This window comes from Actinacidiphila glaucinigra (assembly GCF_035918135.1).
Classification (GTDB): domain Bacteria; phylum Actinomycetota; class Actinomycetes; order Streptomycetales; family Streptomycetaceae; genus Actinacidiphila; species Actinacidiphila glaucinigra.
In genome coordinates this window covers 806,228-863,436 of sequence record NZ_CP109144.1, presented here as the reverse complement: position 1 = coordinate 863,436, position 57,209 = coordinate 806,228, and the positions used below count along the sequence as shown (strand labels likewise).

The following is a 57,209-nucleotide window of genomic DNA, read 5'->3' as shown; positions in this document are numbered from 1 at the left end:
CCACGGAGGCGAACTCCACGCCGCCTCCCGCCGCGAGGCGCTGGCCGAACGGATCGTCCTGCGCGTCGACCGCGACGCCGTGCCGGGCGGGATCGACGGCGACGGCGAGCGGTTCGCCGGTGTCGGCCCGCACGGCGCGTACGGCGATCCGGTCGGCGACGAGAACGCCCGTGACGTAGCTCTGCCGCCCCTCCAGCCGGTGGCCGCCCGCGGTCCTGGCCAGGATCAGCGGCGGATCCTGCCGGGCGAATCCGCCGCCCCAGCACCACTGCTCCGCCGCGGAGCGCCGTTCCAGCTCCGCGGCGGCGGAGGGCGCCGTGAGGAGCCGGGCGCTCCACGACACGAAGCAGTGGGTGCCGAGCAGCTGGGCGACGGCGGCGTCGGCCGCCGCGATCTCCCGGACGACGGCGTACGCGGTGGCCCAGTCCGCGCCCCCTCCGCCGGACCCTGCGGGTACCAGCAGCGACAGCAGCCCCGACTCGCGCAGCCGGGACACCTCGTCGAACGGGGGCTTGGCCGCCTGGTCCCTGGCGACCGCGTCCGTGGCCAGGTCGTCCGCCGTCTCACGGGCCACGCGCAGCCAGTGCGCACGGCCCGGCCCGGTCGGCTCCTGCTCCGGTTCCGCCTGCGGCGCGGAGCCGGACGGCGCGGTCTGGGCGTCCATGGGCGTCTGGGGCACGTCTCTCATCCTGCGCACCCTGACGGAGCGCCGTCAACGTTTTCCCATCAAGTCACTAGGAAATACTCGGCGGTGGGCGACTCACGGGGCCGTCGTGGCGGTCTTCGTGGCGGTCTTGCGGATGGCGACGCAGGCGATGTCGTCGTTGAGGCTGCCGTTGCCGTGCCGGAGGAGGGCCTGGTGGAGCAGTTCCAGGAACCCGGCCGGTGACGTGGTGGCGGCCTGCCGGGTCCAGGCGGCGAGGGGGAAGAAGGCGCCGTCCGGGTCGCGGGTCTCGCTGACGCCGTCGGTGTAGAGCAGCAGCAGGTCGCCGACGGCGAGGGGGACGCGGTCCACGTGGTAGCCGGAGCCCAGAAGTGCCGCCAGGTTGACCGGCGGTGAGGGGGCGGCGGGCTCGACGGCCCGGGTGCGGCCGTCGTGCACCAGCAGGGCCGGCGGATGCCCGCAACTGAGCACGGAGGCGTGGTCGGCGGCGGGCGGGATCTCCACGATGACGGCGGTGGCGAAGCGTTCGCAGTCGTCCTCCGCGGGCACCGCGGCGGTGTATCGGGCGATGGTGCTCTCCAGGCGCTCCGCGAGGTGCGCCAGGTCGGGGGCGTCGTAGGCCGCTTCGTGGAAGGAGCCGAGGAGCGCGGCCGAGACGCCGACGGCGGGCAGGCCCTTGCCGCGGACGTCCCCGAGGATGAGGCGCAGACCGTGGGGCGTGTCGGCCGCGGCGTAGAAGTCGCCGCCGATGCGGGCCTGGGGCGCCGCGGCGAGGTAGAGGGTGGCGATCTCCAGATTCCGGATGCGCTGCGGCACCGGCCTGAGAAGGACCTCCTGTGTCGCGTCGGCGACGGCGCGGACCTGGGCGAGGGTGTGCTCGCGCTGCAGGCGCAGATGGCTGGCGTAGGCCGCGGCCAGGCTGACGGCGCCGATCGCGCCCGCGGTGTACAGGGCGGACATGTCGGAGAAGGCCAGGGCGTAGCCGATCACCGGGAGCAGGCAGATCATCCCGAGGGCGAGCGTCGCCCGCACGGACCAGACCGACGCGGCGAGCGCGGGCGCCGCCGGCAGCAGCCGGGTGAAGGGGACGTCCTGGGGGGTGAGGACCGCCAGGACTCCGATGACCGCGGTCAGGACCGCGGGGGTCAGCAGAACGGGGTCCCGACGCCGCAGGTTCGACCACATCGTCTGATATCGGGCCAGAGCGCTCATGGCTGGATCGTAGGCGATCCTTGATCGTCTCCCGCGGGTGCGACATCTGATGCCGCGTCCGCCCTGGGTTGCCCTCCGCGGGGCCGCGGCAGTCGCGCGTATCAGTCAGAAGGGGGTTCGAGATCGCCGCGGCCGTCGCTGTGCGGCCCCCGGTCCCAGGGCTCCTCCCGGAGAGGTTCGGGGTCGGGGACGTCGTGGCCCCATGCTTCAAGGGCATTTCGGGCGAAGCGACGGTTGGGGGCGTGGCCGCTGGTGTGCAGGACGGCGCGCGTGCACGGCGAGGTGATCACGGTGCTCGGCGAGTGCGGGGTGTTCGGCGAGAATGAGCGCCGCGATGACGGCGGCCTCGCGTACGTCCTCGTGGCTGTCCCGCAGGAAGGGCGCGACCGCCCGGTAGAGCACCGGCCGCAGGTCCCGGAAGGCCGCCACGGTGGTGCCGGGGGTGAGGAAGCCGGGAAACCACTGCTCAATGCGGCCGACGATCTCGTCGGAGGCGGCGTAGGACGTGGAAACCAGCCAGTTCAACAGCGCCGCGCGGATGGGGAAGTTGCGATAGGCCCGGAGGTTCGCGGCCGCCGGGTGGGTGAGGATGTCGGCGACACACAGGGCGACGGGGGCGGTGGCCTCGTAGACGGTGCTCTGGTGGTTGGCCATCTCACCCAGCTCAGACAAAGCGGTGACCTGGACCTTGGGATCGGGCTCCAACAGCCGCGCGAGGACGTCGGGAAGGTCCTCACCATTCCCGAAGGCCGTTTCGAGCGAGCCCCAATCGGTCTCCGCCAGGACTACCCGGTAGGGCGGCACGTCAGGCTCGCGGGACGCCCCGGCGCTGGAACGGCTCTCGTGCACGGGCCAAACCTAGACCAGACCTCTGACACGATTCCCTTGCGGGCGCGTCATCCGGATCGCGGTCCCGCCGGGGGAGGCTGCCGCACGTGTGGCCCGGCGTCTACGCAGGCGGCAACGTCATGTCATGCGGAAGGTCGCACTGATCATGGTGCAGGTGCAGCCCGCGTAGGTCCTGGAGAGCGGAGACCGGATAGGGGTGCCTGATCCACTTGGTCGAATAGCCGTCTTGCTTCCACCCCGTTCACACTGGAGTGGAACAGCTCGGAACTCGCCAGGTCGCGACTGGCCAAGCCCTATCGCGGCCACGGCGACGGCGACACCTTCTTCGAGGCTGCGCTGGAGATCTTCGGTGACCATGGCGTCGAGGTGGTCCTTCGCTGAAGCGCGTCTCACAGGGTGTTCCGCGGCGTAGAGGTGACCAGTTCATTCGTGGTGTGTGCGCTGGTGCCATAGGTGCCGTAGACGGACACGGTGGCCTGACCATATGCCGCGATCGTCTCGGTGTGTTCGCGGAGGCGACGAGGTGAGGCGCGTTGACGGCCCGCAACCGTGCCTGGGCGGACTCGACGCGCGACCGTCCGGCTACGGTCAAGGTCACCAAGGGTCCCCGGTTCCGCGCGGCTGCCCTGGCGATGGTGTTCCCACTCGATCGGGGTCCTGGTCCGCAGATGGATCCAGTGCTCGGCGGTGGAAGGCTCAACAACTCCTGCGGGCAGCCGCGTTCAGGTGCTCCTCACCACCCGAGCTGCGGCTCGTCCAGGACCGCGCTGCCGATGTGAGCGGCCAGCTTCCGGGCCCGGGGCAGGTCGCCGAATTTGTCCACGTGGACGAAGACCGTGTGGTGTTCGGTCCACCGGCCCAACTGGGCGTGATCGCCCTGGAACACGACTTGGACCCCGTCGTATTTGGCGGACCCATGGAGATCGTCCTCCGGTTCCTCCGGCCACGAGCCGTGCCAGTCGATGCCGGCCATGCCCTGGCCGAGGGCTGCCACGAAGTGGTCCTCCACGCTGCCTCTTGGAACGTCCACCATGACCTCCAGCGGCAGATGCGGTTCCAGCGTGGCGTCGTCCGCCGTCGTGACGTCGAGCTCGAAGGACCTCTCACCTGCCGGGCCGATATGCATTTCCGAGTACGCGAAGCTCGGCTCCGGCAAGACCGCAGCCATCTGCCGCACGTCTGCGATCGTCCGCAGTTCGGCGAAGAGCTCGACCTCGCCGTCGCGCTGTGTCAGCAGCGCGGACAGGCGTTCGGCCTGCCTGAACGCCAGGGCCGCGTCGGTGGTCCGGAGAACGGGATATGCCTTGGAGTTGCCCATGGACCGCACCGTCACACGGAGTCAGCTTCCTGCGCCACCGCATTTCACCGGCTTGCGCTTGCTGTGGCCTCAGTGCCGGACAGACTGAGCCTCGGGATCCTGCGTCACGCGCGCACCGGTGGCCATGCTGTAACCGCGCGGGGGACACGGCCGAGGTCATGGGATCGCCGGCACGTCGACGACCGGGCGCGAGTGGCGGGCTGCCCTTGTGGGAGTCAAGAGATCAAGGCCCAGGCATCCGAAAGCATGCCGGTTGGCATCGTCACCGGCCTGCCGGCCTGTCGCGGACTCGGTCCGGTGAACGAGGCCATCCAGTAGGGTTCCGACGCCGTGATCACTCCAGCCGTGCCGGGATCGCTCCATGGCGGGTTTCGGGCCGGCCGGAAGGTTTGTCGGGGTTCCAGGAGGAATGTTGCGAAGGGGTTTACGATGACCGAATTTCCTGCGGGCTCGGAGCCGAACGCCTGCTCCGCCTGGGCGGTTGTCGACTGGTTCTCCGATGCCCTCGACAAGACCTGTTTCGAGGAGAAGTTCGTCGGCAACATGTCGGCCCTGGCGGTCAGCCCCGAGGGACGCGTAGCCGCCCTCGCGGACCGCTCCTTGCTCTTCCACCTGGACGCCGCGACCCACGAGCCCGTCGAAGTCGTGGCGCTGTACGACGAGAACGGGAAGGAGACGGACTTCGAGGCCCTGGTCTTCGATGAGGACGGCACGCTCCTGATCGCCTCCGAGGAACCGGCCGTTCGTCGCTACACCCCGGAGGGAAAGTTCATCGACAGGCTGCCGGTGCCGGACGGCCTCCTCATCGCGCCTGCGGGCCGGGCCGTGGTCAACGAGACCTTCGAGGGCCTCGCCATGCAGCCCGGCGGCCTCACGCTGGTGGCGTCGATGGAGGGCGCGCTGAGGGGTGACGAGAGCGCCTACGTGCGTTTCCAGGCGTGGGAACGCGCGACGACCGGCGACGAGTTCCGGATCGGCGTGCAGTGGGGCTACGAGCGCGACCGGGGCCTGTTGCTGTCGGACATCTGCGCGTCCGGTGACGGCAGGCTCCTCGTTCTGGAGCGAGGCTTCGACAAGAGCGTCGGCAATATCATCCGGGTCTATCTCGCCGACCCGCGCGAGGCGGACGACGTCACCCACGTCGAGAACCTGTCCGGCCAGGACGACGTTTCCCTGATGAACAAGACCTTGCTGGTCGACATGGTCAACTGCCCGCCACTCGGAGCCACGAACAAGCAGTCGCAGGCCAACCCCCTGCTCGGCAACATCGAGGGAATGGCGATCACCGGGACCACCCCGGACGGTCGTTTGAAGGTCCTCATGGTCACTGACGACAACCAGAGCGACATGCAGACCACCCGACTGTACGGGATGACCATACGGTTGCCCGAACTCTGAGCCCCGCTGCAGGTTCTGGTGGCCAACGCGGTCGGGACCTTCCTGCTCTCCGTCGACGAGGTCCGGACCGCTCTGCCCCGGGTCGAGGAAGCGCTGCAGCGCCGCATCTCCCTGGATCGCCGACAGGATGAGCGCTGTGGGCGACGCGCCCGACTGTGATGCGGCCGAGGCCGTCGACGCGCCCCTGCGGGTCATTCGGCACGCCGCGGGGCCGGATCAGGCGTTGCCGCTCTCAGCCCTCGGTACTGACCTCGGTCCGGCACTCTGCCGGTCCGGCAGTGCCAAACGCTTGAACGTTTGCGATGCGTACGTCCGGCACCGTCGCGCCGAAGGCACTGCCCGGGCTGCCCGCGGGCCCGGTGCGCGCGCCCGGGGGCCCGCCGGCCGGGAGGGGCCGGCGGGCCGCCGATCAGCGTTCGGCGAAGATCGGCGTCCAGTGTCCGGCCGCACCGTCGAGGCCCTTGCTGATACCGCTCAGCGGTACGACCTTGTCGCTGCCGATCGTGACGAGGACGAGCCGGAGGGAGGGCGACTTCACGTCCGGTGTGAGGTCCCAGGCGACTGGGGTCGACCCATCTGTGACCTGCGATAGCAGTGAGCACTCAGCTTGTCGGCTTGGACGAACCGGCTGGTGGAGGTTTTGCCGAACCCCCCCGGGGGCTCCGGGGTGGTGGTGATTCGAGCCGAAGCCCGTCGGTATCCGCCTCGGAGTGGAGGCGGATGCCGGATTCATCCCGTCGGCCGGCGAGAAGGCGGCGGCCGCCAGCCATGGGACCCCGCGCCGGACACGGTGTGACGCCCCTGCGTGCCGGGGCCTCCTGAGCCGGCGGTTCCGTGGGACGCGAGGTCCCTTCGCGTGCTCCACCGTGGTGGGGCCCGTCGACGGTCTCGCCAGTAGAGAGTATATGCTCCTATTTCAGTGGCTCGGCAAAATCGCTGGTCACATCCCGCTCGGCGGTTAGGTAGAGGCGGAAGCGCGCGCTTCCGCCGTGGCGGCATATGTCGATCTGTACTCCCGGCGCAGGGTGCTCGCCTGAGCATCGGGAGGGCGAAGGAGGCCACGTCGATGAAAGTGACACGTGCACCCGGGCCGCCTGGGATGCTCGAGGACGAGTGGGAGGCCCTCCGGCCCGCCGTCTTCGGAGCGGCGTACCGCTTGCTCGGCAGCGTGGCCGATGCCGAGGACGTGGTCCAGGACGTGTGGCTGCGTGCAGCCACAGCCGACCTGCGCGACGTCCGTGACCTCCGGGCCTGGCTGGTCACGGTGGCAGCGCGACGCTCGTATGACATCCTCAAGTCCGCCCGTGCCCGCAGGGAGACCTACGTCGGGCCGTGGTTGCCGGCGCCCCTGCTGACGGGGCCGGACGCTTCTGAGCCGGTGCTGGTCGACGAATCCGTCGGATCCGCGATGCTCCTGGTGATGGAGGAACTGAAGCCGCCCGAACGTGTGGCCTTCATCCTTCACGACGTGTTCGGTCTCGAGTTCAGCCACATCGCCGACGTGCTCGGTGCCTCTGTGGCGGCCGCCCGGCAACTCGCCTCACGGGCACGGCGCAAGGTGGCCGCGGCCAGGCAGTGCACCGTACACGCCTCCCGGGCGGAGCGTGAGCGCCTGCTCATCGCCTTCCGCAACGCCTACGAAGCGGGGGACATGGCGGGCCTGGTACGTCTCCTGCACCCCGATGCCGTGTATGTCACCGACGGTGGCGGCAGGGTCGCTGCGGCGCGCAAGTTCATCAGGGGCGGCGAGCGCATCGCCATGGTGTTGGTGCGGGCGGGGCGCCTGTTGCGGGCGGACAGCATTGAGGTCATCGAGGTCGGGGGCGAACCGGCGCTCCTGCTGCGTCTGGAGGGGCGGCCCGTCTCCGTGGACACGGTGGAGATCGAGGACGGCCTGATCGCCGCCTACCGCAGGGTCCTCAACCCGGACAAGCTTGCGCACGTGTGACACCTCACACCGGGCGGGGCGCCCCAGGGGCGCACGTGTCTGCTTGACCAGGTCTCCTGATTCACTCCGGTTCGTACCGGTACGCGGACCGCACGGATTGTTGCCGGTTGCACTGTGCCGGATGTCTTCGCGCGAATCGGCGGGTGCCGGGGCTGACGGTCCCCGGCACCCGCCGCGACTTCGCGTCCCTGGCGGTCGAGGGCGGCGTCACATACGCGTCGCCGTGACACTTTGGCCGGCCGCTGCCCGGTGGCAGGGAGGCCACTGCCCTTGGTCGCCGTGCGGGCCATGGTTCAGGTCTTCCCGTCGTCGTGGGAGGTCTCGACCGTCAGCCGCACGCCGCGCGGCGCCGCCATGCCGTCCGCCGCAACCGGACGTTCAGTCCCAGGTTGTGCGTGCGCTGCGAGCCCACCGCGGTGCGGGCCTCCACCGGCACGACGGCCACCTTGCCGCGCGCGCCCATGAGTTCCGCGCCGCCGACATGCCGGGTTCCACGGTGGCCAGCCCTGTTTCCTCATCCTCGAAGACCTCGAAGTCCGGGGCCGACTAATGGTCTTCGATGGCATCCCAGCGATGCCTTCTCATTAACTCCCCAGCCACGACCGTCACATTGGCGAGGGCTGTCTCGTCCACTTGAGGAAGCGGCAGCAGAGCGAGGGTGCATCGCGCCGCCCGGCCGTCTCTGCGCGACTCCCGACCGTATGCGCAAAGGGGTGGCGAAATCGCCAGGCAGCGCACCGAGCCGCACCGAGCCACCCGTAACGATCGCAGGAAGGGCTGAACCATCGTGGACACCGTCGCGCACGCCGTAGGCGCCGCGCACGATACGACGTCAAGAGCACAACCATCAGAGGGGTCGACAAAACTCCGAAAGGCAATGACGAGGCTCGGTTGGGGAGTTTCCGGACTCCTGTGCGACTTCGCGATCAGTTGCGGGGTCATACCCGCTTCATGGGACGGAACACGGTGCGGGATTCGCCGTGATGGGAATCCGAATCACCGGTGACCCGCGGGAGGTACGGCCCCCGTCCCGAGCGGCTGCGGAGCCGAATGACGCCCCCCGCGGCCATGTCGGTTCCGCGATGTGTCGCGGGCCCGGGCGGACCGCTGCGACGCCCTTCTTCCATGCCAACCCACGCCAGATTTCGAGGAACCGATGACTTTTTCCTTGGCCGAGCTCGACTCAGACGACCCGCACTGGAACCAGCGCGGCGCGATCTATGTGCCGTCAGGCAAGGGCCCGACGGTGTGGGCCGCCGGCGATGTCTACACGATCAAGGCCACGGGCGCCCAGACCAACGGCGGGATGGGCTTCATCGAGGCCACTGTTCCGGCCGGCGGCGGGCCCGTTCCTCACGCGCACCCCGAGCAGGAAGAGACGTTCTACATCCTCGACGGGGAACTGGAATTCCTCGACGGCGACCACCTCTTCACCGCGGTCGCCGGCGACTTCATCCATATCCCGCGGGGAGTCCGCCACCGCTTCAAGAACAAGGCCAGCCACGCCGCAAGGATGATCTTCATCTTCACACCTCCGGGCCTGGAGCAGATCTTCGTCGATCACGCCCTCCCGGCCAGGCCCGGCGAGGGACCCCCATCCGTCATCGACGACGACCAGCTCGCGCGGTTCGAGATCATGGCCGGGCTGGCGAAGTCGATCATTCTTCCCGAACCATCCTGAATCAGGCGCCGCCCCACGGCCCGATCTGCGTTACAGCAGCGCCAGGTGGTCGTCATCCACGGGGCGTCCGCCGGCAAGGCCGGCGCTCACCCGGTCATGGCCCGCATTCCGGGCTGTGACCGCATCGCACACAGGAGAACCCAGCATGCTCGAAGGCTTCGAACACGGCTATGCCGAGGTGAACGGCACCCGGCTGCACTACGTCACCGGAGGAGAGGGCGAGCCGCTCGTCCTCATGGACGGATGGCCGCGCACCGTGCACGCGCTGCGCGAGATCCTCCCCCCGCTGGCGCAGCGCTTCCGCGTCATTGCCGTGGACTACCGCGGTCAAGGCGCGTCGGACAAGCCCGCCGGCGGCTACGACAAGAAGAACATGGCCAAGGACGTCTACGAACTGATCCGCGGCCTGGGCTACGAGCGGGTCAACATCGCCGGCGGGGACATCGGGGCGATGGTCGCCTACAGCTTCGCCGCGAGCTACCCCCAGGCCACGAAGAAGCTCGCCATCTGGGAGGGAGGACCCTTCTCCCAGATATTCATCGACTTCATCAGCTCCTTTCCGCTGCCGGATCAGCCGAACCCCTGGTGGTACCCCCTGAGCCAGGTCGACGGCCTGCCCGTCAAGCTGCTGGAGGGACGGTTCCGGCACATCATCGACTGGTCGGCCGAGCACCTGGCGCTGCACCCGGAGCGGATCAGCGAGGATAGCCGGGCCCTGTACGCCGCGGCCTACGACGCACCCGAGGCGGTGGCCGCGGCCTTCGGCGTGTACCGGACGTTCCACCAGGACTTGGCCGACAACAACTCCTACCCGCCGCTGACCATGCCCGTTCTGGGCCTCGGCGGCCAGTACGTCGCCGTGGTACAGGCGATGATGGAAGGCAAGGCGGACGACATCCGTTTCAGCACCATCGCCGACAGTGGTCACTACATCGCGGAAGAGCAGCCGGCCGCGCTTGTCGCCGAGTTGGAGAAGTTCTTCGGCTGACGCCGTCGCACAGGCGCGGCGAGTCGTCACATCCGTGGGGGCGACCTCGTCTCCTTGACGGGGCGGGGCGCAGACCCCACGAGGGTCGACGACCTCACCCGGAAGTCGGCGGGGCGGGCGTCACTACCGTGTCGACTGCCGCCGAGGTGGAGTGACCCACCTCGCGGACCGCAGTCCTCGCAGACCGCGTCATCCCGCCCGGCACCACAAGCGGCGCGTATGGCAGCCGTAAGCCCCGGGTGGAGAAGCGTCACCTGGCAAAGGAGCGGCCCCCAGACCGCCGAATGGGGGCCGCCTCCCTGAGACCGGGCCGCGTCCGGGTCGCCGTGCGGCCACGGGCGGGGATCGCGTGTCGGCTGCCTCGTCCCCCTGGCCGGAGTCGAATCTCGCCGGCGGGCCTGCAGACGGACCGCCGAAGTGGGCCTACACGCATTTCAGCGGGTCGGTCGCACCTGCGCGGCCGGAGCCCTGCGCCGCTCCGGACGTGCCGAACAACCGAGTCACCCAAGTTTTCCGATCGGAGAAATACCGTTGCGTTCCTTTGCCCTGCACGCCGGATCGATGTTTGACGGATACACCCTGTCGGGTCCGGCCACTGTGTACGTCTCGGGGGACCGGATCGTGCGCGTGGACCGAACCGGCGGGCTGCCCGCCGACGGCAGCGAGGTCATCGACTTCGGCGGCTCGGCCTGCCTGCTGCCGGGCCTGATCGACACACACGTCCATCTGGCCTTCGACGCCGGCACGGACCCCGTCTCGTCCCTGGTCTCCATGTCGGACAGCGACCTGCTGACGCACATGCGGACCGCGGCCCGATCCGCCCTGCTGGCCGGCATCACCACCGTGCGCGACCTCGGCGACCGCGGCTACCTCCTGCTGGACCTCGTGGAGGAGATGACCGTGCACCCGGAACTGGGCCCGGAGATCCTGGCAGCAGGTCCTCCGCTGACCACACCGGGCGGCCACTGCCACTTCTTCGGCGGCGAGGTCGAGGGCACTGAAGCGCTTCGAGCCGCCGTACGCCGGCGCCACGCCCGCGGCTGCGGCGTCGTCAAGATCATGGCCAGCGGCGGCCACATGACGCCCGGTTCGGTACCGCCGCACGCGTCCCAGTACAGCCTGGACGACCTGCGTGCCGTCGTGGACGAAGCACACCGTCTCGGGCTGCCGGTGGCCGCCCACGCCCACGGCATGCAGGCCATCCGCGACGCCGTCGAAGCGGGTGTCGACAGCGTGGAGCACGTCTCCTTCCTCACCGCGGACGGCATCGCCGCCGACCCCGGCCTCATCGACGCCATCGTGGCCAAGGGAACCTTCGTCAGCGTGACGCTGGGGCTGGACCCCGAAGAGGTCATGCGGCTGCCCAAGCCGCAGGCCGACTACGTCAGTGCCGTCATGGACACCTACGGCAACCTGCACAAGCACGGCGCCAACGTCGTCATCGGCTCGGACGCCGGTATCGGGCCCGCGAAGCCCCACAACGTCCTCCCGCACGGCGTGGCCAACCTCGCCGGACTGGGCGTCGCGCCGCTGGATGCGCTCAGGTCCATGACCAGCTCGGCGGCCCGCCTGTGCCGCGTGGAGGGCCGCAAGGGCCGCATCTCCGCCGGCGCCGACGCCGACCTTCTCGTCGTCGACGGTGACCTCGCGCACGACCCTTCGGCCGTCCTCGACGTACGGGCGGTCTTCCGCGCCGGTACGCGCGTGCGGTGAGCTGACGGGCTTCCGCTGGACCGCGCGGTGGATGAGGACGGCATGAGGTTGATGCCCGAGGAAGTGGGTGACGCTCTCTTCGTTGCGACCGCCCGGAAGGCAAACCCGGTCGCGGTCCTGTACTACGGCCTCGGTGGTCAGGGTTGAGGAAGCCCTGTTCCTGCCCGGTGCGCGGCGAAGCGCCGCCCTCTGCGCGCACCGGCGGGCCCGCCGGCCGGGAGGGGCCGACGGGCTGCTGCTGTCGGTTCGGCCGGCGGGCCGCCGATCAGCGTTCGGCGAAGACCGGCGTCCAGTACCCGGCCGCACCGTCGAATCCCTTGCTGATACCGCTGAGCGGTACGACCTTGTCGCTGCCGATCGTGACGAGGACGAGCCGCCCGACGGACCCGTCCGAGCCCGGTGTGAGGTCCAGGGCGATCAGACGCTCGTTGTCGACCCAGGCGAGAAGTTCTCTCCCGCGCACTGTGGTGACCTTCTTGCCGGTGTAGGCGTCGAGAAGCTCGGTGTACCACTTGAACTTGGTGCCCCCTGAGAGGCCCCCGAAGAGCTTGCCGTCCGGGGACAGCCCCACGCCGCGGTACCGCTCCGCTTGAACCTCGTTCGCGGGCGTGGCGACCTCATCGCCGGCGAAGTCGTAGTACTGACGGAGGGGACGTGACGTGGTCCCGCAGTAGACCAGCTTTCCGTCGTGGTTGAAGGCGCAGTCCGCGTGGCTGCCTCCCCTGCCGGCGTCGGTGACCCCGCTCCAGGATCCTTTCCCGGAAGCCACCTCCAGGACGTAGAAGCCGGTCCGGCCGGTCGGCCTGCCCGGCGGCGTCACCCAGTCGCCGTCGCCGTCGCCGTCGGTGTCGGAGCGCGACTTGACCCGCAGTTCCGGATTCTTGCTGTACGTCGTCGCGAGGAGCCTGCCGCCGTCGGGTGAGAACTCGACGCCCGCGACGCCGCGATCGACCGGGATCCAGCGCTCTACCTCGCCAGTGCGCAGGTTGAGCAGGCCGATCCGCTTGGCGGGCAGGTCCCTTTCCAGAACGGCGGCGGTCCGCAGGCCGGGAGCGACGTCGACGACGGACCACTGGGGCGTCCTCACGTACGTGCCGGTCTTCGGGTCGAGGAGCCGGTAGGCGCGGACGGCGGCACCACGGGCGTCGGTCTCCCAGGTGTAGTACGCGGCAAGTGCGAGGGGGCCCGCCGCGATCAGGTCGCGCGGCGGTGTCTGGTCCGGATGGGCGAGGATGCCGTTCCGGTTCGTCTCGCTCGCAATGCGCACGTCGTCCTTGCCGATGTTCAGGAGCGGGACGGCCACCGCGACGGCGACCACGGCGGCGGTGGCCGCGGCGGCGGACGCCAGCGCCCGGTTCCGGCGGCGCCTTCGGACCGTCAGCACCCGATCGGCGAAGCCAGGCCCCAGTGCCGGCTGTTCGGCGGCCTGCTCGCGCAGCGAGTCGCGCACCAGCTCGTCGACGTTCACGGACGCACCTCCACGGGCGAGTAGTCACGGGACCGCTGGTGCTCGGCGTCCACGGCGCCGAGTGCGGCCAGTTCGGGGGCCAGGCCCCGCAGCCGGGCCAGGGAGCGGTACGTGGTGGACCGCACCGTGCCGACCGAGCAGCCCAGCAGACGGGCGACGTCGGCCTCGGGCAGGTCCTCGAAATAGCGCAGGACCAGGACGGTGCGCTGACGGGCGGTGAGCCGGGCCAGTGCGGCGCGCATGACGATGCGCAGGTCGGCCGCGCCGGGTTCGTCGCCGGCGCCGTGGCGCCCGGGGTTCTCCGGCGGCTCGGAGACGCTGAGTTCGCGCCGCGGCCACTTCAGCCGCCAGCGGCTCACCTGCTGGCGGTAGAGGATCTGCCGTACGTACGCCTCGGGCTCCTCGATGCGGTGCCAGCGTCCCGCGGCTTTGATCAGCGCGTTCTGCAGCAGATCCTCGCCCGCGTGCCGGTCGCCGCCGCTGAGCAGGACGGCGGTCTTCAGCAGCGCGGACGACCTGCTCTCCACGAAGTCCCTGAAGTTTTCCTGGGCCTCGGCATCCATCGCCACCTTCTCTAGTTGCTCTGAGATCTTCCTCAGCGGGCTCGCTGTCCTTGATGACGTCCGCACCAACCCCCCGCTATGCCTGTGTGCGCAGGAAATGGGCGGGAGGCCGGCGGCGTGTGCTGCGACGACGGCTCGCCAGCCGGTGACGGGCGGTTGGTTCCGGCGACCGTCGAGGACGGCCACAAGGTCCTCAAGGACCCCGACGAACTCCGCAGCCGCGATCTCGGCCACGAAGATCTCGCCCGCATGCTCGGGATGCCTGCGCAGCTCGTATTCGGCTTCGGTCTCGTCGTCACCCCCGGCGTGGGGCATGAGGTGCCGGTGTCGCGGCTTCCGGCGACAGGCCGTCGAACTGCGGCGGCGAGTTCTCAGCCTTCTGCCGCACAGGCGGCGCCGCCTCGCGTGATCGGCGGGCCGCACAGGGACCCCCGCTACGGGGAGGCGTCCGCCGGGCGGCGTGGGCACTCCACGGCGGCCCGGCGGACGCGAGGGGCGTCACTCCACGAAGTGGCCCGGGCCGACGACCTTCCACTGGCGGGTGTCCGGGTCCTCGATCGAGGCGTAGGGGGCCTTGAAGACCAGCACCTGCTCGGTGGAGCGCTTGATGGTCCACAGCTCGGGGGTCCTGCCGGAGCGGTCCCAGGCGATGGCCTGGCCCTCGACGTCGGGCAGCTTGACGGTCGCCACCCAGCGCAGGTCCGAGCCCTCGGACGGGACGTCCATCACGTACGCCTCGTCGTAGTCGTGGCCGGTGATCCACAGCCGGCCGTCGGGGCCCCACGAACCACCGGAGTTGCTCATCGGCCGGACTCTGTCGAGGAGTTCCTGCGGCAGCGTCCAGGCCTCCACGACCCGGAACCGGTCGTCGAGCTTGACGATCTGGGTGTTGTCGGTACCGCCGTACGGCTCAGTCGAGCCCGCCGGGGGCTTGTCGTAGTTGGCGAAGGCCGCCCACCACGCACCGTCGTGCCGGTCCAGCCAGGTCAGCGAGCCGCGGTCGATGCCGAAGCTGAAGGTGTCGATGTGCTTCATCGTCCGGGTGTCGAACACCTCGACGGAGCTCTTCTCGGGCGTGATGTTGTAGTTCGAGGTCGCCGCGTACAGCTTGTCACCGACCACGGTGGCGCTGTCCATGTGGATGATCGGGCCGTCGGCGTCGCCGACGAACTGCAGGAGCGGTTCGCCGGTCGCCTTGTCGTGCTTGGTGATGGTCTGGTTGTTGACGGCGTAGAAGTACTTCTGGTCGACGGCGACACCCTGCCGCGCGTCGAAGGCGGCGAAGGTGTGCCGGAGTTCGGCCGTGTACTCCGCGGGGGCCGCGGCGGCCGTCTTCGCGACCGCCGTCTTCGCGACCGCCGGGGTCGAGGCCTCGGCGGATCCGAGGCCGGTGGCCGCCATGAGTGCCGCCGCCGCCAGGCAGGCTGCCGCGGCTGAAGCGATCTTGGTCCGTGCGCGCATGGTTTCCCTCGGTCGATCCGGTGACAGGGCAGGGTTCGACCCTGACGCGGCCGAAGATCGTCCACGCGAACTCCGGGGGAGCGACGGGTGAAAGGCAGACCGACCCCTGCCGCGCCCCGGCCGGCTTCTCCGCGTCCGCGACCGCCCGTTCACGAGGGCCGCCGTCGGTGGCGGGTGGGAGACTGCCCGGCATGATCGAACCGAATCCCAAGGCGGATCTCCTCCGGTACCTGCAGGACGCGCGGGACACCCTGCTGTGGAAGTTGGAGGGGCTCTCGGAGTACGGCGTCCGCCGCCCCCTGACGCCGACGGGGACCAATCTCCTGGGGCTGGTCAAGCACGCCGCCGGTGTGGAGCTGGGCTACCTGGGCGACACCTTCGGGCGGCCGTTCTTCGCGGGCGAGCGGCCCTCCTGGTACCGGGAGGACGCGGAGGCCAACGCCGACATGTGGGCCACCGCGGACGAGTCGCGCGAGGAGATCACCGGGCTGTACCGCCGTGCCTGGGAGCACGCGAACGCCACGATCGAGGCGCTGCCGCTCGACGCGGTGGGCAACGTCCCCTGGTGGCCCGAGGAGAGGCGGGCGGTGACCCTGAACCATGTGCTGGTGCGCGTGATCGCGGACACCCAGCGGCACGCCGGCCACGCCGACATCCTCCGCGAGCTCATCGACGGCAGCACCGGCTTCCTGCAGGGCAACGACAGCATCCCGCCGGGCGACGGCGCCTGGTGGGAGGAGTACCGCGGCCGGCTCGAGCGCGCGGCCCGCGAGGCCGGTGGCTGACGTCGGGCGCGCCGAGCCGCCCGCTCAGTAGCCTGGCGGCATGACGATGCACATGACCGGCCCGGCGAGTGTCGACGCGATGATCGAGGACCTCAGAACGCTCGTCGAGGTCGAGTCCCCGTCCCGTGACGTCGACGCCCTGACGGTGTCGGCCAAGGCCGTCGCCGGCGTCCTCGAAAGGCGTCTCGGCGGTCAGGCCGTCTGCGTGGAGAGCCCGGGCGGGCCGCATGTGCGCTGGTCGGGCGGGGGCGACCCCAGGGTGCTGATCCTGGGGCACCACGACACGGTGTTCCCGCTCGGCACCCTCGCCCGGCGCCCGTTCACCGTCGCCGGCGGCCGCGTCACCGGCCCCGGCGTCTTCGACATGCTGGGCGGTCTCGTCCAGGCCGTCCACGGCGTCGCCCTGCTGGAGGACCGGTCGGGCGTCGAGATCCTCGTGACGTCCGACGAGGAGGTCGGCTCCCCGCACTCGCGGGCCCTGATCGAGGAGCGGGCCCTCGCCTGCGGGGCCGTACTCGTCTTCGAGGGCGCCGCCGAGGGCGGGGCGCTGAAGACGGGCCGCAAGGGGTGCGGCACGTTCGAGGTCACCGTCACGGGCCGCGCCTCGCACGCCGGACTCGAGCCCGAGGCCGGGGTCAACGCGCTCGTCGAGGCCGCGCACCAGGTGCTGGCCGTCGCGGCGCTCGGCCGGCCCGAGGCCGGTACGACCGTCACCCCGACGGTGGCGTCGGCGGGCACCGTCGACAACGTGGTGCCCGCCCGGGCGACCGTCGTCGCCGATGTACGGGTCGCGACGGCCGAGGAGAAGGACCGCGTCGAAGCCGGCTTCGCCGCTCTGACCCCGCACGTCGAGGGAGCGGGCATCTCGGTCAGCGGCGGCGTCCGGCGGCCACCGATGCCGGAGTCGGCCTCCGCCGGACTCTTCGCCCTGGCGCGGCGGTTGCGCCCCGGCATCGAGGGCAGGGCGGTGGGCGGCGGCAGCGACGGCAACTTCACCGCCGCGCTCGGCGTGCCGACCCTCGACGGCCTCGGAGCCGTCGGGGGCGGGGCGCACGCCGACCACGAGTACGTGGTCGTCGACACCATGGCCGACCGGGCCACCCTCGTCGCGGGCCTGGTGGAGGCCATCCGGAACACCTAGCCACCCGCTCCCGCCCGCTGCCGCAGCCCGTGTCCGTGCCGGTGTCACGGACACGGGGGCCGGCCGGTCATGGTTGTGGGGGACGACCGCCCGTGCCCTTCGGCGCGCCGGGGCGGCGGATCAACATGACTGAAAGAGGGATTCTCGATGCGGACGGTGGACCTCGGCGGTCAGGGACTGCGCGTGCCGGTGCAGGGCCTGGGTGCGATGGGGATGAGCGTGGACTACGGGGCGGGCGACGAGCGGGAATCCGTGATCACGCTCAACCGCGCGGTGGACCTGGGCGTCACGTTCATCGACACGGCCGAGTCCTACGGCCCCTTCGAGAACGAGAAGCTGATCGCCCGCGCGCTCGGGCACCGCCGGGACGAGATCACCCTGGCGACGAAGTTCGGCCTCGACTTCGCCGACGACGGCACGCCCGGCCCGCTGGACGGACGGCCGGAGCACATCCGCCGGGCCGTGGAGCGCTCGCTGCGCCACCTGGGCACCGACGTGATCGACCTCTACTACATGCACCGGGTCGATCCCGGCACGCCGGTCGAGGACACCGTCGGCGCGATGGCCGAGCTGGTCACCGCGGGCAAGGTCCGCTACATCGGGCTGTCCGAGGTCTCCTCGGAGACCATCCGCCGGGCCCACGCCGTCCACCCCCTGACCGCGGTCCAGTCGGAGATGTCGCTGTTCACGCAGGACCTGCTGGACAACGGCCGCAAGGCGACGATGGACGAACTGGGCATCGGCCTGGTCGCCTCCTCGCCCATGGGCCGCGGCTTCCTCAGCGGAGCGATCCGCAGTGTCGACGACCTGGCGCCGGACGACGCGCGCCGCGGGCTGCCCCGCTTCTCGTCGGAGAACATCGCCGCGAACCTCGTCCTGGTGGAGCGGGTACGGGAGATCGCGCAGGCGCGCGGCGCGACACCGGGACAGGTCGCGCTCGCCTGGGTCAACGCGCAGGGGGCCGTCGCCATCCCCGGCACGAAGCGGAGGAAGTACCTCGAGGAGAACGCCGCTGCCGCCGACCTCGACCTGTCGCAGGACGAGCGCGCCGCCCTCGACGCCGCAGTGCCCGCCCGCGAGGTGAGCGGCGCGCGCTACACCGCGCGGGCACTGGAGTCCACCAACCGCTGACGGGCGGTGCGCCGCGGCGGCGGCCCCAAGGACCGGGGGACCGCCGCCGCGTCGGGTCGGTGACCGGATCAGAGCCGGGCGAGCACTGCGAACGGGTCGGCCGCGCCGCCGTTGCCGACGGCCGCGATCCGGCGCCGCAGGGTGAACGCGGTGCCCGGCTCGATCGTCACCTGGCGCTGGGTCATCACCCAGATCCCGCAGGCGTACGCGGTGAAGCCCGGCTCGTCGTAGAGCAGGCCGTACGTCTGGCCGTCGGAACCGGTCATGCCCACCCACGGCGCCGTCGGCTCGAAGTCGGCCGGGGCCGAGGCGGTCACGGTGCCGTGCCCGGCGACGCCGCTGCGCTGGCCGGCGCCGTCGTGGTCCAGGACGTCGCCCAGCCAGAAGGTGCGGGCCTGCGTCCCGCGGTTGGTGAAGACGCTCTCGGCGGTGACCCAGGGCTCGCCCTCGCCGATCGTGAAGGTCGTGACCACCTCGACGTCGGGGACCTGGGCGGTGGCGCCGGTGGCACGCGCGGAGGCGACCGGGCCGGCTGCGGAGAGCACCTCCAGGGCAGTGGACCGTACGGTCAGCTGCTGCCAGGCGTTGCTCCCGCGCGGGCGCGCCGTCGAGGCGTACGGCAGGTTCATCCAGTCCAGCTGGTCCAGATGGCCGACGGCCGCCAGGTCCAGCGGCTTGCCCAGGGTCACCGCGGGCAGCTGCGGGTCCTGGGAGCCCGCCGACACGGCCAGCGACAGCATGCCGTTGGACAGTGTGACGTCCGTGGCCGCCGCCTGCGACTGCGGCCCCGGCACCGGACGGCCGGTGCCGGCCCGTACGGCGGCACGCGTCAGGGCGACGTCGCCCCGGGTCTGCGCCCCCGCCCGCACGGTGGCCGTGGCGGTCCCCGGTTCGTAGCCGACGCCGTTGACGGCGACCGTGTAACGGCCGGGCGGCGCGAACGCCAGGTACTCGCCGGTGGTGTCGGTGGTGACGGCCGCGAAGCGGGTGCCGTCCTCCGCCGTGACCGTCACCTGGACGTTGGCGAGCGGCTTCCCGGTCACCTTGTCGGCGATCCGGCCCACCAGCCCGTCGCCGGCGTCGATCCGCCGGGCCCCGGGCAGCCCGTCGCGGACCTCGAAGGCGGCGATGGTGAAGGCGGGGGAGGCGGCGTCGTCGCCCTTGAGGACGATGCGCAGGTCGGCGCGCCAGCGGTCGGGCGTCACGTCGCACATCACGTAGCCGCGGTAGGTGCCGTTGTAGAACTTCACGTGCGGGTTGGCGACGAGACCCGCGCGGACGTCGGCGTCCCAGCCGGCGCCGGAGGAGATCGACGTGCCGACGAACTCGGTGGCGACGACCGGCGCGTGCGGGTCGTCGAAGTCGGTCTTGAGGTCGTTGACCCAGTGCGTGTGCCAGTCGCCGCTCAGGACGACCGGGTTGGCGACGTCGCGGTCGGCGAGGAAGTCGAGGATACGGGCGCGGGCACCCGCGTACCCGTCCCACTGGTCGAGGTTGACGATCTTCCCCGGACCGAGGTCGTAGTCGAAGGCGGCCATGATGGTCTGCTGGGCGATGACGTTCCACCGCGCCTTGGAGTGGTCCAGGTTGCCGAGCAGCCACTTCTCCTGCTCCGGACCCGTCATCGTGCGCTCCGGGTTCCACACCTCGGGACCCGGCTCCTTGCGGCCGTCCCCGTACGCCTGGTCCGTGCGGTACTGGCGGGTGTCGAGCACACTGAACTCGGCGAGCTTCCCGAACCGCACCTGACGGTACATCAGCGCGTCGGGGCCGGTGGGCCGCTGCTCCGGCCGCAGCGGCAGGTGCTCGTAGTGCGCCTGGTAGCCGTTGCCGCGGCGCTCCAGGAAGGGACGGCCGTCGCCGGCGCCGCCCGGCACGTCCGCCGCGTAGTTGTTCTGGACCTCGTGGTCGTCCCAGGTGACGAAGAAGGGGAACCGGGCGTGCGCCGCGCGCAGTTCGGGTGAGGTCTTGTAGAGGGCGTGCAGCCGGCGGAACTCGGTGAGGCTGCCGCCCGTCGTCTCGTAGATGTAGTCGCCGAGGTGCAGGACGAAGTCGAGGTCCTGCTCCGCCAGATCGCGATAGGCGGGGTAGGCGCCGCCGGTCCACGACTGGCACGACACGAACGCGAACCGCATCCGGTCGGCCTTCGCGCCGGGCGGCGGCATGGTCCGGGTGCGGCCGGTGCGGCTGCGGACCTCGCCGTACTGGAAGCGGTACCAGTACCAGCGGTCGGGGGCCAGGTCGTCCACGACGACGTGCACGGTGTGCGCGGACTCCGGCAGCGCCGTCACCGCGCCGCTCGCGACGACCTTCCTGAAGGACTCGTCCTTCGCCACCTCCCACCGCACCTCGACGGGCGTCGCGGGCATGCCGCCCGTCTCCGCGTCGAGCGGGTCGGGCACCAGGCGGGTCCACAGGACGACGCTGTGGTGGTCCGGGTCGCCGGAGGCGACGCCGAGCGAGAAGGGCGCGGGGTCCAGTTCCGCGGCGCGCGCGGAGAGCGCCTCGGTCAACTGGCCCGCGGCCAGGACGCCGAAGGTGCCGCCCGCGAGGGCGAGGAACCGGCGGCGGTCGAGGGTGCGCAGGGCAGGGCTGGTAGTCACGTTCCAAGATCGTGCAGCGCCCCGCGACCGGGCGGGTGTCGGCGCCGGGAAGGGAGGGTGACCACCACATGTCGGGAGGTCATCGCGGCCGGGGCGGAGAGACTCCCGGTGCGCGCCGGTCCCCCGGAAGGGACCGTCTGGCCCGGGTCCACGGCTCCTCCGGGCGTGTCTGCCACCCGACCCGACGCCGGCTCCGTGCCGTGGCCGCCGACGGCGTTGCTACCGTGGCGTGGTGCCACTCCTGGGACCCGCCGACCCACTGCCCCACCGTCCGCGGCGGGTGCTCGTCGCCGGCACGTCCGGCGCGGGCAAGACGACGCTCGCCGCCCGTGTCGCCGCCGCGCTGCGGGTGCCGCACGTGGAGATCGACGCGCTCTTCCACGGCCCCGGATGGACCAGGCGCCCCTCCTTCGAGGCCGACGTCCACCGCTTCAGCGCCGGGCCCTGCTGGGTGACCGAGTGGCAGTACGGCGCGGTGCGCGCCCACCTCGCCGCCCGCGCCGACCTGCTGCTCTGGCTCGACCTGCCCCGGCGCCGCGTCATGCGCCAGGTGGTCCGGCGCACCCTGGTGCGCCGCCTGCGCCGGCAGGCCCTGTGGAACGGCAACGTCGAGCCACCCCTGTGGACGGTCCTCACCGACCGCGAGCACATCGTCCGCTGGGCGTGGAACACCCACGGCGAGACGGCGGCGCGGACGCGGCGACTGCTGGACGAACGACCGGAGTTGACGGTCGTACGCCTCCGGAGCCGGGAGGAGGCGGCCGGCTGGGCGGACGGGCCGCTGCGGGACTCCTTCACCGCGCGTCCGTAGGACGGACGGGGCCCGGCTCGTGGCGGCCGGAGGTCTCCGGGTCTTCCGAAGTGTCACCGATCCGTGGTCGAGGAGTCACGGTTAGCCTCAACTCATGGCCTGGCGGCTCCAGTTGGCGCAGGATGGCATGTGCGCGCGGCAAGCGGCGACGGTGTTCGGCAAGACGGTGCGACGAGTGTGATGGGGTGGCTTGGGAGTGGGCTTACGCAGACCGGTCCTGCTCGCGGCGGCGGGTGTGCTGCTGCTGGCGGGGTGCACGAGTGAGGGAACGCCGGGGGAGGGCACCACGACGTCGTCGGGGGCGGGCCCGAGCGGGCGGAGCAGTGCGAGTCCGGCCCCGTCGGCGTCGGCGGTGAACGACCCGTACACGCTGGCCGAGAGCGCGGCGCCCAGGACGCGGGCGCAGGCGGCCGCCTTCGTCCGGGGACTGACCGTGCGGCCGGACTTCTTCGGCCCCGGGTACCGCAAGCGGGACCCGTACGAGACCGGGCCGGGCACCTGGACGGTGCTGGGCGAGGACTGCGTGTGGCGGCGCGAACCGCTCGCGGGCACCGTGCTGGCCGGCCTGACGCGGTCCTTCGTCCGGCCGGACACCGACGGCAAGGGCCCGGTGTTCGTGTCCCTGACGGTGACCGTGCACAGCTCGGTGGTGGGCGCGCGCCGGGACATGGCGGTGTCGCTGGAGGAGCCCCTGCGCTGTCCCAAGCAGCAGCTGAACGCCTCGGAGTGGGTGCAGGGCATGACCTCGCGGGGCGACCCGTACGACGAGCAGCGGACCGCCACCTCCGACGACGACCTCGCCGAGTTCGGCGAGTACGTGGTGGACGGCGACGGGAAACCCCGCCGCTTCGACTGGTTCAAGCACCGGCTCGGCCCGGTGACGGTGGCCGCGACCGTACGGCACGCCGTCGGCGCCGACGAGGCCGAGAAGACGAAGGTCACCCAGGACGCGCTGGGGGGAGTCACGTTCGTCACGGCCGACATCGACCGGCTCGGCGCCGTGCGGGCGAAGAAGGCCGGGGCGTCCGGCGACGCGGCGGAAGGTGCGGACGATGAGTGAGCCGATGCGTCCGGCCGACCCGGCGTCCGTCGGGGGCTTCCGGCTGCTGCGGCGGCTCGGTGCCGGCGGCATGGGAGTGGTGTACCTGGGGCGCTCCGAAGCGGGTGCGCTGGCCGCGGTGAAGGTGATCCGGGCGGAAAGCGCCGCGGACGACGAGTTCCGCGCACGGTTCGCGCGCGAGGCGCAGCTCGCGGCGCGCGTGGAGAGCCCCTGGGTGGTTCCCGTGCTCGGCGCCGACGCGGACGCGCCCGAGCCGTGGCTGGCGACCGCGTTCGTACCCGGCCCCTCGCTGGGCGAGGCGGTGGCCGAGCACGGTCCTCTGCCGCAGTCCGCCGTGCGGGTCCTCGGGGCCCTGCTGGGCGAGGCCCTGGGCGCCGTGCACGAGGCCGGGCTGGTGCACCGCGACGTCAAGCCCGGCAACGTGCTGCTGGCTGTGAACGGCCCCCGGCTGATCGACTTCGGCATCGCGCGTGCCGCGGACGACACCGCGCTCACCGCCTCGGGCCTGGTGATCGGCACCCCCGGTTTCCTCTCGCCCGAACAGGCCCGCGGAGAGCAGGCAGGCCCGGCGGGGGACGTGTTCGCGCTGGGCTGTGTCCTCGCGTACGCCGCGACGGGCCGCCCGCCGTTCGGCAACGGCACCCCCGACGCCCTGCTCTACCGGACCGTCCACGACGAGCCCGACCTCGACGGGGTCCCGGCCGAGCTGCGCGAGGTCCTCGACGTGTGCCTGGCCAAGGACCCGCAGGACCGGCCCGCTCCGGAGGAACTGAGGCGGCGGCTGTCCGGGGACGCCACCGAGGACGCCGTTCCCGAGGGCGCCACCGCGTCGCCCGCGGCCTGGCTGCCGGACCCGGTGGCCCGTACGGTCGCCGCGCGTGCCGCGGAGAGCCTCGCCCTGCCGGCCGTCGAACCCACCGTGGTGGACGAGCCCGGTGACGCCCCGTCGGCGGCGCGGCGGCCGCTGACGTCCCGGCGCCGGCTGCTGGCCGTCGGAGGGGCGCTGCTGCTGGCGGGCGGCGGCTCGGGGGCGGCGCTGTGGGCCGCGGGACGCGACGACCGCGACGCGAAGCCGGTCGCGGCCGCCAAGCCCACGTACGTCCTCGGCGTACAGGTCACCGGTGGCGGGGCGGACGCGGGCCTTGCCGAAGCCTGCGAGCGGGCCGCGCGGCTGGCCGCCGCGGAGCACAACGCGGAGCCCGAGCGGGCGTACTCCGTCCGCGTACGCGTCCTCGACGACGGCGGTACCGTCGACCGGGCCACCTCGGTCGCCCACGAATTCGCCGCCGACCGCGATGTGTTCGCCGTACTCGGCCCGACCGGCGAGGTGACCCTGCGGGCCGCCTCACGGGTCTACGCGGCCGCGAGGCTGACGCACGTCTCCAGCACCACCGGGCAGAACGACTACTACGTCTCGTCCCCGGACGTCACCTTCCAGACCGGCGCGGCCCACCAGGCCGAGGGCACCGCGATCGCGCTGAGCGCCTTCGTGACCGGCAAGCTGGGCCGCGCCGGGGTGGTCATCGACCGGTCCGGCGGGTCCGTCATGCACGACCAGGGCGGGGTGCTGGTGACCCAGTGGCGCGACACGCTCGGCGGCGAGGTCGTGCCACGCGTCGTCGCGGAGGGCACTGACGACGGCCCGGCCGCCGTCCGTGACCTGCTCTCCCGCGACCTCGACGACTTCGTCTACCTGGGCCCCCTGGAGGCGACGGTCGGCGCGGCCCGGCAACTGGCCGGAGCGGGCTTCACCGGCCGGCGGTGGATGTCCCACCTGCTCTACGGCTCGGACTTCCCGCGCCTGGCGGGCGCCGCAGGTGAGGGCTGGTATGCCGTGACGCCCGCCGTCGATCCGTCGGAGCTCGGGACAAAGGAGGCCGAGCGCTTCACCGCCGCCTGGCGGGACCGGTACGGGAGCACCCCGGAACCGTACGCAACCGAGGCGTACGACAGCGCCCGCATGCTGCTGCAGGAGTTCGCCCGCACCGTGCCCGCCGGAGGGCGGCGGCCCGCCCGGCCCGTTCTCGCCCAGCGGCTCGCCAAGGCCGGCTACCAGGGCGTCGCGCGTACCTACACCTTCAACGAGTACCACCAGTACGCCACCACGGCGCAGAACATGGGCAGCGAGACGTACGTGCACCAGGTGCGCGACGGACGCTTCCAGCAGATCGGGCCGATTTTGCCGAAGCAGGAGAACCAGTAGGGCCATGGACCAGCTGCTGCCCGCCGACCCGGCGTGGATCGGCGGGCACCGAATCGTGGCGCGGCTGGGAGCCGGCGGAATGGGTGTCGTCTACCTGGCGCGCTCACCGCACGGCGCCTGGGTCGCGCTGAAGGTGATCCGCGTCGAATACGCGGAGGACGCCGGCTTCCTCGCGCGGTTCCGCCGCGAGACGGAGCTGGCGACCCGCCTGTCGAGCCGCTGGACGGTGCCCGTGCTCACGGCCGATGCGGACGCCCGCTCGCCCTGGCTGGCCACCGCTTATGTGCCCGGCCTGCCCCTCAACGAGGCCCTCGCCCTCCACGGGCCGTGGCCGCCCGCGCAGGTCCGCTCCCTGGCCGCCGCGCTGGCCGCGGCCCTGGACGACGTGCACGGCGCCGGCCTGGTCCACCGCGACGTGAAACCGGCCAACGTGCTGCTCGCCGCAGACGGGCCGCGTCTGATCGACTTCGGCATCGCCCGCGCCGTCGGCGCGACCGCGCTCACCACGGACGGCACCGTCATCGGTTCACCCGGCTACCTCTCCCCGGAGCAGGCCCGGGGTACCGCCGTCGGGGCCGCGAGCGACGTCTTCTCCCTGGGCTGCGTGCTCGCCCACGCGGCCACCGGCAGAGCGCCGTTCGGCACCGGGGGAGCGGCCGCGGTGCTCTTCAGGACCGTGCACGAGGAACCCGACCTGAGCGGGCTGCCCCGCGAACTCGACGCCCCCCTGCGGGCCTGCCTCGCCAAGGACGCCGACGAACGCCCCACGGTGGCGGAACTGCGCGGCCTGTTCGGTGCGTTCGACCCCCGGTCGTGGCTGCCCGGCGGGCTGCCCGCGGCGGTCGCCGACCGTGCGGGCCGCGTCCTCGACCTGCCGGTGCCCGAACCGACGGAGCTGTCCGCCGCCCCCGCCCCGCTCCCGCTGTCCGCCGCGTCCCCCGTGCCCTCGGCCTCCCGGCGGCGACTGCTCGCCGCCTCCGCCGCGCTCGGCGTGGGCGCGCTCGGCGGCGGCACGGCCTGGTGGCAGTGGGGACGCGACCGCGGGACGGGGGGGACCGGGAAGCGCACGCTGCCGACCCGGGTCATCGGCCTCCTCGGCGACCGTTCGGCCGCGGCCGTCCTGGCCCAGGAACGCGGGGCGGCCATCGCGGTCGCCGAGCACAACGCCCGTCCCGACCGGCCCTTCGACCTCGCGCTGCGCACCGCCGACGACCGGGGCACCGCGGCCGGCTCCGCCGCAGGCGCCGCCCGGCTCACCGCCGACCCCGACGTGCACGCCGTCGTCGCGGCGGGCACGAACCAGGCCGCTCCCGCGGCCGTTCCGGTCTGCACCGAGGCAGGCGTCTGCCTGCTGGTGACCCGCGCCGACACCGAGCAGCTCAACGTCGTCCACACGACCACCGCCCTCGTGCTGCGCCCCACGCGCACCGCCGGGCCCGGCGCAGTGGTGCGCTACCTCAATCGCATCGTCCGGCCCTCGCGCACGGTCGTCGTCCACGACCTCGCCGACGAGGAGGAGGGCCTGCCCACCGTCCAGTTCGTCACCGTCCACGGCAAGCTCGACGGCACCGTCGACGTCCTGGAGGTCGCCGCCGACGAGGGATTCACCGCCGCCGCGCACACCGTCGCCGGCCGCCCCGACGACGCCGTCCTCTTCGCCGGCGTCACCCCCGCCCGCGCCGCCGCCTGCGCCAAGGCCCTGCGCGCCGCCGGTCACCGCGGCGTCCGGGTCGCCGACGAGAACGTGCTGTCCGCGTCCTTCCTCCGCGAGGCCGAGGGCTGGTGGATCGGCACCGCCTACACCGACGCCTCCGCCGACCCCCGGACCCGAGCGTTCGCCACCGCGTACCGCACCCGCCACCGCACCGCCCCGGGGCCCTGGGCCGCCGAGGCCTACGACGCCGTCCGCTTCGCCGCGCACGGCCTCTCCGCGGGATCCGGCGACGGCCGCGAGTCGCTGCGCGCGGAACTCCTGCGCGCGCCCTGGCAGGGCATCACCCGCCGCTTCAGCTACGAGAGCCAGTCCCAGTTCCTGGAGACCGGCCAGGACGGCGGATGGTTCCTGTTCCACGTCGAGGACGGCCGGGCGCGGTTCGTCTCCCGCCACGACGACATCGGCACGACCACGTGAGGGGCGTGCCCGCCTCAACGCCCCGGCGACGCGACGCACCCTGCCGCGGGCGGTCAGTGCGCGGTGCCGTCGCCCCGGATGCCGGGGCGGTAGCCGAGGCAGCGGGAGGCCTCCTCGGCCGCCTCGACGACGCTGGGGGCGAGCCGGCCCACCTCGGCGGGGGTGAGCCGCTGGGTCGGTGCGCCGATGCCGAGGGCGGCCGCGAGTTCGCCGGTGCTGTCGAAGACGGGGGCGCTGATGGAGGCGGCCCCCATGTCGCGTTCCTCGAAGGAGGCGGAGAAGCCGTTGCGGCGGATCTCCTCCAACTGGTCGTCCAGCAGGTCGATGTCCACCACGGTGCGCGGGGTGTGCCGGGTGAGGCCGTGGCCGACCGCGTCCCGGCGGGCGGTGGGGTCGAAGGCCATGAAGACCTTCCCGGCCGAGCCCGCGTGCAGGGACATCACCATGCCCACCGCGAACATCCGCATCACCACATGGTGGGCCTCCGCCAGCGACACCACCGTGCGGTGGGCGCCGTCGCGCACGTACAGGCAGGCGGTCTCCCCGGTCCGGTCCCGCAGCCGCTGCAGCGCCGGCCGGGTGAGCCGGACCAAGTCCAGGCCGAAGGTGCCGGGCGCCGCCCACTGCACGAAGTGCAGGCCGATGCGGTAGACGTCCCCGTCACGGTCGAGGAAGCCCTCGCGCAGCAGGTTGCACCAGACGCTGGCAGGTGCTCGCCGGCAGTCCGGTGATCCGAGAGGTTGACCAGGTCGTCCGTCCCCAGGTTCCCCGCCGCACCGGGGGCGAACGGGCAGCCGCCGATGCCGCCGAGGGCCGCGTCGAAGCGCCGCACCCCCAGCCGCAGCGCCTCCCACACGTTGGCGGACGCCATCCCGTAGGTGTTGTGCAGGTGCAGGCCGAGGGGGAGTTCCGGCAGCGCGTCGCGGACGGCGGTGACGGTGCGCCGGATGTGCCAGGGGCTGGCCGCGCCGATGGTGTCGGCGAGGTGCAGCACGCGGATGCCGGACCCGGCGAGCCGCCGGGCGAGTTCCACCACGGTGCGCGGGTCCGTCTCGCCGTCGAAGGGGCACACGAAGGCGGTCGCGATGGTGGCCTCCAGCCGCACCCGGTGGGCCCTCAGCACGTCTACGGCGGGCCGCAGGCGTTCCAGCGCCTCGTCGCGCGGGACCCCGGCGTTGGCGAGGCTGTGGCCGTCGCTCGCCGAGACGGTCAGCCGGACGTCGCGCGCCCGCGCCCCGATCGCCCGGCTCGCGCCGCGTTCGTTGAACACCAGCGTGTGCAGCAGCACGGACTCCCCAGGCCGTAGCCGCGCCACCAGCCGGTCGGTGTCGGCGAGTTGCGGCACCTTCCGCGGGCTGACGAAGGAACCGACCTCCAGCGAGGTCAGCCCCGCCTCCAGCAGCCCGTAGGCCAGCCGCAGTTTGTCCACGAGGGGGAGCACCGTGCTCTCGTTCTGCAACCCGTCGCGGAGCAGCACATCGGTGATCACCACCTGCTCGGGCGCGGTGCTCATGTCACACCACCCCCTGTGCGCGCAGTTCGGCGCGGCGGTCCGCCCCGATGCCCAGTTCGGCGAGGACGGCGTCGGTGTGCTCGCCCAGGTCCGGTCCGAGCCAGCGCGTGCCGCCGGGCGCCTCGGCCAGCTTGGGGACGATGCCGGGGAAGGCCACGTCCTGGTGCCACCCGGGGGCGATGGCCACGCGGTGCCGCTCGAGCATGCCGCGCGCCGCGAAGTGCGGATCCTCGGCGATCTCGGCCGCCGTGAAGATCGGTCCGGACGGGATCCCGCCCTCCTCAGGACCTCCTCGTACGGCAGCCGCCCGGTCCAGGCCGATATCGCTGCGTGACGCCGGCGAGGGGCGCCGAACCGCGTCCGCCGGAGGCCCGAGGCGCCCAAGCCGCCGCGCGTGGCCGTGGTGGGGCGGCGCCGTCGTCAGGGCCGGTTCGGGTCGGGGTGCACCACCAGGAAGAGTGACCAGGCGGGCGCGGCCGGATCGTCCGGGCGGTTGGCGAACTCTTCCAGCAGGTCCTGGAGCCGGGTGCGGAACTCCTCCATCTGCGGCGGCGGCAGGCGCAGTCCCATCCTGGTGCCCTCGGCCTCGGCTGCGGGGACGAGGGCGAGTTCCTCCAGGAACGCGTCGAGCATCGACCGGTCCTGTGCGGGCGCCTCGATGTGCCAGGTCTTGCGCGTCGACAGATAGGGGATCTCCCGTGCGCCGCGCGCGCCGCGCCGTTCTTCCTGCGCTTCCAGGAACCCGGTGCGCACCAGCGTCCTGGTGTGGTGCAGCACGCTGGCCGGGTCACGGCCGAGGACCGCCGCGATCTCCTTGTTCGTGCGCGGCTCCCGCGCGCAGATGCGCAGGATGCGCAGGCGGAGAGCGGAGGCAAGTGCCTTCGCTTCCGCGTCGGTCGCCGGCCGGCGTTCGGTCATGAGAGGCAGCCTACCGAGTGCCGGCAGCCCGTTGAAGGGCCGGAACGCAAGTGATTGACAAAACCAAATCACTCCTCCAGGGTACGGCTGTGGCTTACGCGGCCCGGTGAGGGCCCCCAGCTGATCAGCGCAACTCCCGTCACGCCCACCGCAGTCCGAAAGAACGAGGTCGACCATGCCGAACCGTCCCGGAACGACCGGCGGACCCGCCGCTCCCGAGAGCCCCGTCGGACAGGCGGACGCCCGGGCGCCCGGGTCGGTGTCCTGGATCAGTCCCGTCGAGGCTCCCCCGGGGCCCGGGGAGACGGCGAACGACTACGACCGCTTCGCCGAGGCGTACGCGGCCGAGAACGAGACCAGCCTCATCAACGCCTACTACGCGCGTCCCGCGATCGTCGACCTGGCCGGTGACGTGGCGGGCCGCCGGATCCTCGACGCCGGCTGCGGCGCCGGCCCCGTGGCCGAGGACCTGCGCGAGCGGGGCGCCGTCGTGGCCGGCTTCGACTCCAGTGCCGGGATGCTGGCGCTGGCCCGGCGGCGGCTCGGCCACGGCGTGGTGCTGGAGCGCGCCGAACTGGGCGGCCCGCTGCCGTTCGCCGACGCCGAATTCGACGACGTGGTCGCCTCCCTGGTGCTCCACTACCTGGAGGACTGGACGACGGCCCTGGCCGAACTGCGGCGCGTGCTGAAGCCCGGCGGACGGCTCATCGTGTCCGTCAACCACCCCTTCGCCAGCCAGATGGCGGCACCGCCCGGAACCGACTACTTCGCGACCCGTTCCGCCTCCGAGATGTGGGAACTCGGCGGTGGCAAACACCTGATGACCTTCTGGGACCGGCCGCTGCACGCGATCACCGACGCGTTCACCGCGGCCGGCTTCCGGATCGACGTCATCAGCGAACCGGCCCCGGCACCCGACGCCCGCGAACGGTTCCCCGAGCTCTTCGCGCAGAAGCAGTCGGGCAAGTTCCTGTGCTTCCTGTTCTTCGTCCTCACCAAGGCCTGACCTCCGCCCCCGGGGAAGGCCCGGCACCGCACCGGGTCGCCCCCGGCACCCCTTCTTTTGCTCATGAGGTGCCAGACAGCCTGAAACCTGCAGCAGGTGCCACCTCTCGTCGACATTCAGTGCCAACCATTGCTGACAGAGTTCAACGGGACTGCGGGCCAGGATCCCCGATCGGTGCCGTCCGGGACTGAAACTCTTACTCGTCCGTGGCGGCCAACGCCCGCAGCTGGTCGGGGACGTCATCGGCGGGGCCGTAGGCGTGGTGCAGCTGCGGCCGGGCGATCCGGTCGAGACCGGCGAACACGGTGTCGAGATCCATGCGGAAGATCGTGTCACGGGGTGTTCGACAACGCCGGGCCCGGGCGGGAGGCCGTTGCCTCCCGCCCGGGCCCGGCGGTACGCGGGCGGCTACGCCCGCGCCTCGGCGACGGTCCGTCCGCGGTCGGTCCGCGGGAACCGGTCGAGCATGGCGCGCAGTTCCTCGCTGTCGACGTTGGCGCCGAAGGGCTCGGTGCCCGGTTCCAGGCGGACACCCTCGGCGAGCGGGCCGGCGACGACGGGGTCAAAGCCGAGTGCGTCCACGAGGCGGGCGACCTCGGCGAGGTCGCCGGGGTCGTCGCCGGCGACGGCGATCGCCTTGCGGCCGGGCGTCCCGGCGGGCCGGGCCCCGTCCTCCAGGTCGTGGTACCCCATGTGGTTGAAGGCCTTCACCACGCGGGAACCCGACAGGAAAGCCTGGACGGTCTCGCTCGACGACGTGCGCGGGTCGGTGAGGTCGTCGCGTATGCCGTCGATCTCCCACCAGTAGTTCATCGCGTCGATCACGAGCTTGCCGCGCAGCGCCTCGGCCGGGACGGTGCGGTACTTGCCCAGGGGGAGGGCGAGGACCGCGAGGTCGGCCCGGGCGGCGGCCTCGGCGGCGGTGACGGCGACCGCGCCCGGGGTGAGGACCTCCACCGTGAGCGCGATGTCGCCGGGGTCGCCCGAGCCCGCGATCAGCACGCGGTGGCCCGCGGCCAGGGCCAGCCGGGCCAGCACGGTCCCGACCTTGCCCGCGCCCAGGATGCCGATCGTGCGCACGCCCTCGGTGTTCATGTCGCTTCTCTCCGTTCCTGCGTCAGCTTCGCCGTCAGCCCGCGAGGATGTCGCGGACCATGGGGATGACCTTCGTGCCGTACAGCTCGACGGCACGCATGCGGGCGCCGACCGGCTGGGGGCCCACGGTGTAGATGAGGTCGAACCGGCCGACCCCGAGGTCGCCGACCGCCGCGGCGATCTTGCGGGCGACGGTCTCGGGGGACCCGACGTAGAGCGAGCCGTGCTCGATCTCGGCGTCGAACTCCTCGCGGCGGACCGGCGGCCAGCCGCGCAGCTTGCCGATGCGGTCGCGCATCACCTTGTAGCCGGGCCAGAACCCCTCCCTGGCCTCCTCGTCGCTGTCCGCGATGAAGCCGGGGGAGTGCATCCCCACCGGATGTGCGGTCGTGCCGAACTGGTCCGCCGCGCGCCGGTACAGGTCGATGTACGGCGCGAAGCGCGTGGGGGCGCCGCCGATGATCGCGAGCATCAGCGGGAACCCGTAGCGCGCGGTGCGGACGACCGACTGGGGCGAGCCGCCCACGCCGACCCAGGTCTTCAGCCGCCCGGACTCGGTCTTCGGGTAGACGTCGGCGTCCTGCAGCGGCGCACGTGTGGTGCCGCTCCAGGTCACCGGCTTCTCGTCGAGGAGCTTCGCGAAGAGCTCGATCTTCTCCTCGAAGAGCACGTCGTAGTCGTTGAGGTCGTATCCGAACAGCGGGAAGGACTCGGTGAAGGACCCGCGGCCCAGGATCACCTCTGCCCGGCCCCGGGAGAGGGCGTCGACGGTCGAGAAGCGCTGGAAGACGCGGACGGGGTCGTCGGAGCTGAGGACGGTCACGCCGGAGCCGAGCTTGATCCGCTCGGTGCGCGTGGCGATTCCGGCGAGGACGGTCTCCGGGGTCGACACCGAGTACTCGGGGCGGTGGTGCTCACCGAGCGCGATGGCGTCGACACCGATCTGGTCGGCGACGACGGCCTCGTCGAGGACCTGCCGGATGGCGGCCGCGTGGGAGACGGGGGCACCGGTGTCGTCCACCGGCACGTCGCCGAACGTGTCGAGGCCGAAGACGAGGTCAGACATCAGCGGGTTCCTTCGTGAGCAGTTCGCGCACCATCGGCGCCACTTCCCGGCCCAGGAGTTCGATCGTGCGGGCGCGGGCCTGGCGGGGCAGGTGCATGATGTCGTACTTGAGGTCGAAGCGGTTCAGGTGCAGGTCGCGGGCGACCCGGGCGATCTTGCGTGCCACGGTCGCGGGGGAGCCGACGAACAGCGCGCCGTCGGCGACCTCCGCCAGGTAGCGCTCGTACGAGGGCCGGTAGAAGCCGCGCTCCTCGGAGAGCGCGGTCATGACCGGCTCCCAGTATCGCCACCAGGTCTCGACCGCCTCTTCGTCGGTGTCCGCGACGAGGCCCAGGGAATGCTGGCCGATGGGCTGGGCGGGGTGCCCGTTCTGCTGGAGCCCGCGCCGGAAGAGGTCCACGTGGCCGGCGAAGCGCTGCGGGCGGCCCCCGATGATCGCCAGCATCAGCGGCAGCCCGTAGCGGGCGGCGCGGACGGTGGAGTTGGGGCTGCCGCCGACGCCGATCCAGGTGGGGATGCCGCCCTCGCGCATGCGCGGCCGCAGGTACTGGTCGGCCAGCGGGGTCCGGACGGTGCCGGACCAGGTGACCTTCTCCTCCCGCTGCAGGCGCATGAACAGGTCGAGCTTCTCGTCGAAGAGCCGGTCGTAGTCGGAGATGTCGTGGCCGAACAGGGCGAACGACTCGGTCACCGAGGCCCGTCCGAGGACGAGTTGGGCGCGGCCGTCCGACACCGCGTCCAGGGTGGAGAACGCGTGGTAGAGCCGCACGGGGTCGTTGGTGCTGAGCACGGTCACCGACGTGCCGAGCTTGATGTGCTCGGTGGCGGTGGCCATCGCGGAGAGCAGGACGGGGGTGGCGGTGTCCATGTGTCCGGGCCGGTAGTGCTCGCCGACGCTGATGACGTCGAGCCCCGCGGCGTCGGCGAGCGCGGCCTCCTCGACGAGCAGCCGGACGGTCTCGGCGTCGCTCAGTACGCGGCCGTCGTCCGTCGCGATCTCTCCGAACGAGTTCAGACCCATTTCGAAGGCAGTGGGCGTCATGGTCCCCTCCTGTCGCCTCCGGAACGGCTCCGCGTCCGGCGGCCAAGTGATTGACGTGTCAAGCATGCATCGATATGATTGACGTGTCAAACAGAGGGGTGTTCATGGGACGCAGACACGGGCCGCTGCCCACCACCGAAGAACTCCGGATCTGGCGTGACTTCATCGAGACCACGGAGCGGCTCCGCTCCCATCTCGCGTCGCGCCTGCAGAGCGACTCCGCGCTGTCCCCCGGGGACTACGCGGTCCTGCTCGCGCTGCACGAGGCCGAGGGCCACCACCTGCGCTCCTCCGAGCTCGCGGCGGCGATCGGCTGGGAACGCAGCCGCCTGTCGCACCACCTCGGCCGCATGGAACGGCGCGGGCTGATCCGGCGCGTGGAGTGCGCCACCGACAACCGTGGCGCCGAGGCCGTCCTCACCGACGACGGAGCCCAGGCCTTCCGGCGGGCCACGCTGCCGCACCTCGGCGCCGTCCGGGAGATGTTCGTCGACACCCTCACGCCGGAGCAGCTGGCCGCCGCCGGTGAGATCGCCGAGGCGCTGCGCGCCCGGCTGGACGCCGCCTCCGGCCCCTCCTGAGGCCGTCGCAGGCCTGCCCGGGTCCGGTCAGGGCCGGGCGTAACGGTCGCTGATGACGCCGCGCAGGCCCGCGGCGTCCCGCAAGGCCTGCCCCCGCGCGGCCTCGTCCTCCAGCACCGTCATGTCGGGGAGGGTGGGGATGCAGACGAGCTCGCCCATGTCCAGGCCGACGAGCGCGGCGCGGACGAGGTCGCCGGCGTCGACGAACGACTCCTGCGGGAACAGGGAGGAGTCCACGCCGGAGGCCTCGAAGAACTCGGTGCGCACGGGTCCTGGCAGGACGACCTGCACGCGGATGCCGCTGCCCTCGACCTCGCGTTGCAGGGCCCGGGAGAAGTGCAGGTCGTAGGCCTTGCTCGCGGCGTACGCGGTGCCGCCGGGCGGGGCGTGGAAGGCGCCGATCGACGACACGTTGATCAACGTGCCCGAGCCCTGCCGGTCGAAGGCGAGCAGCGCCGCCCGGGACAGCCGGGTCAGCGCGAGCACGTTCACCGCGACGAGGCGGTCCAGGTCCGCGGGCGCCGCCTCGCGCAGCGGCCCGAGGGCCCCGAGCCCGGCCGCGTTGACGACAACGGCGAGGGTGTCGTGGTCGAGGACGGCCCGCTCCACCCGGGCCAGGCCGTCCGGGTCGGCCAGGTCGGCGGCGAGGACGGTCGCCTCGAGACCGGTCTCCCGGTGGACGGACTCGGCGAGCGCGCCCAGCCGGTCCGCGCGGCGGGCGACGAGGATCGGCGCGTAGCCGCGCCGGGCCAGCTGCTCGGCGTAGCAGCGCCCGATCCCCGAGGACGCGCCGGTGATCAGCGCTGCGCGGGCGCGGTCTGCCTGTTCATGGGCCATGGGCACCTTCCGGGTGAGGGGCCGGACCCGTCCCGTCGTGCGGACCCGGTCCTCCCATGGTCGGGCCCCGAAGGGCCGCCGCGCCCCACGGACGGCCGGCGCGTCGCGACCGCCCGCGCAGCCTCACGCCCCGGGCGAGGACCGCCAGACCCAGTTGCGGCGCTCGTACGCCACCTGGAAGCCGAGCCGGAGCATGTTGTGCAGCGAGGAGTTGCGGGTGCCGGGTGCCTCGGCGCCGGTCTCGGCGACCAGCACACGGCAGCCGAGGTCCCGCGCCCTCAGGGCCCGGGCGGCCAGCAGGGCGGTCTGGCCGCCGCGCTTGCGGGCGTGCGGCAGCACCGCGCCGGCGAACAGCTGGGCAGCGTCACCACCGGCGTGCATCGTGCCCGTGCCGACGATCTCCCCGCCCAGCAGGGCCGCGAACGGATGCCACCCGGGCCGTCCCGCCGAGGCGGCGGTCATCCGGGCGTAGTGCTCCTCGGGCATGCCGAACGCACGGGTCACCACCGCTCCCCACTCCTGGGCGTGGTCCGCCTCCAGCGGGGCGACCCGGATCCCGGCGGGCGCCTCCAGCGCCTGCGCGCGGGCCACGGCCTCCTCGACGGGGCAGACGAGCTTCACCCAGGACGAGCCCGCCGTGATGCCCTCGCGGGCGCGGATGTCGTCCCAGTCCTCCGGGAGGAAGGCGGGCGCGATCTGGAGGACGGCCTGCGCGGTGCCCTCCGAACGGTAGAAGTCGCAGACCGCACCGATCACCTCGGCCGTGACCGGGGTGGTGACCCCGAACCCGAGGGCCTTGCTCCAGTAATGGGTGGGGTCGTTGCGCATCGACAGCACGACGCCGCCGCCGATCCGCGCGGCGTTCATCCCGAGCGCCGCCCGGACGGAGTCGGGCACCTCCGTCTCGAACCGGTACAGCGCCTCGGCCTCGGACCGCTCCGCGACCGCCGGGTGGACCACTGCGTTCATGTGAGGCCTGGCTCTCTTCTCTCGCGCACGTCGCCCGAGGGGCGGAACGCGGCCCCAGGGAGGGGCCGCGCGGATCATATATCGACAAAATGACGTACGGGAATCCGGCCCCGGAGCCGGTGTCAGTGCCCTGCGGCAGAGTGCCGCCCATGATCGACGAACGAGAACTCGACGCCATCGACTGGTCCTCCATGCACCACGCCTACGGCCCGGCTGACGAGGTTCCGGCGTGGCTGAGGGACATGGCCTCCCCGGACGCCGAGACCCGCCGGAAAGCCGTGAGCCACTTCTACAGCGCCGTCCACCACCAGGGGGACGTGTACGCCAGCACGATGGCGAGCCTGCCCTTCCTCCTCGCCCTGGCCGACGACCCCGCCACGCCCGGCCGGGCCGCGATCGTCGGGCTGCTGGTCAGCATCGGGGCTCACGCGGTCGAACGCTGCGGATACGACTACGCCGACGGCCCGGACCACAAGGGCAGCGCGGTCGTGGTGCGCGAGCACGCGGACGCCTTCGTGTCCTACGCGTGCGACGACGACCGCCTGGTGCGCCGGGCGGCGATCGAGGGACTGGGGCTGTTCGTCGACGACGCCGACCGGGCGGCCGCACTGCTGCGCGACCGGCTGCCCGCCGAGGACGGCACCGAGGAGCGGCTGCTCGTCGTGGAGACGACGGCCACGCTCGCATTGCGCCTGCCGGCGGCCCGGGACGCCGCGACCGCCTGGCTCGACGCCGTGGCCTCCGACGAGGCGGCCGACCCGGCGACCCGGCTCGCCGCCCTCGTCCACGGCGCCCGCTGCGCCCCGGAGCGGATCGTCGCCAGCACGATGCCGCAGGCCATCGGCCTGCTGCGGCTGAGCACGCCCGCCCCCGTGACCCGCACGGGAGACGAGGCCGCCGGGTCCACCACCGGGGAGTGCCGGTGCGCCGCGCCCGAAGAACCCGAAGCGAACGGAGCGCCAGCGGAGGCGTCGCGGAACGTGCCACCGCAGGTCGTTGCCGCGTTCGAGGACCTGGACCGGCACAACCGCACGCACTCCCCGCTCACGTCCCTGCTGCGGACCTTCCACCAGGTGCTGGACTCCCGCGTCGCCGAGCGCACCGCGCTCCTCACCGAGCAGATCGGCAGCTCGGATCCGGCCATCCGCCACGACGCGATACGCATGGCCAAGGAACTCATGGGCGCCCGGCGCGGGGACCACACCGCCCTGGTCACACGGCTCGCCGGCTGCCTGCTCCCCGGCCATTCGTACACCGCCGCCGAAGCCGCCGAGGTCCTCGGCGCCCTGAGCCCGATCGCCGAACCCGCCCGCGAGGCCCTGGCCGCGTACGTCCTCGCCCAACGCGACACGCACGGACCGGAGGTCTGGGCCGCCCCTTGCCCACTGCTGCGCCGTGCGCACCAGCAGGCTGTCATGGCCCTCGCCCGCCTCGGTGACATGCGCGCCCTGCCCTGCCTGCTGACGGCGCTGGACGGCGGCGTCGACGCCTGGCGCGCCGTGCAGGTGGCCGGTCACCTCGCTCCCGCGGCCGACCGGTTGGTGCCGCGGCTGTGTCAGCGCCTCACCGCCGAGGACCTGTCCGCGGAATGGGAGGACATGAGCACGAACGCCCTGCTCTCGGCGCTCGCCCGGCTGGGCGACCCGGCCGCCGTACCCGCGATCACCGGGATCGTCACGGCCTCGGCGCGCCACGGGCAGTGGCGCACCGCTGCCTCCGCCCTCAAGGCACTGGCCGCCTTCGGGACCGCGGCCGCACCCGCCCTCGAAGCGGTGCGGGGGCTGGCGCGGGCCGACGACCCCTCCGTCCGGATGGCCGCCGCGGCCACGCTGTGGGCGGCGGAAGGCGATCCGGCCACCGTGGTGCCCCTGCTGGACGACCTGCTCGACAGTCACCGGCGCCAGGAGGCGGCCGACGTGCTCGCCCGGATCGGACCGCCGGCCGCCCGCGCGCTGCCGCGCCTGCGGAACATGCTGACCGCCGACTACGAATGGACCCGCGCCCATGCCGCGAGCGCCCTGTGGGACATCGGCGGCCCGGCCGAGGCACCCGTGGTCGTGCGGATCCTCCTCGCAGCCTGGGAGGAGAACGACGCGACCTCGAACCTTGCACTGGCCTGCTTCGACCGGATGGGACCGGCCGCGGGTGAGGCCCTGCCCCAGCTCCGTGCGGAGCTGACCCGCACCCGCCGCAGCGGCCGGTTCCGCGACGTCAGGCACGACGAGGAACTGCAGCGGATGTGCCGCAGCGTCCTCGCGCGCCTGTCCTGAGGCCCGGAGAGGGCCTCACCGCCGCCAACGCGCGTCACCCCATGTCGTGGTGCGCGTGCTCCCCGCCGGAGGGCGTCTTCGCGCCACTCTTCCCGGACTTCGCCGCCCCCGCGGGGTGGTCCGGATGGTGCGGTTCGTAGCCGGGGATCGTGCCGTCGGGCTTCGCGACCAGGAACAGACCGGCCATCCCCATGTCGGAGTGGCTCTGGACGTGGCAGTGGTACATCCACGCGCCGGCGCCGACGTGTTCGCCCGCGATGATCTGGAAGCCGAAGGAGTCCGCGGGCCCGGTGATCTTGTTGTCGATCACCCGGCTGGGGTCGTCGGGGCCGGTCAGCAGGCCCGTCCTGTTGTCGGCCCAGCGATGACCGTGCATGTGGAACGTGTGGTAGTACTCGCCGTGCGTGATCATGATGATCTCGACACGATCGCCCACCGTCGCCTCGAAGTCGGGGGTGTCGGCGCCGGTCCTGTTGTTGATGGTCATGTCGTTGAAGACGATCGTGAACTGCTTGTCCGGCAGGATGTCGCCCTTCCTGCGCACGACGACCGGCCCGTAGAGGCCCTTGCGGATCCCGCCCGTTCCGTGGTCGGTGCCCACGACGTGGTCGTGGTAGTGCCAGTAGCCCGCGCTGCCCGGCCGCCATGTGCCGTCCTTGCGGCGACCCGGTGCGTGGGTCCGCCAGGTGTACGTCCGCGTGCCGCCCGGCTCGACGTGGCTGCGGGTCATCCGGGTGCCGTCGCTGGCGATGTCGTAGTCCATGCCGTGCACATGGAGGCTGGCGTCAACGTCCGAGGCGTTCTCGAACTCGATGTGCAGGGTGTCGCCCTCGACCAGTTCGATCAGCGGGCCCGGAACGGTGGCCTTGCCCTTCTCCAGGCCGTAGCCCATCTGCCCGTTCGGCAGCTTCTCTGCGTAGAGCTTGAGGTGGCGCACCTGGCCGCCGGCCGGTGCGGTGGGCGGTGAGGGCTCCGCGGAGGAAGCCGTGGGGACGGAGGCCACCGCCAGCGAGGCAGTCCCGGTGGCGGCGACCACGCCACCGGCCAGCAGCCGCCGGTTGAAACTCCTTCTGTCCAAAGCCATACCGGTCTCTCCAGTGCCGTGAGGAGACGGTCGGGGCGCGAGGGTCCCCGGGGACGGCCACACGGTAGACCAGTGATCTCCGTTTCTCCACACCCGGGACAAAGTTGGTGAGATTCCGTCTATAGCTATTGGCGGACCGTCAAAAGCCGTCTAGCTTCAGGCGCTGTTGCTGTGACCACGGAGGGTGGGTGAAGCATGCAGAACGCACCACATCACCGATCGAGATCCCGGCGAGGCACGGCCGCGGCCCTGGTGGCGGGGACCCTGGCGGCATCGCTGCTGGGCGGCACCGCCGCCATCGCCAGACCGTATCCGGAGCCGGCACCGACAACGTTATCCCTGCCGTCGCCACCGGGCGGCAAGAACGTCAAGGTCCTGGTGTTCCACGCCTCGGCCACCGAGGAGTCCCCGACCGTCGACGCGGGCATCGAGGCGATCGAGGCGATCGGCCTGTCCGGACCCGCCGCCCAGCGCTTCAAGACCGTCGCGACGGACGACGCCTCGGTCTTCACCAACGCCAAGCGCCTGGGCACCTTCAACGCGGTCGTCTTCCTGACCGGGGGCGGCGACGTGCTCGACCCCGAGCAGGAGGCCGGCCTGGAGGCCTACATGGAAGCCGGCGGCGGCTTCCTCGGCATCCACGACGCCGCGCGCACCGAACCGTACTCCGACTGGTTCGCCGGTCTGATCGGCGCCCGGCCCGCGGCCACCAGCCCGGCCGCCGTCCAGCGCGCCGTCGTCGAGATCCCCGACCGGATCAATCCGGCCACGAAGGACCTGCCGCTGGAGTGGAAGCGGCCCGACAAGTGGATCAACTGGGCGAGCAACCCGACCGGCAAGGTGCACACCGTCGCCAAGGTCAGGGAGAGCAGCTACAAGCCGGGAACCGGCGCCAACGGCGTCGACCACCCCGTCTCCTGGTGCCGCGACTACGACGGCGGCCGGTCCTTCTACACGGGGATGGGCGGTACGGCGGAGTCCTACGCCGAGACCGACTTCCGCGACCACCTGCGGGGCGCCCTGCAGTGGACGTCCCGGCTCTCGCGCGCCGACTGCAAGGCGACCATCGACGCCAACTACAGCGCGGTGAAGGTCACCCAGCCCAACCAGGCCGGCCAGCAGGACCAGATCGGCGAACCGCACGGCCTGGTCGTGGCGCCGGACGGGCGGGTGCTGTACATCGGCCGCGGCGGCGGTGCCAACGGCGCCCCGGTCGTGACCGACTGGAACAACCCCGACATGGGCAAGGGGCTCGGCCAGATCCACGTCTACGACCCGGCGACGAAGAAGGTGACCCTCGCGGGCGCCCTGGCCGTCTTCGGCAACAAGGGCGGCGGCGACGAGCTCACCAAGGTCGAGGAGGGCCTGCTCGGCATCGAGCTGGACCCCGCCTTCGAGACCAACGGCTGGGTGTACCTCCACTACACCCCGCACTCCGGCCTCGACCGTGACAAGCACGTCGCGGAGCGGCGCGTCTCCCGCTTCACGCTCGACCTCGCCACCGACAAGCTGGACCTGGCCTCCGAAAAGGTCCTGCTCAAGTGGCCCGTCCAGGTCCACAGCTGCTGCCACGCCGGCGGCGGGATGGCCTGGGACTCCAAGGGCAACCTCTACATCGCGACCGGCGACAACAATTCCTCCGGCTTCAGCGGCGGTTACTCGGGCAACAACCCGGAGCCCAACTTCAAGGGCCTGTCCTTCGCGGACGCCCGCCGCACGGCCGGCAACACCAACAACCTCAACGGCAAGATCCTGCGCATCCACCCGGAGCCGGACGGCACCTACACCCTGCCCCCGGGCAACCTCTTCACGGGCGAGGAGCAGGACGAGGGCGGCGACAAGACCCGCGGCGAGATCTACGTGATGGGCGTGCGCAACCCGGCACGGATCTCCGTCGACAAGAAGACCGACATCCTGTACGCGGGCTGGGTCGGCCCCGACGCGGGCTCACCGAGCACGACCTGGGGACCGGCGAAGTACGACACGTTCGCCGCGATCACCAAGGCCGGCAACCACGGCTGGCCGTTCTGCATGGGCAACAAGCAGCCCTACCGGGACCGCAACCTGCCGGACCCGGACAAGCCGCTGGGCTGGTACAACTGCGACGCCCCGAAGAACGAGTCGCCGAACAACGACGGCCTGGTGAACCTCCCGCCCGTCACCGGCAACACCATCTGGTACTCCCCGCAGGGCGGCGCCCCCGACTTCCCGCGGGACGCCAACGGGATCCCCAGCTACAAGAACGAGGAGGCCACCTACCTCCTGCCGTGGCTCAAGGGCGGCGGCCAGGCCACCATGGACGGCCCGGTCTACCGCTACGACGCCACGACCGCGGGCGACGGGGCGTGGCCGCAGTACTGGGACGGCAAGTGGTTCGTCGGTGACTTCTACGACGCCGACAACCCGCGCCACGCGGTGCTGACCGACCCCAAGACCGTCGGCAAGGGCGGACTGCCCGTCACCGCCGAGTCGCTGAAGAAGATCATCCCGGTCGGCCAGGGCGGCATCCGCAACCTCATGGACTGGAAGTTCGCGCCGGACGGCTCGCTCTACGTCCTCGACTACGGGCGCGGCTTCTTCACCTCCGACTCCCAGTCCGCGCTGTGGCGTGTGACGTACAAGGGCGGCGAGGCGACTCCCGCCGCCGCGGATCTGGCCAGGAAGGCTGCACAGTGAGACACCGACCTCTACGCCCGCTGGCGGCCCTGCTGGGCGCACTGCTGATGGTGCTCGGGCTCACCTCGACCGTCGCGTACGGACGCACCGACGACCGTGCGGCGGCCGGCGGGACCACGGCCGCCGCCCAGGTGCTCACCTGGACGGCCGGCTCCCGCACCGACCAGTACGCGAGCTTCCCGACCACGGCGGTGGCCGGCCCGGCGACGCTCGTCTTCGAGAACAGCGCCGCGACCGGCAACGACATCGGCATGCCGCACACGCTCACCTTCGACGTGTCGGACCCCGAGTACAACCACGACGTCCCGCTCAACATCCTGGCCAACCCGGGCGACGACTCCGGCGGCAGGCACACCGTCGACGTGACCCTGACCCCCGGCCGCTACCGCTTCTTCTGCAGCATCCCCGGCCACGGCCAGATGCAGGGCATCCTCACCGTCACCGAGGACGGCGGCGGCGAGGACACCACCGCGCCCACCACCGCGGCCGACGTCACGGGCCAGAAGAACGCCGACGGCGCCTTCGTCGGCTCCGCCACGGTCACCGTCACCGCGACCGACGACGGATCCGGTGTGAAGACGGTCGAGTACGCGGTCGGCGAGGACGGTCCGTGGCAGCCGTACACCACGCCCGTGGTCGTCGACCAGGTCGGCTCCCACAGCGTCCGCTACCGCGCCACCGACCAGGCCGGCAACGCCGCGGCCGAGAAGTCCGTCGCCTTCGACGTGGTCGCGCCGCCGACCGACGACACCACCGCGCCGGAGACCTCCGCGACCGTCAGCGGGGAGAAGGACGCCGACGGCAACTACCTGACGATGGCCACGGTCACCGTCACCGCGTCGGACACCGGGTCGGGCGTCAACACCATCGAGTACGCCATCGGGGCCGACGGCGCCTGGCAGCCGTACACCGCGCCGGTGATGGTGCACCAGGTCGGCTCCCACACCGTCCGCTACCGCGCCACCGACAAGGCGGGCAACGCGGCGGCCGGGAAGTCCGTCGCCTTCACCGTCGTGGCACCGCCCACCCAGGACACCACCGCGCCGGAGACCTCGGCGACCGTGACCGGCACCAAGAACTCCAACGGCGCGTACGTCACCAGCGCCAAGGTCACCGTCACCGCGACCGACACCGGCTCCGGGGTGGACCGCGTCGAGTACTCCCTCGACGGGGGCCCGTACCTCGCGTACTCCGCCCCCGTCATCGTCGACCGGATCGGCTCGCACACGCTCGCCTACCGTGCCACGGACAAGGCGGGCAACACCTCCACGGCCCGCGAGGTGACCTTCACCGTCGCGCAGGGCGGCGGCGTCCCGGCGCCCAACTGCCCCGAGTACGACGAGCGGCTGACCGTCATCGTCGGCACCGTGGACTCGGGCGTGCCGAACCGCCTCACCCGCAGCCGCTGCACCATCAACGAACTGATCGAGGACGAGAAGGACTGGTCCTCGCACGCCCTGTTCCTCAAGCACGTCGACGGCGTGCTCGACCGGCTGCTCAGCGACAACGTCATCGACCAGCGCGAGTTCAACAAGATCACCAAGGCCGCCAAGCAGTCGAAGATCGGCAAGCCCGGCCAGACGCAGGGCTACCGCGACCTGTTCGACGGCACCGAGGCGTCCCTCGCGAAGTGGGAGCAGGTCGGCGGCGGGCGCTTCACCCTCTCCGGCGACGGCGCCATCACCAGCAGCACGACCGTCCCCGGCATGGGCATGCTGTGGTTCCCGGAGCGCAAGTACGGCGACTTCTCGCTCAAGCTGCAGTTCCGCGACGACGCCCCTGGCACGGGCAACGCCAACGGCGGCGTCTTCATCCGCTTCCCGAACGTCCACGACCACCCCGAGGAGTCCCGGCCCGAGTGGGTCGCCATCAACTACGGTCACGAGATCCAGATCCTCGACCGCCCCGACGGCGACATGTACAAGACCGGCTCCGTCTACGGCTTCGACCGCGTGGGCCTCGGCGGCGCCGGAGTGACCCCCAAGGGCACCTGGAACGACTACGAGATCCGCGCCGAGGGCCAACACTTCACGGTCCTGCGCAACGGCGTCGTCATCAACGAGTTCGACAACGTCGGCGGCCAGGTCTTCACCCCGCCGCGCGCCGGGGACCCGGGCACCGACGGCCGGCGCTACGCCACCGGCTACATCGGCCTCCAGGTCCACAGCACGACGGACGTGATCTCCTACCGCGACATCCGCGTCAAGGAGCTGTGAGCCGGCACTCCTGACCGCCGCGTGGGCCCTCACCGCATCCGCGGTGGGGGCCCACCCGCGCTGCCGGGCGGTGAGGGGCAGGCAGGGTTGATCAGCTGTACGCGGCGACGAGGCCGTGGGCGAGGGCGTCCAGGACCGGGGCGAGTTCGTGGCGTCCGGTCAGGCCGGCGGGCAGGGCCCGCGCGCCGTGCGCCGCCCCGAGCAGGGCGCCGGTGACACAGGCGACGGACGCTCCGGCAGGCGCCGCGGCGGCGAGGCGCAGTGCCTCGACGACCTGGTGCCGGTGCGGGAGGGAGGCGGCGCAGTAGAGGGCGCCGCGCAGTGCCGAGAGCGCGGTGGCGTCCGGGGCGAGAGCCGCGAGCCGTCGCGGGTCGGCCGGGTCGTCGGCGGCCTGCTGGAACGCGGTGTGCAGATGGCCGGTGCCGCCGGGGTCACCGAGGGCGTCCAGACCGGCCCGCAGGGCGATGTGCACCTGCGACTGCTCGGCGAACAGGGGTTCCTGGACGTCCACGGCGCCGGTCAGGCAGTGGTGGAGCAGCACGGCCGCGTGCGCCGCCGCCGGGTGGGCGGCGATCTCCCGTGCCCTTGCGGCCGCCTGCGCCGGACCGTGCACGGCTCCGGTGACGGCGACGGGGAGGGCGGAGACGAGAAGCGCCGCTTCCGTGCCGCGCGCCTCGGCCGGTACGGGGCGCCGGTTGCGCGGGTCGTCCGGATCGGGGGCCTCGTCCCCTGGGAGGGCCACCCAGCCGCCGTCGGCGTTCCGCACGGCCGACGGGAGGCCACCAGTGGCGCGGATGATGCCCTCGACCGTCAGGCAGGCCGACCGGGCGCCGGCTCCCGCGAGCAGCGGGCCGCGGTCCGGCAGCGCATCACGGGCGCTGCCCAGAGTGTCGCCGAGAGCCAGACCGAGCAGCAGTCCGCGCACCCGGGGCAGGGCCTCCTCCCGCAGCCGCGGGCGCTCCCTGTCGAGCTCCGGCTGCTCCTCGGTGCCTTCGTCGTCGGCGACGTCCTCCTGCGGGGCGGCGGTGCGCGCCGCCGGTAGGGGCGTCGCGGGGGTACCGGCGTCGTACGGGGCGTCAGGGGCGGGCGCCGAGGTCAGCAGCCGGACCGCGTCGCGCAGTTCGGGGTGGTCCGGCACCGGGGGCGACCCGTCCGGCACGCCGCCGATCAGATGCCGTAGACGGCGGCGACGGCGGACGCCCCGGTCGGCCCGGCGGCCGAGTGGAGCAGGACCGGCTTGCCCTCCCGGCGCAGCCGCAGTACCTGGCGGGCGGCCTGGTCCAGCACATAGGGGTGGCCGGCGTCGCCTCCCGGACCGCCCGGCAGCCACACCCGTATGTGCTCCACGCCGGCACCGGGCGGGTCCGCAGGGGTCCCCGGCCGGCACAGCGACACCACGGCCCCGACCGGGACCGGCTCGGTGCCCGGGGCGCCCAGCAGCACTCCGGGGTCGTGCGGGTGGGGGACGGCGAAGCCGGCGTGGCTGCCGGTCGGCAGGCGTGGTGCCGAGGGCCAGCCGGTGTTGTCGTCGTTCCCGCTCCGGGCGGTGAGGACCGCCAGCCGGACGAGGTCCGGGGCGGTCAGGCCCGGCCAGCCGTGGACGGCCTGTTGCCAGTCCAGGGGGATGCCGGAGCAGCCCCAGTGTGCGCCGAGCAGGGCGCCGGTGATCGCTGCGACGGTGTCGGTGTCCGTGCCGGCGCGCACGGCCGCTTCCAGGGCGTGGCGCAGGTGTTGGGCGGGGAAGTGGCCTTGGGTGGGGTTCAGTTGGGGGACGGTGGTGCGGGTGATGGCGGACCAGGCGGCTTGGAGGGCGTGGACGACCCAGCCGTTGTTGGTGAAGTGGTGCGGTGGGTGGGTCTGTGCCTCGTCCAGTCGCTCGGCCCATGTCTGCCGGCGTTCGGGCGGGAGGAGTTCGAGGCCGTCGTGTACGCCGTCGAAGGTGCCGTGCAGTACGGCGGTGCGGATGCCGGAGCACCACAGGACGCAGGCGTCGGCGCAGTCGGGGTCGGGGTGGGTGAGTGCGCTGACGGCGGTGGCGGCCTCGGCCATCGCGGCGGGGTCGCCGAGGTGCGCGAGTACCACGATCCCGGTCCGCATCAACGAGCCGTTCCCCGCGGTGAGCCGGTGCCCCGCGGCGTACCGGCGCGCGGCCTCCCGCAGTGCTTCCGCGGGGCTTCCGGGCAGCCGTCCGGCGGTGCCCAGAACGGTACGGGTCTGGTTGCCGACGTCGCTGGCGCCTTCGCTCAGCCAGCCCTGGAAGCCGGCGGCGATCGCGTCCAGGGCGTCGGGGCGGCGCAGGTCCGCCCCGGTCGCCGCCACCCGGGCGACGCAGACCTGCATCTGGGTGTCGTCGGAGTACTCGCCCGGCTCGTACGGACCCAGGCCGCCGCCGATCATGCCCGGCTGCTGGTCCTCACGCAGCGTCGCCCTGAACTCGTACGGCACACCCAGCGCGTCACCCACCGCCGCGCCGAGCAGCACCCCGGCCGCACGGTCGATGGTCTGTGCGTCCAGGCGGGGGCCGGGGGTTCGGTTCATGGCCCGGCAGCTTCGCACGTCACCGTCCCCGGGGCCAAGGATTTCGCCTCCCGCGACCACGGCCCGCCCGGCGGGCTCGTCGCGATGGATCCGACGGCCCGTCAGCTAACGTGGCAGTCGTGATCAAGCAAGCGCCCGGGGAGCGCGGTGCACGGAGCGCGTACGTCGCGGCGGCCGGTGTCTTCGCGGTCGGTATGGCCGGGACCACCCTGCCGACCCCGCTCTACGGCCTCTACCGGGAGGAGATCGGGTTCTCCGAACTGGTCGTCACGGTCGTCTTCGCGGTCTACGCGATCGGAGTGATCGCCGCCCTGCTGGTCGCCGGCGACTTCTCGGACGTCCTCGGCAGGCGCCCGGTGCTGCTGACCGCGCTGGGGCTGTCGCTGCTGAGCGCGGTGTGCTTCCTGTTCCAGAACGGCCTGCCGCTGCTGTTCGCGGGGCGTCTGCTGTCGGGCTTCTCCGCCGGACTGCTCAGCGGCGCCGGGACGGCCGCCGTACTCGAACTCGCGCCCCCCGGCCTGCGCGCGCGGGCGGGACTCGCGGCCACCGCCGCCAACATGGGCGGCCTGGGGTGCGGGCCGCTGCTTTCGGGAATCCTGGCGCAGTACGCGCCGTGGCCTCTGCGGCTGCCCTTCGTGGCACACATCGCCCTGCTGCTGGCGGCGTTCGCCGTCACGCGCACCCTGCCCGAGACGGTGGCGGTCCGCAGCCCGCGTCCGCCGCTGCGCCCGCAGGGCATGGTCGTCCCGCCGCAGACACGCGCGGCCTTCGTGCCGGCCGGATTGGCCGCGTTCGCCGGCTTCTCCATGCTCGGCCTGTTCACCGCGGTGGCGCCGAGCTTCCTCGCCCTGACGCTGGGCGAGCACAATCTGGCCGTCACCGGCCTCGTCGTCTTCTCCGTGTTCTGCGCCTCCACCGCCGGTCAGATGCTGATGGGCCGCCTGGGCGTCCGGCGCGCACTGCCGGCCGGGTGCCTGGTGCTGACGACCGGCATGGCCCTGGTCGCGGTCTCGCTGGCGGTGGAGTCCCTGCCGGTGCTGGTCGTGGGCGCCCTGGTCGGCGGCCTCGGGCAGGGCATGTCGTTCCGCGCCGGTCTCACCGGCGTGAGCGCGGTGGCCCCCGACGAGCACCGCGGTGCGACGATCTCGGCCTTCTTCGTCGTCGCCTACGTCGGCATCTCCGTACCGGTGGTCGGCGTCGGAGCCCTCACCCTCGCGCTCGGGCTGCGGGACGCGGGGGTGGCCTTCGCGATGTACGTCATTCTGGTGTCGGCCGCCGTGGGGGTGTTCCTGCTGCGCCGTCCGCCGCGCACCGAATGACGCGCACCGAATGACGCGCACCGATTCACGCGGCGCGGCCGGGCCGCGCGGGGGCCCGCCTCACTCCAGCACGGACGCGATCCGCCGGATCTGATCCACCGTCATCGCCGCCGCGTCGCAGTCGACATGATCGACGACGCGGCGGCGGGCACTCAGCAGCAGCGCCGGGTAGGCCGACTCCAGGCGGCGCAGGCCCTCGCCCGTCAGGCCCGTCACCCACCCCCGGGCGTCGTGGTCGTGCCGCCTTTTCCCCACCCAGCCGCGCGCCTGGAGCGAGTTCACCACGCGCGAGATGCGGCTGAGGGACAGGGCCGTCGATGACGCGAGGTCGCTGATGCGCAGTTCGCCGCCATCAGCCTCGGACAGGTGCATCAGCACCGTGTACTCGGAGAGCGTCAGTCCGGTCGCCTTGAGGAGGTCGTCGTCCAGTGCCTTCGGCAGTGCGACGACGACCCGCATCAGGGCACGCCAGAAGCGCTCCTCGTCGGAGTCCAGGGGAGCTTCGAGGGTCATGCGGGTGTCCTGACTGTCCTGGCCGGGGTGCTCGCGGAGTCCCAGGTGATGCCCGGCGGGGATCGGCGTGTGCCGGCCGTCTGCCGGTGACCCTCCGGCCGGTTCTGCCGGTTCCGGTCCGGCTCGGAGCGCCGGGGGACACAAGAGGACCGGCACACCGGGGGACACGGCACGGTCGTCGCGCGGCCCGGAGGCGAGAGCTGCGCCTCAGGAGCGTACAACTGCGTGCGCGAGCGATGAAATCACGAAGTGCTTGCACCCGCAAATGCGTGCACAGGGTGATCGAACGGGTGCGAAAGGAGTAGTTGCTTGCGTACGCACGTTCCGTTACGGTGCTGAGCACGAGTTCAGAACCTCGTGCCGGCCTCCCCACGGCGCCTTCGCCGATCCGCGCCCAGGGGAGCAGCGGCATTCCCGCAGCAAGGAGTGAAGACGTGACACGCGTCGCCATCATCTATTACTCGGCCACCGGATCCGTGCGCAGCCTGGCGCAGGCGATCGCCGAAGGCGCACAGAAGGAGGGGGCCGAGGTCCGGCTGCGCCGCGTGGCGGAACTCGCGCCCGAGGCCGCGATCAACAGCAACCCGGTGTGGGCCGAGAACCACCGCACCTCGCAGGAGATCCCCCAGGCCGAGCTCGACGACCTCGACTGGGCGGACGCGGTGCTGTTCGGCTCCCCGACCCGCTACGGCCTGCCGGCCGCGCAGCTCAAGCAGTTCCTGGACCAGACCGGTGGCCTGTGGGCGCAGGGCAAGCTCGCCGACAAGGTCTACGCCTCCTTCACCTCCGCGGCGAACGCCCACGGCGGCCAGGAGAGCACGATCCTCGCGATGAACAACACCTTCTACCACTGGGGCGGCCTGATCGCGGCCCCCGGTTACACCGACCCGCTGCTCTTCGCCGCCGGCGGCAACCCCTACGGCCCGTCGCACCCGTCCAACAACGGCGCCGACCTGCCGGACCCCAGCCGTCTCGAGGCCGCCCGTTACCTCGGCGGCCGCGTGACGCGCATCGCCGCGGCCCTCAAGCCCGGCGGCTCCCTCTGACCGACCGGTCGATCCCGGGCCGCCGACCCGACCGGGGCGGCGGCCCACCGACAGTGGTTCCCGAAGGGGGCCACGGCAAGTGAGGTATCAAGTGACTCCGGTGAGCGAGCCCATGGCGGACGTCCGGGACATGTACATGGCGCACACCATGCTGCGCCGGGAGTTCCGCCTCCTGCCCCGGTTGGTGCGCGACGTCGCGCCGGGTGACGTGGAGCGCGCGGAGACGGTCGGTGCCCACGCCGAGCAGGTGTGCTCCGTCCTGCACCTGCACCACGAGGGCGAGGACCTGTTGCTCTGGCCGCGGCTGCTGGAGCGCGCGGGCGACCGGGCGACGGCCATCGTGCCCACGATGGAGGAGCAGCACGCCGCCATCGAGGAGGCCTACGGCGAGGTGACCGGGCTGCTGCCGGGGTGGCGAGCCGACGCGCTCGACGGCGGGCGGCTCGCGGACGCCCTCGACCGCTTGCTGCCCGCGCTCCTGGAGCACCTGGCGCTGGAGGAGAAGGAGATACTCCCGCTCGCCGAGCGGTACGTCACGGCGGCCGAGTGGCGGCAACTCGGAGAGCACGGGATGGCCAGGACCCCGCAGGAGACGTTGCCGCTGGCCCTGGGGATGGCGATGTACGAGGCGGACCCGGAGGTCGTCGAGGCGCTGCTCGCCGAACTGCCCGAGCCGCAGCGCTCGGGGCTGACGGGCGCCGCACGGCACGCCTACGCCGCTCACGCCGAGCGGGTGCACGGCACCCGCACCCCGCCCCGCGTCGGCGACTGACCCCGGTGCCCGGGGCGGGCCGACGGCGCCTCGCCCCGGGCACCGGTCCGCGCCCGGTCCCGGCACCGGATGCGTCCCCCGGCGCGGTGCCGCAACCCGCTCGTCCTGCCCCTCTGTTGGAATCTGTCAAGATCTTTTCGAAATCTCAAGGATGTGATCGTATTCGCCCAGGAAATCGCAAGGAGGAACAGTGTTGCTCTCCACGGCTCGAAGAACGGGCTTGGCGGCTCTGGGCACCGCGTCCGCCGTACTCATCACGCTCCTGAGTCCCGCGTCGGCGGGGGCTGCCGCGTCCGCCGCGCCGCCGGAGGGGCCGCCGGCCCCCGCGGGCGGCCCGGTGAGAACGGTGACCCTCGTCACCGGGGACAAGGTCGTCGTCACCCCGGGGACCGGAGGCGGGCGTGACACGCTCAGCGTCGAGCGTCGTCCCGGGGCCTCGGGTTCGGTGCGGATCGTCACGGAGGGAGGCGACACCTATGTCTACCCGGACGACGCGCTCGCGTACGTGGCCGCGGACCGCCTCGACAAGCGGCTCTTCAACGTCACCGCGCTGATCGCGCAGGGCTACGACGACGCGCGCGCCCCGCGGCTGCCCCTGATCATCACCGGCGGGAACTCCGCCGCCCTCCGCCGCGGCGCCGCCGCCCTGCCCGGTGCGCAGACCCGTCGCGAGCTTCCCTCCGTCGACGGTGCCGCGGTCGCGGCCGAGCGGTCGCAGGCCGCGGACGCCTGGGCCGCGCTCACCGCGGGCGGCACCCGCCCCTCCGGGCAGGACACCGGGTCCCGACGGGCCGCCGCGGCCCCGCCGTTCACCGGCGGCATCGGCAAGATCTGGCTGGACGGCAGGACGAAGGCCGCGCTCGCCGACACCACGGCCCAGATCGGAGCCCCGCAGGTCTGGGAGTCGGGCGACACCGGCGACGGCGTCAAGGTCGCCGTGCTGGACACCGGCGTCGACCCCGGGCACCCGGATCTGAAGGACCGGATCGTCGGCACCCGCAGCTTCGTCCCCGACCAGGACGTGCCGGACCGCAGCGGCCACGGGACCCATGTCTCCTCCACCGTCGCCGGCACCGGCGCTGCGTCGGACGGCAAGGAGAAGGGTGTCGCCCCCGGCGCCGACCTGGTGGTCGGCAAGGTGCTCGGCAACCGCGGCGAGGGACAGGAGTCCTGGGTCATCGGCGGCATGGAGTGGGCCGCGCGCACGGAGCACGCCAAGGTCGTCAACATGAGCCTCGGCAGCGCCGAGCCCAGCGACGGCACGGACCTGATGAGCCGGAGCCTGAACGCCCTCAGCGCCGAGACCGGCACGCTGTTCGTCGTCTCCGCCGGCAACAGCGGCCGCGGGGCCACGCCGTACACCGTCGGTTCCCCGGCCGCCGCCGACGCCGCACTGACCGTGGGCGCGGTCGGCGCCTCCGACGACCTCGCGAACTTCTCCAGCGTCGGACCGCGTGTCGGCGACGAGGGCCTCAAGCCCGACCTCACGGCCCCCGGAGTGAACGTCCTGGCCGCCCGGTCGCAGTACGCCGACCAGGGGGAGGGCCCCTACACGACGATGAGCGGGACGTCGATGGCCGCCCCGCACGTCACCGGCGCCGCGGTCCTGCTGGCGCAGAGGCATCCCGACTGGCCGGCCGCCCGGCTGAAGGACGCCCTGATGAGCACCAGCAGGCCGACGCCGTACCTGACCGCGTACCAGGGCGGTTCGGGGCGCGTCGACGTGGCGGCCGCGGTCCGCGCCCGGGTCACCGCCACCGGATCGGCCTTCCGCTTCCTCCCGTGGCCGAACGGGAGCACCGGCCCCGTCAGGCAGGAGGTCACCTACACCAACTCCGGTGACGAGCCAGTGACGTTGCGGCTCGCGGTGGAGGCGGGCGCCTCCGACGCCGGCGTGTTCACCCTCTCCGCCGACGAGGTCACCGTACCGGCCCACGGCAGCACCGCCGTCGAGGTCGCCACCGACCCGGCCGGCCTCGCGCGGGGCAACCACACCGCCCAGGTCGTCGCCCGCGACGCCGACGGCGCGGCGGTCGCCCACACGGTCACCGGCGTCGGCCTCGAGCCGGAGCGCTACGACCTCGGCATCGGCATGAAGGACCGCGCGGGCAGGCCCATGGGCGGCTGGATCCACCTCAAGGGCGCCCTCAGCAGGTCCACCACCGCGTACGAGATCCCCGCGAGCGGAGAACTGACCCTGCGTCTGCCGGCCGACACCTACACGGTGGTGTCGTACGCGGACGTCCAGGGCACCCACGGCCCCGACTCCCGGGGCATCGCCCTGCTGAGCGCCCCCGAGGTGGACCTGACCACGGACCGGCGGGTCGACCTGGACGCATCCAAGGCCCACCAGGTACGGGCCGTCACACCGAAGGCCAGCACGCTGGTGAACACCAGGCTGGACTTCTTCCGCTCCTTCACCTCCACCGAGCCGGGCCCGGACGACTACGGCGCGATGCGTGAGAACGTGGTCGTCGGCCGGGGCTACGACAGCGTCTGGGCCCAGCCGACCGGTGCCAAGGTGCGGCACGGCAGTTTCGTGTTCGCCACCCGCCTGCGGGCCCAGCAGACGCCGCTCGACCTGTCCTACGACGGCGCGAGGATCGACGACGCCCTCGCCCAGGACGGAAGCGCCGTCCTTCCCGACGGCACGTCGACCCTGGACGCGGTGTTCGCCGGGGCCGGTTCGCCCCAGGACTTCGCGAAGGCGGCGGTCCGCGGCAAGGTCGCCGTGGTCCGCCACAGCGCCGAGGTCGCGCCCTCGGAGCAGGCATCGGCCGCGAAGGCGGCCGGAGCGAGGCTGCTGCTCGTGGTCAACGACGGGGTGGGGCGACTCGCCGAGTGGTACGGGGAACCGGACTACAGCGCCGCCGTCGACGTGCCCGTCGTCTCGGTGGGCAAGGACGAGGGCGAGGCACTGATCGCCCGGATCGCCGCGGCGCGCGAGCACCGGGTGCGGCTCCGGGTGGCGGCGCACCCCTCCCCCTCCTACGTGTACGACCTGGTCAAGTACCACGCGGGCGCCGTGCCCAAGGACGTGGCCTACCACGCGGACCCGGACCGACTGGCACGTATCGACCTCGACTTCGCCCAGCCCCAGGGCAAGCAGGCCCTGGAGCGCCGGACGGACTTCCCGGCGTACGAGTGGGCCACGGGATACTCCTTCGGCCTCGAGCCCATGGCCCCCGGACGGCGCACCGACTGGGTGACCGCGGGGGAGGACGCCACCTGGCAGCAGACCGCGTCGGTCACCGGCTGGGTGGGCGCGACGAACAGCCCCACGTCCTACCGGCAGGGCAGCGTCCAGCGGGAGCGCTGGCTCGGCCCGGTCCTGCGGCCCCGCATGTCCGGCAGCGACTCCCAGGTGCGCGACGACACCTCGCTCTCGCTGGTCGTCAACGGCTGGAGCGACTCCGGAGCCCCGCACACGGGTTCCGCGGGAAGCGAGACGATGACCACGCGCACCTCGCTGCTCCAGGGCGGCACCACCTTGCTGACGACGGACAGCGCCTACGTCAACGCCTTCGACCTGCCGGCCGAGTCGCTGCCGTACCGGCTCGTCGTCGACACGGCCGGTGATCCGGTGCTGAGCCCGTACTCGTCGAAGACCCGCACGGAGTGGGACTTCGTCTCGGGCAAGGCGCAGTCCGGGACCGTACCGCTGGTGCAACTCGACTACGGCACGGACCTCGACGCCGCGGGCAGGGCGCACCGCGCGGGGGAGGTCTCCATCACCCCCTCGGTGCTCGGCACGTCCGCGAAGGACGCGGTCTCCTCGGTCCGGCTCGAGGTCTCCTACGACGGCGGAGCGTCCTGGCGCCGCCAGGACCTGAGGGAACGTCAGGGAACCTGGCGCACCACCCTGCACGCCCCCTCCTCGGCCGCGTTCGTGTCGCTGCGCACCACCGCCACGGCACGCACCGGGGGATCGGTCGCGCAGACCGTCATCCGGGCCTTCGGCCTGAGGTGACGCCCGGAGCCGGTGCCGCGCACACCCCGCGGCACCGGCTTCCGTCGCGTTCCGCCGTCCCCCCTGCGAACCGACCGGCACTCCCGCGCCCGCGCGGTGCCATGCCGCGCGGACCTTGCGGTTGTGCGGTCGGCACTACCCGGGCGGGTGAGCACATGCCGCCGACCGCCGTCCTCACCATCGTCGCGGGCACGGCGGGCACGCTCCGCGCCACCGGTCTCGCGGTGTCCGGGTACCGCGAGCGCCCCCCGCGTGCCTCCGGACGACCGGTCCCGACGAACCCGCCCGCCGCGAAACGTGGCGTCCTGTGAGGCGCGCCGCAGGGAGCCGCGGGCTTTGACGTGCCATATCCGGACGTTTACTATCCAGATATGCGAACAGGCAAGGGCGTCGAGTGGGCGGTGCACACACTGCTCAACCTCGCGTGGCTCGGGGACGGCGAGCCGGTCCCGACCGCGCGGCTGGCCGCCGTCCACGATCTGTCGGCGTCCTACCTGAACAAGCAGCTCCAGCAACTCGTCAAGGCGGGGCTGCTGGAATCCGTGCCGGGCGCGCGGGGCGGCTTCCGGCTGGCCCGCCCGCTGGAGGCGGTATCGATGCTGGACGTGGTCCTCGCCGTCGAGGGCGACGACCCCCTGTTCCGCTGCGCGGAGATCCGCCGCTGCGGCACCATCGGCGAGCGGGTGCCGGCCGGGGGCTTCAGCCGCCCATGTGCGGTGAACACCGCCATGGGGCGGGCGGAGCTGGCCTGGCGGAAGGCGCTGGCCGCACAGAGCCTGGCCGATGTGCGGGCTGAGGCCGAAGCGCACGCTCCCGCGGTGGGCTCGTACGTGCGCGGCGGGTTCGGGCGCGACTGAACCACCTCTCCCCGGGCGGGGCCACTCCGCCCTCCCGCAACATGACTGCAGCATGATTCAGGACAGTAAACATCTCGATTTCGCCGGCTGTGGGGGTGAAGGAGGTTACGTCAGCATGAGTGTCACGCGTACGCCCAGGCAGCCCGAGGTGCTCGAGGCCGAGTGGGAGACACACCGGCCCGCCGTCTTCGGGGTGGCGTACCGCCTGCTGGGGAGCGTGGCCGATGCCGAGGACGTGGCCCAGGACGTGTGGCTGCGGGCGGCGGGAGCGGATCTGTCCGGCATAGGCGATCTCCGGGCCTGGCTGGTCACGGTCGCCGCCCGGCGGTCGTACGACATCCTGAAGTCCGCACGCGTCCGCAGGGAGACCTATGTGGGTCCCTGGCTGCCCGCTCCGCTGCTGACGGGACCGGACGCGTCGGAGGCGGTGCTCGTCGACGAGTCCGTCGGGTCGGCGATGCTCCTGGTCATGGAGGAACTGAGCCCGCCGGAGCGGGTGGCCTTCATCCTCCACGACGTCTTCGGCATCGAGTTCAGCCGGATCGCCGACGTGCTGGACACCTCCGGGCCGGCCGCCCGCCAGCTCGCCTCGCGGGCGCGGCGGAAGGTGGCCGGGGCGAGGCGGTCCGCACCCCAGGCGTCCCGGGCGGAGCGGGAGCGGCTGCTCGCCGCGTTCCGCGCCGCGTACGAGGCCGGGGACCTGGCCGGGCTGGTGCGGCTCCTGCACCCTGAGGCCGTGTACGTCACCGACGGCGGCGGCAGGGTCGGCACCGCGCGCAGGGTCGTCCACGGCGGTGGGCGCATCGCCCGGCTGATGGTGGGCGTGCTGCTGCGGTCCGCGTTCGGACCGCATCGACCTGGTCGAGGTCGGCGGCGAGCCGGCCCTCGTGCACCGCCGCGCGGGCCGGGTCTTCTCGGTGGACACGGTGGAGATCGAGGACGGCCTGATCACCGCGTACCGCAGGGTCCTCAACCCGGAGAAGATCGCGCACGTCCGAACCGGCGCACAGGAGGCAAGCCGCCGTGCGTGACGGCGAACCCTCGACAAGGCTGACCCCACAGGCGACATCAGGAGGAGACACCCATGACCGAGCAGCAGCGCGTCAACATCGGAAAGCAGCACCCGGCCAACTACAAGGCGCTTCTCGCGCTGTCCGCGACGGTGGAGGAGAGCGCCGCCGAGGCGGGCCTGGACCCGCTCCTGGTCGAGCTGCTGAAGATCCGCACGTCCCAGATCAACGGCTGCGCGTTCTGCCTGCGGATGCACACGCGCGACGCCCTCAAGAAGGGCGAGAACCCGGACCGCATCGCGGTGCTGCCCGCATGGGAGGAGGCCGACTACTTCTCCGCGACCGACCGCGCCGCCCTGCGCCTGACCGAGGCGATCACGCGTGTCCCGGACGGGCATGTGAGCGACGCGGACTACGAAGCGGCCGCGGCCGTGCTCTCCGCCGACCAGGTCTCGGCGGTCGCCTGGCTGGCGACGCTGATGAACGCCTTCAACCGGGTCGCGATCACCAGCCGGTACCGGGTCGGCGGCTGAGCACGCGGCCGGCTCCCGGGCGGGGCCGGCAGGTCCGGACGTACGGTTGAGCCATGCGCGCTTCACCGGACGACGCCGCTGCCCGGGCGCGTGCGAGCAGCCCCTCGCATGCCGCCGGGCCGGCGTCCCGGGCGGAACTGGACCGGCTGCTGGAACTCGCCGCGCGCGACACGGGTGCCCACGCGGGCGCGCTGTTCCTGCTGGCGCCCGAGGGCGAGGCACTGCGGCTCGAAGTGGCCACGGGCATGCC

At 72.4% G+C, this 57,209-nt stretch carries 49 protein-coding genes (2 of these 49 running past the window's edge); 26 read left to right on the top strand and 23 right to left on the bottom strand.

Annotation, left to right across the window (positions count from 1 at the left end; genetic code table 11):
* From OIE69_RS03760 to OIE69_RS03745, 4 genes are all read right to left on the bottom strand, one after another.
* Nucleotides 1-664: the 5' portion of an acyl-CoA dehydrogenase family protein gene (locus OIE69_RS03760; protein WP_326580955.1), read on the bottom strand. Its footprint begins 578 nt before the window's first position; 664 of the gene's 1,242 nt are visible here — the first part of the coding sequence; its start codon is at nucleotides 662-664; its stop codon lies beyond the left edge, outside the window.
* 96 nt (nucleotides 665-760) lie between these two features.
* Nucleotides 761-1,849, bottom strand: a complete 1,089-nt coding sequence (locus OIE69_RS03755) for a PP2C family protein-serine/threonine phosphatase (protein WP_392567648.1) — start codon at nucleotides 1,847-1,849, stop codon at nucleotides 761-763.
* Between the two features lie 234 nt (nucleotides 1,850-2,083).
* Entirely contained in the window at nucleotides 2,084-2,725 is a 642-nt protein-coding gene (locus OIE69_RS03750) for a hypothetical protein (RefSeq protein WP_326570483.1), read from the bottom strand.
* A gap of 733 nt (nucleotides 2,726-3,458) precedes the next feature.
* Nucleotides 3,459-4,043: a hypothetical protein gene (locus tag OIE69_RS03745; protein ID WP_326570482.1), complete on the bottom strand. Its 585-nt coding sequence runs from the start codon at nucleotides 4,041-4,043 to the stop codon at nucleotides 3,459-3,461.
* Between the two features lie 429 nt (nucleotides 4,044-4,472).
* Between OIE69_RS03745 and OIE69_RS03740 the strand changes: the two genes are divergently transcribed.
* A complete protein-coding gene (locus tag OIE69_RS03740) occupies nucleotides 4,473-5,441 on the top strand; it encodes an esterase-like activity of phytase family protein (RefSeq protein ID WP_326570481.1) in 969 nt (322 codons plus the stop codon).
* 409 nt (nucleotides 5,442-5,850) lie between these two features.
* Here the strand turns inward: OIE69_RS03740 and OIE69_RS03735 are convergent, their stop codons facing one another.
* The gene (locus tag OIE69_RS03735) at nucleotides 5,851-5,979 is read right to left on the bottom strand and encodes a hypothetical protein (protein ID WP_326570480.1); all 129 of its coding nucleotides are present in this window, start codon (nucleotides 5,977-5,979) and stop codon (nucleotides 5,851-5,853) included.
* 528 nt (nucleotides 5,980-6,507) lie between these two features.
* On the opposite strand from OIE69_RS03735, the gene sigJ reads away from it, so the two are divergent.
* The 4 genes from sigJ (at nucleotide 6,508) to OIE69_RS03715 (ending at nucleotide 11,771) form a co-directional block, all read left to right on the top strand.
* Nucleotides 6,508-7,389 carry an RNA polymerase sigma factor SigJ gene (sigJ, locus tag OIE69_RS03730; protein WP_326570479.1) on the top strand — a complete coding sequence of 294 codons (882 nt, stop codon included), beginning with the start codon at nucleotides 6,508-6,510 and terminating at the stop codon, nucleotides 7,387-7,389.
* 1,168 nt (nucleotides 7,390-8,557) lie between these two features.
* Nucleotides 8,558-9,070, top strand: a complete 513-nt coding sequence (locus OIE69_RS03725) for a cupin domain-containing protein (RefSeq protein WP_326570478.1) — start codon at nucleotides 8,558-8,560, stop codon at nucleotides 9,068-9,070.
* 145 nt (nucleotides 9,071-9,215) lie between these two features.
* Nucleotides 9,216-10,058, top strand: coding sequence for an alpha/beta fold hydrolase (locus OIE69_RS03720; protein ID WP_326570477.1), 843 nt, complete (start codon nucleotides 9,216-9,218; stop codon nucleotides 10,056-10,058).
* Between the two features lie 621 nt (nucleotides 10,059-10,679).
* Nucleotides 10,680-11,771 (top strand): amidohydrolase family protein, encoded by a 1,092-nt coding sequence (locus OIE69_RS03715; RefSeq protein ID WP_326570476.1) that lies wholly within the window; start codon nucleotides 10,680-10,682, stop codon nucleotides 11,769-11,771.
* A 265-nt stretch (nucleotides 11,772-12,036) separates the two neighbouring features.
* On the opposite strand, the gene OIE69_RS03710 is transcribed toward OIE69_RS03715, so the two are convergent.
* The 3 genes from OIE69_RS03710 to OIE69_RS03700 form a co-directional block, all read right to left on the bottom strand.
* On the bottom strand, nucleotides 12,037-13,239 hold the full coding sequence (locus OIE69_RS03710) for a WD40 repeat domain-containing protein (RefSeq protein ID WP_326570475.1): 1,203 nt from the start codon (nucleotides 13,237-13,239) through the stop codon (nucleotides 12,037-12,039).
* Nucleotides 13,236-13,802, bottom strand: a complete 567-nt coding sequence (locus OIE69_RS03705) for a SigE family RNA polymerase sigma factor (protein WP_326570474.1) — start codon at nucleotides 13,800-13,802, stop codon at nucleotides 13,236-13,238. Before OIE69_RS03705 ends, OIE69_RS03710 begins: the two co-directional genes overlap by 4 nt.
* Nucleotides 13,803-14,300: 498 nt before the next feature.
* Nucleotides 14,301-15,263: an NHL repeat-containing protein gene (locus OIE69_RS03700; RefSeq protein WP_326570473.1), complete on the bottom strand. Its 963-nt coding sequence runs from the start codon at nucleotides 15,261-15,263 to the stop codon at nucleotides 14,301-14,303.
* Between the two features lie 191 nt (nucleotides 15,264-15,454).
* Between OIE69_RS03700 and OIE69_RS03695 the strand changes: the two genes are divergently transcribed.
* From OIE69_RS03695 to OIE69_RS03685, 3 genes are all read left to right on the top strand, one after another.
* A complete protein-coding gene (locus tag OIE69_RS03695) occupies nucleotides 15,455-16,048 on the top strand; it encodes a DinB family protein (protein WP_326570472.1) in 594 nt (197 codons plus the stop codon).
* Between the two features lie 40 nt (nucleotides 16,049-16,088).
* Nucleotides 16,089-17,189 (top strand): M20 family metallopeptidase, encoded by a 1,101-nt coding sequence (locus OIE69_RS03690; RefSeq protein ID WP_326570471.1) that lies wholly within the window; start codon nucleotides 16,089-16,091, stop codon nucleotides 17,187-17,189.
* Nucleotides 17,190-17,336: 147 nt separating this feature from the next.
* Entirely contained in the window at nucleotides 17,337-18,320 is a 984-nt protein-coding gene (locus OIE69_RS03685) for an aldo/keto reductase (protein WP_326570470.1), read from the top strand.
* A 68-nt stretch (nucleotides 18,321-18,388) separates the two neighbouring features.
* Here OIE69_RS03685 and OIE69_RS03680 read toward each other — a convergent pair whose 3' ends face one another.
* Nucleotides 18,389-20,923 (bottom strand): alkaline phosphatase D family protein, encoded by a 2,535-nt coding sequence (locus tag OIE69_RS03680; RefSeq protein WP_326570469.1) that lies wholly within the window; start codon nucleotides 20,921-20,923, stop codon nucleotides 18,389-18,391.
* 232 nt (nucleotides 20,924-21,155) lie between these two features.
* Between OIE69_RS03680 and OIE69_RS03675 the strand changes: the two genes are divergently transcribed.
* The 4 genes from OIE69_RS03675 (at nucleotide 21,156) to OIE69_RS03660 (ending at nucleotide 27,128) form a co-directional block, all read left to right on the top strand.
* Nucleotides 21,156-21,734, top strand: coding sequence for an adenylate kinase (locus OIE69_RS03675; RefSeq protein ID WP_326570468.1), 579 nt, complete (start codon nucleotides 21,156-21,158; stop codon nucleotides 21,732-21,734).
* 196 nt (nucleotides 21,735-21,930) lie between these two features.
* Nucleotides 21,931-22,794, top strand: a complete 864-nt coding sequence (locus OIE69_RS03670) for a hypothetical protein (protein WP_326570467.1) — start codon at nucleotides 21,931-21,933, stop codon at nucleotides 22,792-22,794.
* A complete protein-coding gene (locus OIE69_RS03665) occupies nucleotides 22,787-24,997 on the top strand; it encodes a bifunctional serine/threonine-protein kinase/ABC transporter substrate-binding protein (RefSeq protein ID WP_326570466.1) in 2,211 nt (736 codons plus the stop codon). Before OIE69_RS03670 ends, OIE69_RS03665 begins: the two co-directional genes overlap by 8 nt.
* Nucleotides 24,998-25,001: 4 nt before the next feature.
* Nucleotides 25,002-27,128 carry a bifunctional serine/threonine-protein kinase/ABC transporter substrate-binding protein gene (locus tag OIE69_RS03660; protein ID WP_326570465.1) on the top strand — a complete coding sequence of 709 codons (2,127 nt, stop codon included), beginning with the start codon at nucleotides 25,002-25,004 and terminating at the stop codon, nucleotides 27,126-27,128.
* A gap of 53 nt (nucleotides 27,129-27,181) precedes the next feature.
* Here OIE69_RS03660 and OIE69_RS03655 read toward each other — a convergent pair whose 3' ends face one another.
* From OIE69_RS03655 to OIE69_RS03640, 4 genes are all read right to left on the bottom strand, one after another.
* Nucleotides 27,182-27,688 carry an IclR family transcriptional regulator gene (locus OIE69_RS03655; RefSeq protein WP_455550602.1) on the bottom strand — a complete coding sequence of 169 codons (507 nt, stop codon included), beginning with the start codon at nucleotides 27,686-27,688 and terminating at the stop codon, nucleotides 27,182-27,184.
* On the bottom strand, nucleotides 27,595-28,641 hold the full coding sequence (locus OIE69_RS03650) for a hydroxymethylglutaryl-CoA lyase (RefSeq protein WP_326570463.1): 1,047 nt from the start codon (nucleotides 28,639-28,641) through the stop codon (nucleotides 27,595-27,597). Before OIE69_RS03650 ends, OIE69_RS03655 begins: the two co-directional genes overlap by 94 nt.
* Before the next feature lies 1 nt (nucleotide 28,642).
* Complete coding sequence (locus OIE69_RS03645) at nucleotides 28,643-28,879, bottom strand: hypothetical protein (RefSeq protein WP_326580953.1); 237 nt, start codon at nucleotides 28,877-28,879, stop codon at nucleotides 28,643-28,645.
* 182 nt (nucleotides 28,880-29,061) lie between these two features.
* Nucleotides 29,062-29,559, bottom strand: coding sequence for an ArsR/SmtB family transcription factor (locus tag OIE69_RS03640; protein ID WP_326570462.1), 498 nt, complete (start codon nucleotides 29,557-29,559; stop codon nucleotides 29,062-29,064).
* A 175-nt stretch (nucleotides 29,560-29,734) separates the two neighbouring features.
* Here OIE69_RS03640 and OIE69_RS03635 point away from each other — a divergent pair, with 175 nt between their 5' ends.
* Nucleotides 29,735-30,565 carry a class I SAM-dependent methyltransferase gene (locus OIE69_RS03635; RefSeq protein WP_326570461.1) on the top strand — a complete coding sequence of 277 codons (831 nt, stop codon included), beginning with the start codon at nucleotides 29,735-29,737 and terminating at the stop codon, nucleotides 30,563-30,565.
* 196 nt (nucleotides 30,566-30,761) lie between these two features.
* Here the strand turns inward: OIE69_RS03635 and OIE69_RS03630 are convergent, their stop codons facing one another.
* The 4 genes from OIE69_RS03630 to OIE69_RS03615 form a co-directional block, all read right to left on the bottom strand.
* Entirely contained in the window at nucleotides 30,762-30,884 is a 123-nt protein-coding gene (locus OIE69_RS03630) for a hypothetical protein (protein ID WP_326570460.1), read from the bottom strand.
* 89 nt (nucleotides 30,885-30,973) lie between these two features.
* Nucleotides 30,974-31,660 carry an NADPH-dependent F420 reductase gene (locus tag OIE69_RS03625; protein ID WP_326570459.1) on the bottom strand — a complete coding sequence of 229 codons (687 nt, stop codon included), beginning with the start codon at nucleotides 31,658-31,660 and terminating at the stop codon, nucleotides 30,974-30,976.
* 34 nt (nucleotides 31,661-31,694) lie between these two features.
* Complete coding sequence (locus tag OIE69_RS03620) at nucleotides 31,695-32,726, bottom strand: LLM class flavin-dependent oxidoreductase (protein ID WP_326570458.1); 1,032 nt, start codon at nucleotides 32,724-32,726, stop codon at nucleotides 31,695-31,697.
* Complete coding sequence (locus tag OIE69_RS03615; RefSeq protein WP_326570457.1) at nucleotides 32,719-33,768, bottom strand: LLM class flavin-dependent oxidoreductase; 1,050 nt, start codon at nucleotides 33,766-33,768, stop codon at nucleotides 32,719-32,721. Before OIE69_RS03615 ends, OIE69_RS03620 begins: the two co-directional genes overlap by 8 nt.
* 104 nt (nucleotides 33,769-33,872) lie before the next feature.
* Between OIE69_RS03615 and OIE69_RS03610 the strand changes: the two genes are divergently transcribed.
* Nucleotides 33,873-34,349, top strand: a complete 477-nt coding sequence (locus OIE69_RS03610) for a MarR family winged helix-turn-helix transcriptional regulator (protein ID WP_326570456.1) — start codon at nucleotides 33,873-33,875, stop codon at nucleotides 34,347-34,349.
* Between the two features lie 27 nt (nucleotides 34,350-34,376).
* On the opposite strand, the gene OIE69_RS03605 is transcribed toward OIE69_RS03610, so the two are convergent.
* On the bottom strand, nucleotides 34,377-35,186 hold the full coding sequence (locus OIE69_RS03605; RefSeq protein WP_326570455.1) for an SDR family NAD(P)-dependent oxidoreductase: 810 nt from the start codon (nucleotides 35,184-35,186) through the stop codon (nucleotides 34,377-34,379).
* Nucleotides 35,187-35,309: 123 nt separating this feature from the next.
* Nucleotides 35,310-36,155, bottom strand: a complete 846-nt coding sequence (locus tag OIE69_RS03600) for a GNAT family N-acetyltransferase (RefSeq protein ID WP_326570454.1) — start codon at nucleotides 36,153-36,155, stop codon at nucleotides 35,310-35,312.
* A 149-nt stretch (nucleotides 36,156-36,304) separates the two neighbouring features.
* Between OIE69_RS03600 and OIE69_RS03595 the strand changes: the two genes are divergently transcribed.
* The gene (locus OIE69_RS03595) at nucleotides 36,305-38,425 is read left to right on the top strand and encodes a HEAT repeat domain-containing protein (protein ID WP_326570453.1); all 2,121 of its coding nucleotides are present in this window, start codon (nucleotides 36,305-36,307) and stop codon (nucleotides 38,423-38,425) included.
* 34 nt (nucleotides 38,426-38,459) lie between these two features.
* On the opposite strand, the gene OIE69_RS03590 is transcribed toward OIE69_RS03595, so the two are convergent.
* The gene (locus OIE69_RS03590) at nucleotides 38,460-39,503 is read right to left on the bottom strand and encodes a multicopper oxidase domain-containing protein (RefSeq protein ID WP_326580951.1); all 1,044 of its coding nucleotides are present in this window, start codon (nucleotides 39,501-39,503) and stop codon (nucleotides 38,460-38,462) included.
* A 201-nt stretch (nucleotides 39,504-39,704) separates the two neighbouring features.
* On the opposite strand from OIE69_RS03590, the gene OIE69_RS03585 reads away from it, so the two are divergent.
* Complete coding sequence (locus OIE69_RS03585; RefSeq protein ID WP_326570452.1) at nucleotides 39,705-42,185, top strand: ThuA domain-containing protein; 2,481 nt, start codon at nucleotides 39,705-39,707, stop codon at nucleotides 42,183-42,185.
* A gap of 47 nt (nucleotides 42,186-42,232) precedes the next feature.
* Nucleotides 42,233-44,401 (top strand): OmpL47-type beta-barrel domain-containing protein, encoded by a 2,169-nt coding sequence (locus OIE69_RS03580; protein WP_326580949.1) that lies wholly within the window; start codon nucleotides 42,233-42,235, stop codon nucleotides 44,399-44,401.
* 91 nt (nucleotides 44,402-44,492) lie between these two features.
* Here OIE69_RS03580 and OIE69_RS03575 read toward each other — a convergent pair whose 3' ends face one another.
* Nucleotides 44,493-45,560, bottom strand: coding sequence for a hypothetical protein (locus OIE69_RS03575; RefSeq protein WP_326570451.1), 1,068 nt, complete (start codon nucleotides 45,558-45,560; stop codon nucleotides 44,493-44,495).
* Nucleotides 45,561-45,568: 8 nt separating this feature from the next.
* On the bottom strand, nucleotides 45,569-46,939 hold the full coding sequence (locus OIE69_RS03570; RefSeq protein WP_326570450.1) for an ADP-ribosylglycohydrolase family protein: 1,371 nt from the start codon (nucleotides 46,937-46,939) through the stop codon (nucleotides 45,569-45,571).
* A gap of 122 nt (nucleotides 46,940-47,061) precedes the next feature.
* On the opposite strand from OIE69_RS03570, the gene OIE69_RS03565 reads away from it, so the two are divergent.
* Nucleotides 47,062-48,258: an MFS transporter gene (locus OIE69_RS03565; protein ID WP_455550601.1), complete on the top strand. Its 1,197-nt coding sequence runs from the start codon at nucleotides 47,062-47,064 to the stop codon at nucleotides 48,256-48,258.
* A gap of 60 nt (nucleotides 48,259-48,318) precedes the next feature.
* On the opposite strand, the gene OIE69_RS03560 is transcribed toward OIE69_RS03565, so the two are convergent.
* On the bottom strand, nucleotides 48,319-48,771 hold the full coding sequence (locus OIE69_RS03560; protein WP_326570449.1) for a MarR family winged helix-turn-helix transcriptional regulator: 453 nt from the start codon (nucleotides 48,769-48,771) through the stop codon (nucleotides 48,319-48,321).
* Nucleotides 48,772-49,205: 434 nt separating this feature from the next.
* On the opposite strand from OIE69_RS03560, the gene wrbA reads away from it, so the two are divergent.
* The 8 genes from wrbA to OIE69_RS03520 all read left to right on the top strand — a co-directional run.
* Nucleotides 49,206-49,817 (top strand): NAD(P)H:quinone oxidoreductase, encoded by a 612-nt coding sequence (wrbA, locus tag OIE69_RS03555; protein WP_326570448.1) that lies wholly within the window; start codon nucleotides 49,206-49,208, stop codon nucleotides 49,815-49,817.
* A 100-nt stretch (nucleotides 49,818-49,917) separates the two neighbouring features.
* The gene (locus OIE69_RS03550; protein WP_326570447.1) at nucleotides 49,918-50,589 is read left to right on the top strand and encodes a hemerythrin domain-containing protein; all 672 of its coding nucleotides are present in this window, start codon (nucleotides 49,918-49,920) and stop codon (nucleotides 50,587-50,589) included.
* 346 nt (nucleotides 50,590-50,935) lie between these two features.
* A complete protein-coding gene (locus tag OIE69_RS03545; RefSeq protein WP_326570446.1) occupies nucleotides 50,936-54,559 on the top strand; it encodes a S8 family serine peptidase in 3,624 nt (1,207 codons plus the stop codon).
* Between the two features lie 155 nt (nucleotides 54,560-54,714).
* Nucleotides 54,715-54,870, top strand: coding sequence for a hypothetical protein (locus OIE69_RS03540; RefSeq protein WP_326570445.1), 156 nt, complete (start codon nucleotides 54,715-54,717; stop codon nucleotides 54,868-54,870).
* 60 nt (nucleotides 54,871-54,930) lie between these two features.
* Nucleotides 54,931-55,416 (top strand): RrF2 family transcriptional regulator, encoded by a 486-nt coding sequence (locus OIE69_RS03535; RefSeq protein WP_089228161.1) that lies wholly within the window; start codon nucleotides 54,931-54,933, stop codon nucleotides 55,414-55,416.
* Nucleotides 55,417-55,531: 115 nt separating this feature from the next.
* A complete protein-coding gene (locus tag OIE69_RS03530; protein WP_326570444.1) occupies nucleotides 55,532-56,470 on the top strand; it encodes a sigma-70 family RNA polymerase sigma factor in 939 nt (312 codons plus the stop codon).
* Nucleotides 56,471-56,500: 30 nt separating this feature from the next.
* A complete protein-coding gene (locus OIE69_RS03525; RefSeq protein WP_326570443.1) occupies nucleotides 56,501-56,959 on the top strand; it encodes a carboxymuconolactone decarboxylase family protein in 459 nt (152 codons plus the stop codon).
* Between the two features lie 53 nt (nucleotides 56,960-57,012).
* Nucleotides 57,013-57,209, top strand: partial view of a SpoIIE family protein phosphatase gene (locus OIE69_RS03520; RefSeq protein WP_326570442.1) — the 5' portion only. 1,978 nt of this gene lie beyond the right edge of the window; only the first 197 of its 2,175 coding nucleotides appear in the window; it begins with the start codon at nucleotides 57,013-57,015; its stop codon lies beyond the right edge, outside the window.

Excerpts from the sequence above, each read along its gene's own strand:
- OIE69_RS03660 (WP_326570465.1), top strand. The coding sequence starts at position 25,002 with ATGGACCAGCTGCTGCCCGCCGACCCGGCGTGGATCGGCGGGCACCGA.
- OIE69_RS03525 (WP_326570443.1), top strand. The coding sequence starts at position 56,501 with ATGACCGAGCAGCAGCGCGTCAACATCGGAAAGCAGCACCCGGCCAAC.
- OIE69_RS03610 (WP_326570456.1), top strand. The coding sequence starts at position 33,873 with ATGGGACGCAGACACGGGCCGCTGCCCACCACCGAAGAACTCCGGATC.
- OIE69_RS03585 (WP_326570452.1), top strand. The coding sequence starts at position 39,705 with ATGCAGAACGCACCACATCACCGATCGAGATCCCGGCGAGGCACGGCC.
- OIE69_RS03630 (WP_326570460.1), bottom strand. The coding sequence starts at position 30,884 with ATGGATCTCGACACCGTGTTCGCCGGTCTCGACCGGATCGCCCGGCCG.
- OIE69_RS03570 (WP_326570450.1), bottom strand. The coding sequence starts at position 46,939 with ATGAACCGAACCCCCGGCCCCCGCCTGGACGCACAGACCATCGACCGT.
- OIE69_RS03605 (WP_326570455.1), bottom strand. The coding sequence starts at position 35,186 with ATGGCCCATGAACAGGCAGACCGCGCCCGCGCAGCGCTGATCACCGGC.
- OIE69_RS03635 (WP_326570461.1), top strand. The coding sequence starts at position 29,735 with ATGCCGAACCGTCCCGGAACGACCGGCGGACCCGCCGCTCCCGAGAGC.
- OIE69_RS03640 (WP_326570462.1), bottom strand. The coding sequence starts at position 29,559 with ATGACCGAACGCCGGCCGGCGACCGACGCGGAAGCGAAGGCACTTGCC.
- OIE69_RS03540 (WP_326570445.1), top strand. The coding sequence starts at position 54,715 with ATGCCGCCGACCGCCGTCCTCACCATCGTCGCGGGCACGGCGGGCACG.
- OIE69_RS03740 (WP_326570481.1), top strand. The coding sequence starts at position 4,473 with ATGACCGAATTTCCTGCGGGCTCGGAGCCGAACGCCTGCTCCGCCTGG.
- OIE69_RS03600 (WP_326570454.1), bottom strand. The coding sequence starts at position 36,155 with ATGAACGCAGTGGTCCACCCGGCGGTCGCGGAGCGGTCCGAGGCCGAG.
- OIE69_RS03695 (WP_326570472.1), top strand. The coding sequence starts at position 15,455 with ATGATCGAACCGAATCCCAAGGCGGATCTCCTCCGGTACCTGCAGGAC.
- OIE69_RS03530 (WP_326570444.1), top strand. The coding sequence starts at position 55,532 with ATGAGTGTCACGCGTACGCCCAGGCAGCCCGAGGTGCTCGAGGCCGAG.
- OIE69_RS03560 (WP_326570449.1), bottom strand. The coding sequence starts at position 48,771 with ATGACCCTCGAAGCTCCCCTGGACTCCGACGAGGAGCGCTTCTGGCGT.
- OIE69_RS03755 (WP_392567648.1), bottom strand. The coding sequence starts at position 1,849 with ATGTGGTCGAACCTGCGGCGTCGGGACCCCGTTCTGCTGACCCCCGCG.
- OIE69_RS03615 (WP_326570457.1), bottom strand. The coding sequence starts at position 33,768 with ATGACGCCCACTGCCTTCGAAATGGGTCTGAACTCGTTCGGAGAGATC.
- OIE69_RS03580 (WP_326580949.1), top strand. The coding sequence starts at position 42,233 with ATGGTGCTCGGGCTCACCTCGACCGTCGCGTACGGACGCACCGACGAC.
- OIE69_RS03720 (WP_326570477.1), top strand. The coding sequence starts at position 9,216 with ATGCTCGAAGGCTTCGAACACGGCTATGCCGAGGTGAACGGCACCCGG.
- OIE69_RS03620 (WP_326570458.1), bottom strand. The coding sequence starts at position 32,726 with ATGTCTGACCTCGTCTTCGGCCTCGACACGTTCGGCGACGTGCCGGTG.
- OIE69_RS03595 (WP_326570453.1), top strand. The coding sequence starts at position 36,305 with ATGATCGACGAACGAGAACTCGACGCCATCGACTGGTCCTCCATGCAC.
- OIE69_RS03625 (WP_326570459.1), bottom strand. The coding sequence starts at position 31,660 with ATGAACACCGAGGGCGTGCGCACGATCGGCATCCTGGGCGCGGGCAAG.
- OIE69_RS03685 (WP_326570470.1), top strand. The coding sequence starts at position 17,337 with ATGCGGACGGTGGACCTCGGCGGTCAGGGACTGCGCGTGCCGGTGCAG.
- OIE69_RS03700 (WP_326570473.1), bottom strand. The coding sequence starts at position 15,263 with ATGCGCGCACGGACCAAGATCGCTTCAGCCGCGGCAGCCTGCCTGGCG.
- OIE69_RS03535 (WP_089228161.1), top strand. The coding sequence starts at position 54,931 with ATGCGAACAGGCAAGGGCGTCGAGTGGGCGGTGCACACACTGCTCAAC.
- OIE69_RS03665 (WP_326570466.1), top strand. The coding sequence starts at position 22,787 with ATGAGTGAGCCGATGCGTCCGGCCGACCCGGCGTCCGTCGGGGGCTTC.
- sigJ (WP_326570479.1), top strand. The coding sequence starts at position 6,508 with ATGAAAGTGACACGTGCACCCGGGCCGCCTGGGATGCTCGAGGACGAG.
- OIE69_RS03690 (WP_326570471.1), top strand. The coding sequence starts at position 16,089 with ATGACGATGCACATGACCGGCCCGGCGAGTGTCGACGCGATGATCGAG.
- OIE69_RS03705 (WP_326570474.1), bottom strand. The coding sequence starts at position 13,802 with ATGGATGCCGAGGCCCAGGAAAACTTCAGGGACTTCGTGGAGAGCAGG.
- OIE69_RS03745 (WP_326570482.1), bottom strand. The coding sequence starts at position 4,043 with ATGGGCAACTCCAAGGCATATCCCGTTCTCCGGACCACCGACGCGGCC.
- OIE69_RS03650 (WP_326570463.1), bottom strand. The coding sequence starts at position 28,641 with ATGAGCACCGCGCCCGAGCAGGTGGTGATCACCGATGTGCTGCTCCGC.